At 74.3% G+C, this 56958-nt stretch carries 56 protein-coding genes (2 of these 56 running past the window's edge); 29 read left to right on the top strand and 27 right to left on the bottom strand.

The annotated features are described in order from the left end of the window. Window positions 1-286: the final stretch of a M20 family metallopeptidase gene (locus EV383_RS18350; protein ID WP_130291045.1), read on the top strand. Its footprint begins 794 nt before the window's first position; 286 of the gene's 1080 nt are visible here — the last part of the coding sequence; the start codon falls outside the window, past its left edge; the stop codon is at window positions 284-286. Between the two features lie 61 nt (window positions 287-347). On the opposite strand, the gene EV383_RS18345 is transcribed toward EV383_RS18350, so the two are convergent. The 5 genes from EV383_RS18345 to EV383_RS18325 all read right to left on the bottom strand — a co-directional run bounded on the left by EV383_RS18345 (window position 348) and on the right by EV383_RS18325 (window position 3264). Beyond that, window positions 348-665, bottom strand: a complete 318-nt coding sequence (locus EV383_RS18345; protein ID WP_130291044.1) for a tetratricopeptide repeat protein — start codon at window positions 663-665, stop codon at window positions 348-350. Between the two features lie 98 nt (window positions 666-763). Next, complete coding sequence (locus EV383_RS18340; RefSeq protein ID WP_341273739.1) at window positions 764-1141, bottom strand: GNAT family N-acetyltransferase; 378 nt, start codon at window positions 1139-1141, stop codon at window positions 764-766. Beyond that, a complete protein-coding gene (locus tag EV383_RS18335; RefSeq protein ID WP_130291042.1) occupies window positions 1126-1740 on the bottom strand; it encodes an alpha/beta hydrolase in 615 nt (204 codons plus the stop codon). The genes EV383_RS18340 and EV383_RS18335 overlap by 16 nt, the downstream gene beginning before the upstream one ends. Continuing rightward, the gene (locus EV383_RS18330; protein ID WP_130291041.1) at window positions 1737-2702 is read right to left on the bottom strand and encodes a ring-cleaving dioxygenase; all 966 of its coding nucleotides are present in this window, start codon (window positions 2700-2702) and stop codon (window positions 1737-1739) included. Before EV383_RS18330 ends, EV383_RS18335 begins: the two co-directional genes overlap by 4 nt. Window positions 2703-2760: 58 nt before the next feature. Next, entirely contained in the window at window positions 2761-3264 is a 504-nt protein-coding gene (locus EV383_RS18325; protein ID WP_130291040.1) for a VOC family protein, read from the bottom strand. 147 nt (window positions 3265-3411) lie between these two features. Here EV383_RS18325 and EV383_RS18320 point away from each other — a divergent pair, with 147 nt between their 5' ends. After that, window positions 3412-3828 (top strand): MarR family winged helix-turn-helix transcriptional regulator, encoded by a 417-nt coding sequence (locus EV383_RS18320; RefSeq protein WP_130294687.1) that lies wholly within the window; start codon window positions 3412-3414, stop codon window positions 3826-3828. A gap of 4 nt (window positions 3829-3832) precedes the next feature. Here the strand turns inward: EV383_RS18320 and EV383_RS18315 are convergent, their stop codons facing one another. The 6 genes from EV383_RS18315 to EV383_RS18285 all read right to left on the bottom strand — a co-directional run bounded on the left by EV383_RS18315 (window position 3833) and on the right by EV383_RS18285 (window position 12013). Further along, window positions 3833-4834, bottom strand: coding sequence for a HEAT repeat domain-containing protein (locus EV383_RS18315; protein WP_242623184.1), 1002 nt, complete (start codon window positions 4832-4834; stop codon window positions 3833-3835). A 1-nt stretch (window position 4835) separates the two neighbouring features. After that, window positions 4836-5567 (bottom strand): HEAT repeat domain-containing protein, encoded by a 732-nt coding sequence (locus EV383_RS18310; protein ID WP_242623183.1) that lies wholly within the window; start codon window positions 5565-5567, stop codon window positions 4836-4838. Between the two features lie 84 nt (window positions 5568-5651). Further along, window positions 5652-6299 (bottom strand): hypothetical protein, encoded by a 648-nt coding sequence (locus EV383_RS18305; protein ID WP_130291038.1) that lies wholly within the window; start codon window positions 6297-6299, stop codon window positions 5652-5654. Between the two features lie 247 nt (window positions 6300-6546). Beyond that, window positions 6547-8001 (bottom strand): HNH endonuclease signature motif containing protein, encoded by a 1455-nt coding sequence (locus EV383_RS18300; RefSeq protein ID WP_130291037.1) that lies wholly within the window; start codon window positions 7999-8001, stop codon window positions 6547-6549. A gap of 739 nt (window positions 8002-8740) precedes the next feature. Then, window positions 8741-11581, bottom strand: coding sequence for an FAD-binding and (Fe-S)-binding domain-containing protein (locus tag EV383_RS18290; RefSeq protein ID WP_130291036.1), 2841 nt, complete (start codon window positions 11579-11581; stop codon window positions 8741-8743). 78 nt (window positions 11582-11659) lie between these two features. After that, window positions 11660-12013 carry a VOC family protein gene (locus EV383_RS18285; protein ID WP_130291035.1) on the bottom strand — a complete coding sequence of 118 codons (354 nt, stop codon included), beginning with the start codon at window positions 12011-12013 and terminating at the stop codon, window positions 11660-11662. 100 nt (window positions 12014-12113) lie between these two features. Between EV383_RS18285 and EV383_RS18280 the strand changes: the two genes are divergently transcribed. After that, window positions 12114-12599, top strand: a complete 486-nt coding sequence (locus EV383_RS18280; RefSeq protein ID WP_130291034.1) for a hypothetical protein — start codon at window positions 12114-12116, stop codon at window positions 12597-12599. Window positions 12600-12667: 68 nt separating this feature from the next. Then, a complete protein-coding gene (locus tag EV383_RS18275) occupies window positions 12668-12985 on the top strand; it encodes a cupin domain-containing protein (protein WP_130291033.1) in 318 nt (105 codons plus the stop codon). Here the strand turns inward: EV383_RS18275 and EV383_RS18270 are convergent. From EV383_RS18270 to EV383_RS18255, 4 genes are all read right to left on the bottom strand, one after another. Further along, the gene (locus EV383_RS18270; protein ID WP_130291032.1) at window positions 12978-14447 is read right to left on the bottom strand and encodes a DHA2 family efflux MFS transporter permease subunit; all 1470 of its coding nucleotides are present in this window, start codon (window positions 14445-14447) and stop codon (window positions 12978-12980) included. The genes EV383_RS18275 and EV383_RS18270 overlap by 8 nt on opposite strands. 4 nt (window positions 14448-14451) lie before the next feature. Then, window positions 14452-14649 (bottom strand): ferredoxin, encoded by a 198-nt coding sequence (locus EV383_RS18265; protein WP_130291031.1) that lies wholly within the window; start codon window positions 14647-14649, stop codon window positions 14452-14454. A gap of 60 nt (window positions 14650-14709) precedes the next feature. Continuing rightward, the gene (locus tag EV383_RS18260) at window positions 14710-15618 is read right to left on the bottom strand and encodes an alpha/beta fold hydrolase (RefSeq protein ID WP_130291030.1); all 909 of its coding nucleotides are present in this window, start codon (window positions 15616-15618) and stop codon (window positions 14710-14712) included. Window positions 15619-15871: 253 nt separating this feature from the next. Then, window positions 15872-16519, bottom strand: a complete 648-nt coding sequence (locus EV383_RS18255) for a TetR/AcrR family transcriptional regulator (protein WP_130291029.1) — start codon at window positions 16517-16519, stop codon at window positions 15872-15874. Window positions 16520-16678: 159 nt separating this feature from the next. Here EV383_RS18255 and EV383_RS18250 point away from each other — a divergent pair, with 159 nt between their 5' ends. The 11 genes from EV383_RS18250 (at window position 16679) to couO (ending at window position 26491) form a co-directional block, all read left to right on the top strand. Continuing rightward, complete coding sequence (locus EV383_RS18250) at window positions 16679-17557, top strand: universal stress protein (protein WP_130291028.1); 879 nt, start codon at window positions 16679-16681, stop codon at window positions 17555-17557. A 143-nt stretch (window positions 17558-17700) separates the two neighbouring features. Continuing rightward, a complete protein-coding gene (locus tag EV383_RS18245; protein WP_423213697.1) occupies window positions 17701-18687 on the top strand; it encodes an acyl-CoA desaturase in 987 nt (328 codons plus the stop codon). Window positions 18688-18745: 58 nt separating this feature from the next. Further along, window positions 18746-19603, top strand: coding sequence for a GAF and ANTAR domain-containing protein (locus EV383_RS18240; protein ID WP_242623182.1), 858 nt, complete (start codon window positions 18746-18748; stop codon window positions 19601-19603). Further along, complete coding sequence (locus EV383_RS18235; RefSeq protein WP_130291027.1) at window positions 19600-20328, top strand: GAF and ANTAR domain-containing protein; 729 nt, start codon at window positions 19600-19602, stop codon at window positions 20326-20328. Before EV383_RS18240 ends, EV383_RS18235 begins: the two co-directional genes overlap by 4 nt. Before the next feature lie 227 nt (window positions 20329-20555). Next, a complete protein-coding gene (locus EV383_RS18230) occupies window positions 20556-20888 on the top strand; it encodes a sigma-70 family RNA polymerase sigma factor (RefSeq protein WP_130291026.1) in 333 nt (110 codons plus the stop codon). Between the two features lie 142 nt (window positions 20889-21030). Continuing rightward, entirely contained in the window at window positions 21031-21414 is a 384-nt protein-coding gene (locus EV383_RS18225; RefSeq protein ID WP_130291025.1) for a WhiB family transcriptional regulator, read from the top strand. Window positions 21415-21482: 68 nt separating this feature from the next. Next, window positions 21483-22289 (top strand): GAF and ANTAR domain-containing protein, encoded by an 807-nt coding sequence (locus EV383_RS18220; RefSeq protein WP_242623181.1) that lies wholly within the window; start codon window positions 21483-21485, stop codon window positions 22287-22289. Then, window positions 22286-23179, top strand: coding sequence for an NAD(P)H-binding protein (locus EV383_RS18215; protein WP_130291024.1), 894 nt, complete (start codon window positions 22286-22288; stop codon window positions 23177-23179). Before EV383_RS18220 ends, EV383_RS18215 begins: the two co-directional genes overlap by 4 nt. Before the next feature lie 82 nt (window positions 23180-23261). Continuing rightward, window positions 23262-24215, top strand: coding sequence for a VOC family protein (locus tag EV383_RS18210; RefSeq protein ID WP_130291023.1), 954 nt, complete (start codon window positions 23262-23264; stop codon window positions 24213-24215). Window positions 24216-24255: 40 nt separating this feature from the next. After that, entirely contained in the window at window positions 24256-25623 is a 1368-nt protein-coding gene (locus tag EV383_RS18205; protein ID WP_130291022.1) for an MFS transporter, read from the top strand. A gap of 4 nt (window positions 25624-25627) precedes the next feature. Then, window positions 25628-26491 carry a 4-hydroxyphenyl-beta-ketoacyl-CoA hydrolase gene (couO, locus tag EV383_RS18200; RefSeq protein WP_130291021.1) on the top strand — a complete coding sequence of 288 codons (864 nt, stop codon included), beginning with the start codon at window positions 25628-25630 and terminating at the stop codon, window positions 26489-26491. Here the strand turns inward: couO and EV383_RS18195 are convergent. Both EV383_RS18195 and EV383_RS18190 read right to left on the bottom strand, forming a co-directional pair. Next, on the bottom strand, window positions 26488-26727 hold the full coding sequence (locus tag EV383_RS18195; protein WP_130291020.1) for a PASTA domain-containing protein: 240 nt from the start codon (window positions 26725-26727) through the stop codon (window positions 26488-26490). The genes couO and EV383_RS18195 overlap by 4 nt on opposite strands. Before the next feature lie 196 nt (window positions 26728-26923). Further along, window positions 26924-27721 carry an aldo/keto reductase gene (locus EV383_RS18190; protein WP_242623485.1) on the bottom strand — a complete coding sequence of 266 codons (798 nt, stop codon included), beginning with the start codon at window positions 27719-27721 and terminating at the stop codon, window positions 26924-26926. Between the two features lie 337 nt (window positions 27722-28058). Between EV383_RS18190 and EV383_RS18185 the strand changes: the two genes are divergently transcribed. Further along, window positions 28059-28517, top strand: coding sequence for a hypothetical protein (locus EV383_RS18185; protein ID WP_130291018.1), 459 nt, complete (start codon window positions 28059-28061; stop codon window positions 28515-28517). A 5-nt stretch (window positions 28518-28522) separates the two neighbouring features. Here EV383_RS18185 and EV383_RS18180 read toward each other — a convergent pair whose 3' ends face one another. Genes EV383_RS18180 through EV383_RS18170 form a run of 3 tightly spaced genes read right to left on the bottom strand, consistent with a single transcriptional unit; the run spans window position 28523 to window position 31108 of the window. Then, window positions 28523-29623, bottom strand: a complete 1101-nt coding sequence (locus EV383_RS18180; protein ID WP_130291017.1) for a VIT1/CCC1 transporter family protein — start codon at window positions 29621-29623, stop codon at window positions 28523-28525. 34 nt (window positions 29624-29657) lie between these two features. Beyond that, window positions 29658-30266, bottom strand: a complete 609-nt coding sequence (locus EV383_RS18175; protein WP_130291016.1) for a hypothetical protein — start codon at window positions 30264-30266, stop codon at window positions 29658-29660. Window positions 30267-30316: 50 nt separating this feature from the next. Next, window positions 30317-31108 (bottom strand): SAM-dependent methyltransferase, encoded by a 792-nt coding sequence (locus EV383_RS18170; protein ID WP_242623180.1) that lies wholly within the window; start codon window positions 31106-31108, stop codon window positions 30317-30319. A gap of 67 nt (window positions 31109-31175) precedes the next feature. On the opposite strand from EV383_RS18170, the gene EV383_RS18165 reads away from it, so the two are divergent. Genes EV383_RS18165 through EV383_RS31250 form a run of 3 tightly spaced genes read left to right on the top strand, consistent with a single transcriptional unit; the run spans window position 31176 to window position 34875 of the window. After that, complete coding sequence (locus tag EV383_RS18165; RefSeq protein WP_130291015.1) at window positions 31176-33578, top strand: phosphoketolase family protein; 2403 nt, start codon at window positions 31176-31178, stop codon at window positions 33576-33578. Next, entirely contained in the window at window positions 33575-34666 is a 1092-nt protein-coding gene (locus EV383_RS18160) for an acetate/propionate family kinase (RefSeq protein ID WP_130291014.1), read from the top strand. The genes EV383_RS18165 and EV383_RS18160 overlap by 4 nt, the downstream gene beginning before the upstream one ends. Window positions 34667-34704: 38 nt before the next feature. Further along, window positions 34705-34875 carry a hypothetical protein gene (locus tag EV383_RS31250; protein WP_165438393.1) on the top strand — a complete coding sequence of 57 codons (171 nt, stop codon included), beginning with the start codon at window positions 34705-34707 and terminating at the stop codon, window positions 34873-34875. A gap of 5 nt (window positions 34876-34880) precedes the next feature. Here the strand turns inward: EV383_RS31250 and EV383_RS18155 are convergent, their stop codons facing one another. Continuing rightward, complete coding sequence (locus EV383_RS18155) at window positions 34881-35888, bottom strand: MBL fold metallo-hydrolase (protein ID WP_242623179.1); 1008 nt, start codon at window positions 35886-35888, stop codon at window positions 34881-34883. Between the two features lie 128 nt (window positions 35889-36016). On the opposite strand from EV383_RS18155, the gene EV383_RS18150 reads away from it, so the two are divergent. Beyond that, entirely contained in the window at window positions 36017-36544 is a 528-nt protein-coding gene (locus EV383_RS18150) for a DUF1697 domain-containing protein (RefSeq protein ID WP_130291013.1), read from the top strand. 17 nt (window positions 36545-36561) lie between these two features. Here EV383_RS18150 and EV383_RS18145 read toward each other — a convergent pair whose 3' ends face one another. From EV383_RS18145 to EV383_RS18130, 4 genes are all read right to left on the bottom strand, one after another. Continuing rightward, window positions 36562-37293 carry a response regulator gene (locus EV383_RS18145; RefSeq protein WP_242623178.1) on the bottom strand — a complete coding sequence of 244 codons (732 nt, stop codon included), beginning with the start codon at window positions 37291-37293 and terminating at the stop codon, window positions 36562-36564. Continuing rightward, on the bottom strand, window positions 37290-37595 hold the full coding sequence (locus tag EV383_RS18140) for a hypothetical protein (protein ID WP_130291012.1): 306 nt from the start codon (window positions 37593-37595) through the stop codon (window positions 37290-37292). The genes EV383_RS18145 and EV383_RS18140 overlap by 4 nt, the downstream gene beginning before the upstream one ends. A gap of 54 nt (window positions 37596-37649) precedes the next feature. Beyond that, window positions 37650-40421 (bottom strand): AAA family ATPase, encoded by a 2772-nt coding sequence (locus EV383_RS18135; RefSeq protein ID WP_207223571.1) that lies wholly within the window; start codon window positions 40419-40421, stop codon window positions 37650-37652. Between the two features lie 106 nt (window positions 40422-40527). Continuing rightward, window positions 40528-41169, bottom strand: a complete 642-nt coding sequence (locus EV383_RS18130; RefSeq protein WP_130291011.1) for a TetR/AcrR family transcriptional regulator — start codon at window positions 41167-41169, stop codon at window positions 40528-40530. A 19-nt stretch (window positions 41170-41188) separates the two neighbouring features. Here EV383_RS18130 and EV383_RS18125 point away from each other — a divergent pair, with 19 nt between their 5' ends. From EV383_RS18125 to EV383_RS18100, 6 genes are all read left to right on the top strand, one after another. Next, a complete protein-coding gene (locus EV383_RS18125; protein ID WP_130291010.1) occupies window positions 41189-41983 on the top strand; it encodes a TetR/AcrR family transcriptional regulator in 795 nt (264 codons plus the stop codon). Between the two features lie 95 nt (window positions 41984-42078). Beyond that, a complete protein-coding gene (msrA, locus tag EV383_RS18120; RefSeq protein WP_130291009.1) occupies window positions 42079-42591 on the top strand; it encodes a peptide-methionine (S)-S-oxide reductase MsrA in 513 nt (170 codons plus the stop codon). A gap of 17 nt (window positions 42592-42608) precedes the next feature. Beyond that, on the top strand, window positions 42609-43835 hold the full coding sequence (locus tag EV383_RS18115; protein WP_242623177.1) for a CoA transferase: 1227 nt from the start codon (window positions 42609-42611) through the stop codon (window positions 43833-43835). A gap of 107 nt (window positions 43836-43942) precedes the next feature. After that, window positions 43943-44482 (top strand): bifunctional nuclease family protein, encoded by a 540-nt coding sequence (locus tag EV383_RS18110; RefSeq protein ID WP_165438392.1) that lies wholly within the window; start codon window positions 43943-43945, stop codon window positions 44480-44482. A gap of 180 nt (window positions 44483-44662) precedes the next feature. Beyond that, the gene (locus tag EV383_RS18105) at window positions 44663-45577 is read left to right on the top strand and encodes an AurF N-oxygenase family protein (RefSeq protein WP_130291006.1); all 915 of its coding nucleotides are present in this window, start codon (window positions 44663-44665) and stop codon (window positions 45575-45577) included. 9 nt (window positions 45578-45586) lie between these two features. Beyond that, a complete protein-coding gene (locus EV383_RS18100; RefSeq protein ID WP_130291005.1) occupies window positions 45587-47083 on the top strand; it encodes an FAD-dependent oxidoreductase in 1497 nt (498 codons plus the stop codon). A 91-nt stretch (window positions 47084-47174) separates the two neighbouring features. On the opposite strand, the gene deoC is transcribed toward EV383_RS18100, so the two are convergent. Both deoC and EV383_RS18090 read right to left on the bottom strand, forming a co-directional pair. Then, window positions 47175-47897: a deoxyribose-phosphate aldolase gene (gene deoC, locus EV383_RS18095; protein WP_130291004.1), complete on the bottom strand. Its 723-nt coding sequence runs from the start codon at window positions 47895-47897 to the stop codon at window positions 47175-47177. Between the two features lie 71 nt (window positions 47898-47968). Beyond that, window positions 47969-50695, bottom strand: a complete 2727-nt coding sequence (locus EV383_RS18090) for an ATP-binding protein (protein WP_130291003.1) — start codon at window positions 50693-50695, stop codon at window positions 47969-47971. Window positions 50696-50843: 148 nt separating this feature from the next. Between EV383_RS18090 and EV383_RS31730 the strand changes: the two genes are divergently transcribed. From EV383_RS31730 to EV383_RS18075, 3 genes are all read left to right on the top strand, one after another. Next, the gene (locus tag EV383_RS31730; protein ID WP_242623176.1) at window positions 50844-53531 is read left to right on the top strand and encodes a helix-turn-helix transcriptional regulator; all 2688 of its coding nucleotides are present in this window, start codon (window positions 50844-50846) and stop codon (window positions 53529-53531) included. Window positions 53532-53789: 258 nt separating this feature from the next. Further along, window positions 53790-55814, top strand: a complete 2025-nt coding sequence (locus tag EV383_RS18080) for a hypothetical protein (protein ID WP_130291002.1) — start codon at window positions 53790-53792, stop codon at window positions 55812-55814. 591 nt (window positions 55815-56405) lie between these two features. Continuing rightward, on the top strand, window positions 56406-56958 hold the 5' portion of the coding sequence (locus EV383_RS18075) for a MinD/ParA family ATP-binding protein (RefSeq protein ID WP_242623175.1). The gene runs 458 nt beyond the window's last position; only the first 553 of its 1011 coding nucleotides appear in the window; it begins with the start codon at window positions 56406-56408; its stop codon lies off the right edge, out of view.

The raw sequence follows: 56958 nt of genomic DNA, 5'->3' as shown, positions 1-56958 counted from the left end.
CCTGGCGTGGTGGGAGCGCCAGCCCGAGGCCGACGAGGTGACCGTGACCTCGCGGCTGCCCGCCGTCACGACCAGCGCAGGCGACCCGTGGGTCGCACGGCGCGACCCGGCCTCCGAGCCGGTCCGCTACTTCACCGACGCCTCGGTCCTCGCCCCGGTGCTGCCCGGCGTCCCGATCGCGATCTGGGGCCCGGGGGACCCGGCGCGGATGCATGCCGTCGACGAGAACGTCGCGGTGTCCGAGCTGGAGCACGCGATCGGGTCGTTCCGCGGCCTGGTGCGGTGAGCCCACGCGAACGGGCCCGGCGCGAGGTGCTCGCGCCGGGCCCGCTCGTGGACGGTGCCGGTCAGGCGGCCGGGCTCATCGCCTCGGCGAGGCGCAGGTGGGCCGCCGCGTCGTCGTGCCGGCTCTGCCGCTGCAGGGTGCGCCCCAGCAGCAGACGGGCGTAGACGTCGACCGGGTTCTGCTCGACCAGCGTCCGCAGCTCCTGCTCGGCGCGGCCGAGCTGGGCGGAGTGGTAGTACGCCCGAGCCAGCAGGAGACGCAGGCTGCTCGAGGCCGGCTCGTCGGCGACGAGGTCGGCCAGAGCACGGGAGGCCTCGATGTGGTCGCCGGCGGCGAACAGGAACGTCGCCCGGTCGTAACGATCGGTCAGGGTGTTCATGTCTGGTCCTCCCCTTCCGCGGAGCCGTTGCTGGTTGATGTGTCAACCATGCTGGTGGAACCGCGGGAGGGGCCCTGTTGTTCCCGCAGCCTCGGCCGTCAGCCCTGGGCGTCGCGGACGGCGGCGCGCGCCGCCGTCGTGACCGGGTCGAGCAGGTCGTCGACCTCGTGGTGGGTGGTCACGTACTTCGCGACGTAGGGGCACATCGCCACGATCCGCAGCCCGGCCTCGCGGGTGTCGGCCAGGGCGTACGCGACGACCTTCCCGGCCAGGCCACGGCCACCGAACCGCTCGTCGACGACGGTGTGGAAGAAGATCCGCCGGCCGTCCGAGTCGACGTAGGCCGCGAACCCGACCTCCTCGCCGTCGACGTCGACGGCGTAGAGGCTCCGGTCCGGCGCGTGGCGCAGGGCGATCGTGTCCTGGTCGGACATGGGGTTCTCCTCGGGGCGGGACGGGGTCAGCCGGTGACCCATTCTGCGACGCGGGGGAGCAGGCGTGCGTCGATGCCGTGCCCGCCGTCGTGGGGAAGATCGGTGACGTCGGCGCCCGCGGTGCGCAGCTGGTCGGTCAGGCGTGTGGTGTGGTCGGCGGTGGCCATCGGGTCGCGGCGGCCGTTGGACAGCAGGACCCGCTTACCGGTCAGGTCCGCGGCCGGCGGGCCGTCGCGGTAGGGCACCATCGCGGCCAGCAGCACCGCGGCGGTCAGTGCTCCCGGGTGGCCGAACAGCAGCGCCGAGGCGATGTTGGCGCCGTTGGAGAACCCGACCGCGGTCCAGGCGCCCGGCGTCACCCCGTACTCCTTCTCCGCGGCGGCGAGGAACGCGGCGAGCTCGTCGACGCGGAACCGGATGTCGTCCTCGTCGAAGACGCCCTCGCGCAGCCGCCGGAAGAACCGCGGCATCCCGTTCTCCGACACCGCCCCGCGCACCGAGAGCACCGGTGCGTCCGGGGCGATGTGCTCGCGCAGCGCCAGCAGGTCGTGCTCGTCGCCGCCGGTGCCGTGCAGGAGCAGCAGGGGAGTGGCGCCGGTGCCGGGCACCCAGACGTGCGGGCGTTCCAATCCGGCGCTCACCGGTCGTTCCCGTGGACGTCGTCGGGCACCTGCAGCGTCGGCAGGCCGCGGGCGATCTGCTCGCGGCTGGGCTCGAGCCACGGCGGGAGCTTCAGCTCGCGGCCGAGGGTGAGCAGCGGCTCGTCGACGGTGAACCCGGGCTGGTCGGTCGCGATCTCGAACAGCACGCCACCGGGCTCGTGGAAGTAGATCGAGGTGAAGTACTGCCGGTCCTTGACCTCAGTTACGTCGATCCCGGCCTCGACCAGCTCCTGGCGCCAGCGCAGCTGCGTCGCCGAGTCCGGCGCCCGGAACGCGACGTGGTGCACGGTGCCACCGGCCTGCAGGCCCCGCCCGCGGGTCTCGGCGGCGACGTCCACGAGCGTGGCCGGCCCGTCGCCGGGCATCACGAACCGCGACCGGTCGCCGGCCTCGGAGGACAGGCTCATCCCCAGCATCTCCGAGAGCATCCGCTGGGTGGGCTCGAGCTGGGCCTCGGACAGGGTCACCGAGTGCAGGCCGCGGACGGCGTGCTCGGAGGGGATGCCCGCGGCGCCGTCCCATCCGGAGCGGGTGTCCCCGGGCGAGGCGACGAGGTCGATCACGAGGCCGTGCGGGTCGCGCAGGGTCAGGACCTCGGCGCCGTCCCGGTCGACGGGGGCGTCGTGGTCGACCTTCAGGTCGGTGAGCCGGTTCTGCCAGAAGCCGATCGACTCCGGCGGGACGCCGAACGCGGTGGCGGTGGTCAGGCCGGCGCCGTTGTGCCCGGCGTGCACGCCCTTCCAGGGGAAGAACGTCAGGATCGACGCCGGTGTGCCGGACGCGTCGCCGTAGTAGAGGTGGTAGACGTCCGGTGCGTCGAAGTTGACCGTCTGCTTGATCAGCCGCAGGCCCAGGGCGCGGGCGTAGAAGTCCACGTTCTCCTGGGGGTCGGCCGCGATCGCCGTCACGTGGTGCAGTCCGGCGGGTGCGATGTCGCTCATGTGCGCTGGTTCCTCTCTGGTGGTGCCGCGGGGGCTCACGCCCCGGAACGGTGTGGTGTCAGAGGACGTGGTGGCCGTACATCTCGCCGAGTGGGTCCGCGATCAGCTCGATGCGTGCGCCGTCGGGGTCGGTGAAGTAGATCGACACGCCGCTGTGTACGACGTACTCGACGCCCGCTGCGTCGAGCTTGCCCTGCAGGTGCTCCCACCGCTCGGGGTCGACGGAGATCGCCATGTGGTGCAGGCCGCCCAGCACCTCGGCGTAGGGGCCCAGGTCGAGCCCGGGGAAGTCGAAGAAGGCGAGCAGGTTGCCGTTGCCGATGTCGAAGAAGAAGTGCGACGAGCCCGCGTAGTCCCGGTTCTCGATCAGCTCGGTGAGCGGGAACTCCAGGACGCCCTGGTAGAAGTCGATCGTGCGTCGCACGTCCTGCGAGAGCAGTGCGGTGTGGTGCAGCCCCCGCGCGCTCGACGCCGGCCGCTCGGCGGGCGGGGCGAGGTACTCCTCGCGCAGCCGTGCCCGGACCGCGTCCTGCTCGGCGGCGCGTGTGGCGGTGTCGGTCATCGGAATCACTCCCCAACTGGTTGACGTGTCATGCAGATACTGGAGGAACGTGGTTGATGCGTCAACTATTCCGTTAGACTCGGTCGCGTGACGGAGACCCGGTGGCTCGACGACGACGAGCGACGCGCCTGGCGCGGCTACCTGTCGATGCAGGCGAAGGTGACCGCGCGGCTGCACCGCCAGCTGCAGGCGGACTCCGGTCTGTCGCTGGCCGACTTCGACGTCCTGGTCCAGCTCACCGATCGGGCCCGGGATCCCGGGGAACAGCCACGGGCCCGCGTGCTGGAGCTCGCCGAGTCGTTGCAGTGGGAGAAGAGCCGGCTCTCGCACCACCTGTCGCGCATGCAGCGCCGCGGCCTGGTGGCCCGCGAGGACTGCCCGGACGACGGGCGGGGCGCGTTCATCGTGCTGACCGACGACGGCCGGCGCGCCATCGAGCGCGCGGCACCGCGTCACGTCGAGACGGTGCGTGAGGTCGTGCTCGACCGGCTCACCGCGGAGGAGGTGCGCGTCCTCGGCGACATCGCCGAACGCGTGCTCGACGGCCTGGACGGTCCGGCGTAGCGGTTCAGCCCTGCTCGTCGGAGAGCTGGAGCAGGTACGTCGCTATCCGCGCGACGTCGGCGTCCGCCCCGCGGCTCAGCGTGTCGAGGATCGGTCGCGTCGCCGCGGCGGGCAGCTCGCCCAGGGCCTGCGCGAGCCGGATCCGCGCCGCCGATCCGGCGCGCCGCTTGCGGATCTCCTCGGCGATCTCCCCGGCCAGGGACCCGGCCGTGTCGTGGCGGCGGGCCAGCGAGCCCAGCGTCTCCGCGGCGTCGACGTCGAGGTGACCCCCGACCACCATCTCCGTCAGCACCGGTACCGCGCCGAGCTCGCCCCGCGTACCCAGCGCGAGGGCGGCGGTGTGGCGGACCGCCTGGTCCGTGTGGTCGAGGGCTCCGGTGAGCACGGCGCCCGCCCGGTCACCGGCCAGCTCCGCGATCGTGGCCACGGCGCGCCGTCGGACCGGTCCCTCGGGCGAGTCCAGCGCCGGGACCAGGACCGCCAGCGCCTCGTCGGCCGCGTCCGACCGCTCCACCGCCCAGCGCAGCGCGCCGGCGACGTTCGGGTCGGTCTCGGCGAGCAGGGCCTCGGCGAGCGTGGCGGCACGGTGGGAGGGCCCGCTCCCGGCCGTCGAGAGCGCGCTCGTCTGCCGCCGCGACGGGTCACCGGACTGCAGCTCGCGCATCAGCGACACGACGTGCAGCGCGTCGGCCCAGCGCTCGGGGCCGCTCGACCGCACCCGCTGCAGGCGGTGCAGCAGCTCCTCCTCGCGGGCGATGCGTTCCCGTGTGGCCGTGACCAGCCGGTCCACGACGTCGGACGGGGCGAACGCCGGGTCGTCGAGGGCGCGCTGCACCTCGACCAGCGACAGGCCTAGGGACCGCAGGCTCTCGACGTGGAACAGGCGCTGCAGGTCGGCCTCGGAGTACTCGCGGTACCCGGCCGCCGTGCGTCCCGTGGGCGGCACGAGCCCGACGGAGTCGTAGTGGCGCAGCATCCGGGCACTGATGCCCGAACGCCGCGCCACCTCACCGATCCGCACGGGCGCCGCCGTCCGGAGGCTGGTCCACCGGCGGGGCGTCCGGCCCGGGGGCGTCCGGCTCGGGGGCGTCCATGAGCGCCACGATGCGCCGGGCCTCGAAGACCGAGGCGTCGAACGCCTCGTCCGGGTCGCCCAGCAGGCGTCGCGTGGCGACCGCGTGGATGCGCGCCTCGACGCCACCCCGTGTGGCCGCCTCCGCCAGGACCGCCTCCGCTGCGTCGCCCAGGCCGGCCATCGCCCGGCTGAGGCTCAGCCGGACGTCCCGCCCGCCACGGCCGAGCTGGGTCGCCAGCGTCGCCGCCAGCCCCGCCTCGGCCCCGTCCGGAACCAGGACGACGGCGGTCCGCCACGCGGCACGGGCCACGTCGTCGTCGGGGTCCTGCAGCACCGCGGTCGTGACGGCCCGCCACCCGCGTGGGTCGCCGACCTTGGACAACGTGTGCAACGCCTGGCTGCGCGCCTGCGTCGATCCCGCCCGGACCTCGTCGAGCAGGAGGGGGACGGTGACGTCAGCGGGATGGCGGGTCAGGGCCCAGGTCAGCATGTCGCGCACGTAGAAGTCGGGCTCGACACCGCACCGGGCCACCAGGATGTCGACGAACCCGGGCTCCGGCATCGTTCCGGCCGCGAGGACGGCCTGCAGCCTCTCGGACGATCCGGGCGCGTCGAGGGCCCGGCCCAGCCGCGCGGCCGATCGTGGTGTCGTCGATGTCGTCATGGGAACCACCTCCTTCCCCAGTCAGCACCTTCACACGGTGTCAAGGTCAAGAGCGTAGGAGAGGTCGACGTCCCCGAGAATCGATCAGGGTCGACGGACGCCTGCGGGCAGTCCCGTGACGAGTCGCTCGAGCAGGGCGGGACCGCCGGACCCGGAGCGTCGACGGGCCGGTGCCGGTACACCGTCCGGTGGGAACGACCACACCACCCGACCCGGATCGGCCGATTCGACGGCGGAGTGCCACTCCCGCAAGGACTCGCGCAGCGACACATGAAGGTCGAACGAGCGCCGGCGGCGTGTGCGGTCCGCCGCCCTGCGTCGGTGCAGGGTCTCCACCGACGGGATCGACACCATCACCAGGTCGGCCATCCCCAGCCGTCCCGCAGCGAACGCGGCCCGCGCGTGGCGGAGCTGCTCGTCGAACCTCGACCAGGGCGCCGCGCCGACGCGGGCGAGGCACCAGGAGTAGTGCAGCTTCACGGGGTCGCCGTCGCACAGCACGATCGGGTTGCCCCTCTCCAGCGTCCGCGCCCGCCCCCACCGTCCGACGTCGACGTCCACCCAGTAGGCGGCCCGCCGGGACTCGTCGACGTCGTCGGGCGGCTCGTGTCCCGTGGGCTGGTACTCGGCCACGACAGGCCAAGGCTGGCGGGAGCACCACGTCGTCTTGCCCGCCGCGCTCGGTCCCTCGACGGCGATGATCACGTCGCCATTCTCGCCGTCACCGCTCATCTCGGCGACGGTCCGAGGCAGGAGCCGGAGTCCGGCCGATGTGGGCCCTCCTGGTTCGCGCTTTGGCGAGTGCTCCACAAGTCGCTCGTGATGCAGGACGGTGCAACGGTTGACACTCGGCGGGTGCGCGGTGCGGAAGCAGACGGCGAGCTGTGGTGTCATGTCGAGGTCGACATGAGTGCCGACCCCACCTCAACCGCGCTCGCCCATAGTCGCGGTTTCGTAGGACGGCATGACTGCACCCCGGTCATGGAGCGGGCATGCCGAAGAGGTCGTCGAGGTTCGCGATGCGGATGCGCGGTGGGCGACCGGACTCCGTGGCGATGGCGGGCGAGGGGGCACCTTCCCGGGGCGCCGGTGAGTGCTCGGAGTCGGCTTCCGGTTCGGACTGCGCGGAGCGCCGTGGCGCGGGGATGTCGATCATCGGCGCGGGGCGGCGACGTGGTGTCCGGGTCGGGTCGATCCAGGCGGGCGGCAGGAACTCCGGCAGTCCGTCCTGGATGCGGACGTCCCATCCGGGGTGGTGGATCAACCGGTGGTGTTGTCGGCAGAGCATGACCAGGTTGTCGATCTTGGTTTCGCCGTGTTCTTCCCACGGGATGACGTGGTGGACCTCGCACCACGACGGCGGCCGATCACAGCCCGGGTGGGCGCAGCCGCGGTCGCGGGCGACGACCGCGCGGCGGAGACCGTCGGGGATGGTGCGGGTGGCGCGTCCGACGTCGAGGGGCTGGCCCTTGCCGTCGAAGACGATGGGGATGACCGCGGAGTCGCAGGCCATCATCCGCAGGGTTTCTGTGGAGGTGCGTCCGCCGAAGTCGAGCATCCCGGTCTTCGCGCGCTTCTCCAGGTCCTCCAGCGAGATGATCACCGAGATCTGGGGGCGACGCCCACCGGTCTCGGGCACCAGCCCCGTGGGTCCGTGGGACAGGGCGAACGCGCACACCTCGGCCAGGGCCTCGGCCTGGCGCTGCGCCGGTTCGCGGGTCTCGTCGGAGGAGGTGGGCTTGGACTTGGCGTCGATGACGGTGGCGATGGTGTCGAACATGGCGGCGTCGTCGAAGCGTCCGGTGATCTTCCCGCCCGGCCGGTTGCGATGACGGACGATTCGCAGCTCGTTGACCTCCGGCTCCGGCCGGTCGTCATCGGGCTCCGGGCCGTCCTGGTCCAGCTTGTCGACCAGCGCGGTGCCCCACACCTGCAGCTCGTTCGGGGTGTACTCGGCGGCCTTGGCGCCGATCTGCGCCTCCGCGGCCGCCCACACCTCGGGAGAGAGCCGCTCCGCGGCGCGGGTCCCGAGCACCTTCGCCACGACCTCGACATGGCGCAGGCTGGTCCGGCCGGTGTCGAACACCTCCGCGGTGGCAGGCAGGCGCGGCGGCAACGCAGTGCCGTCGAGGGCGGTCTTGCCGACCACGTTCTCGGCGGCCATCGCGTGCCGGCGGGCCTCGAAGCGTTCCCAGCCGAGGAGGTCGGCGAGGGCGGCGGAGCTGGTCTTGTAGCCGCGGGAGGTGAACACGTCGCGCCGCTCGGCACTCGCGAGGACCTCGACGGAGAGGTGGTCGAGGCGCCGGCGGGCGGCCTCGCAGGCGATGAGCACGTTGATCTGCTCGGTGTCACTCGCGCCCAGGGTGGCGGCGCGGAGTTCTTCGACGGCCTCGATGAGGCGGTCGTGCGCTGCGGCGACCCGTCCGGTGGACATGCCTCCATCATACTCGAACGCATGTTCGTATCAAGGCCTGTCGACGCAGCTCAGAGGCCGTTCGGCGCACGCCGAGCGCGGTTCGAAAGCGAGGGGGACGCTGCTTTCCCAGCGACCCAGCGACCCAGCGACCCAGCGACCCAGCGACCCAGCGACCCAGCGACCCAGCGACCCAGCGACCCAGCGACCCAGCGACCCAGCGACCCAGCGACCCAGCGACCCAGCGACCCAGCGACCCAGCGACCCGGCGACCCGGCGACCCGGCGACCCGGCGACCCGGCGACCCGGCGACCCGGCGGCCCGGCGGCCCGGCGAGCTACGAACGCGGCGCGGCTACGAACCCGGCGCGGCTACGAACCCAGCGCGCGTTGAGCCCCGTGCGAGAACGATGACGACTCGGTGCCGCGTCGCGGCGTGCTCTGCTTCCCCAGTCGTTCCACGACCCGACGCAGATCGTCGAGGAGGAGATCGGCGAGGTCGGGGGAGAAGCCGTTGCGCACCACGATGCGCAGCGCCGCGATGTCCTCGCGGTGGGCGGGGAACGTGTAGGCGGGTGCACCACCTGGTAGGCGACGTCGGCGTCGAGCTCGCTCTCGGGCAGCGTGAAGCGCGGCACCCGGACCGGCTCCCGGGCGAACACCGGATTGACGCCGAGGTCAGGGCGGGCGCCGCCGGTCTCGGACGGCTGGTGGGCGGTCGGCATGGGCTCGGGCGGGCCCGGTCCCGGGCGGGGCGCGGTTCAGGCGGGCCGTGTCGCCCGTTCGACGAGCTCGAGCACGTTCTCGTACGGACGCCCGGTCGCGCGTGTCATTCCCAGCTCGCAGGTGCGGTTGCAGGAGACGTGGGCGTCGAACGGGCCCCGCCGGTCGAGCTCGGCGGCCTGACGGGCGGTCGCGGACTCCGTCAGCTCCGGGTGCAGCAGCCCGCGGTCGCCGGCGAAGCCGCAGCACCCCCACTCGTCGGGGACGGTCACCGACGACGCGACGGCCGCCGTGACGTCCCGCAGCGCGCCGGCCACGCCGAGACGCGTCGCCGAGCACGTCGGGTGCAGCGCGACCGGCCCGACCGGATCGCTCACGGTCAGACGGGGCAGCACGTGCTCGGCGACGAACGCCACCGCGTCGACGACCCGCAGCGACCGGTACCGCTCCGGCCCCTTCTCGATCATCAGCCGGAGGCCTTCGGTGCAGGAGGAGGCGTCTCCGACGACCGGCAGCGAACCGGACCGGGTCGCCTCCCACAGCGCGGGCAGGACGCGGGACGACATCTCGTCGTAGCCGCGGGACATCCCCTTGGACTTCCACGGCGTCCCGCAGCACAGCGACGGCATGGCCGACGGTGTCGTGACCGGCACGCCCGCCCGCTCGCACAGCGTCCGGAACGCCGCCGTCGCGCCGGGGCCCTCGGTGGCCGCGCCGAACATGGTGCCGGTGCAGGAGGAGAACAGGACGGCGACCGGCGCCGTCGGGGCCGCCGGCACGTCCCGGCGACGCCCGCCGGCGGGAAGCTCGGGGGACCAGAGAGGGAGAGTGTCGTCAGCTCTGCGCGCCACGGCGTTCGCCCGCGTCACGACCGGGTCCGGCAGGAACGTGGCGGTGCTCAGCGCCGCGGCCGCGGCCCGGGTCGTGGCGTCCCAGTGCTTCGCGGCGACGGTCCAGCCCTTCGACGCCAGCGTCCCCGCCTGCTCGGCGCGCAGCCGCGTGACCAGGTCACCGGTGTTGATCAGCACCGGACACGCGGTCTGGCACATGCCGTCCGCGGCGCAGGTGTCGATGCCGTCGTAGGCGTACTCGCGCTCCAGCTGCTCGACCAGCGCGGTGTCGCCGTCCCGGCGGGCCCGTTCGGTCTCGCGGCGCAGCACGATCCGCTGCCGCGGGGTGGTCGTCAGGTCCCGGCTGGGGCAGACGGGCTCGCAGAACCCGCACTCCACGCAGCGGTCGACCTCGTCCTCGACGGGCGGGGAGGACTTGAGGTGCTGCAGGTGTCCCTCGGGCTCGTCGGTGAGCACGACGCCCGGGTTGAGCAGCCCCCGCGGGTCGCAGAGCCGCTTGATCTCGCGCATCACGTCGTAGAGCTCGTCGCCGTACTGGCGGCGCACGAACGGTGCCATCATCCGGCCGGTGCCGTGCTCGGCCTTGAGCGAGCCGCCGTGGCCCAGGACCAGCTCGACCATCTCGTCGGTGAACCGGGCGAACCGGTCCAGCGGCGCGCCGTCGCCGAGGCGCTCGGTGAGCATGAAGTGGATGTTGCCGTCCTTGGCGTGGCCGAAGATCACGCAGTCGCGGTAGTCGTGACGGTCGAACATCGACGTCAGCTCCACGCAGGTGGGCAGCAGCTCGGGGACCGGGACGACGACGTCCTCGAGCAGCGCCGTCGTGCCCTGCGGGCGGGCACCGGCGACCATCGCGTAGAGGCCCTTGCGGATGTGCCAGTACCCGGCGCGGGTGGCCGGCTCCGACGTCAGCGACCCGGCCCCCACCAGCGGCAGCGTGTCGAGGACCCCGCGCGCCGATCCGGCCAGGTCGTCGGCCTCGGCGGCGGAGTCGGCCTGGTACTCCAGCAGCAGCGCGGCGTGGTTGTCGACGGCCAGCGTGCGCAGCAGCTCGTCGGCCTGCGGGTCCGCCTGGCCCACGCGCAGCGACGTGGCGTCGAGGAGCTCGATCGTCGCGGGACCGGTCCCGACGAGGGCGGGGAGGGCGCCGGTGGCGGCGGCGAGATCGTCGAACACGAGCAGCCCGGTCCGGGCGTGTGCGAGCACCGGGACGGTCCGCATGACGACCGAGGCGATGAACCCCAGCGTGCCCTCGCTGCCCACGGTCAGGTGGGCCAGGATGTCCGACGGCCGGGTGTGGTCGAGCAGCGAGTTCAGCCCGTAGCCCATGGTGTTCTTCATCGAGAACTGCGCCTCGACGTGCTTGCGCAGCGCGGGCTCGCCGCGGACGTGGTCGCGCAGGCGCGCCAGCCCGGCGTGCAGGGCGGGCTCCAGGGCGCGCAGCCGCTCGTCGGCGTCGGGTGCGGCGGTGTCGACGACGGTGCCGGACGGCAGCACGAGCACCACCGAGTCGAGGGTGGCGTAGCTGTTCGCGACGGTGCCGCAGGCCATCCCGCTGGAGTTGTTGGCGACGACCCCTCCGACGGTGCAGGCGCCCTCGCTGGCCGGGTCCGGCCCGAGCTTGCGCCCGAATCGCTGCAGGCGGGCGTTGACCTGGCGGATCGTCGCACCGGGCCCGATCCGGACGCGGGCGCCGTCGTCGAGGACCTCGATGTCGCGGAAGTGCCGACGCGTGTCGACGAGGATCCCGTCGGTGCCGCCCTGCCCGGACAGGCTGGTCCCGCCGGAGCGGAACGTCAGCGGGACCCCGGAGCCGGCGGACGCGGCGAACAGGCGTCCGACCTCGTCGGCGTCGGCGGCGGTGACCACCGCGCGCGGGGTGAGCGCGAAGTGCGAGGCGTCGTGGGCGTAGGCGAGCCGGTCGGTCGCCCGGGCGTGCAGCGACGACGGGTCGCGCACGGCCCCGCGCAGCCAGGCCAGCAGGTCGGGGGAGCCGGGCAGCGGCTGCTCTCGCACAACGGAGGTCATGACGATCCCATCCCGGAGGTGGAGAACACGGAGGACACCGCTATCTCTACCGCACCGGACGGTGTCCGGGACACCGGCTCAGTCCCGATGCGCGACGACGTTCACGATGTTCCCGTCCGGTGCCCGGACCAGGAACCGCCGCACGCCCCACTCCTCGACGGTCAGCGGGTGCACGATCTCGTAGCCGAGGGACTGCGCCTCGGCGTAGGCGGCGTCGACGTCGGGGGTGTGCACGGAGATCGCCGCGTCCTCGGCCGAGGTCGCATCGCGGGTGACGAGCTGGACGTTCGCCCCGGTCTCGGGGGAGGTGTAGCGGGCCACCCACCCCAGGTCGAACTCCTCGGTGCCCAGGCCGAGGAAGCCGGTGTAGAAGCTCCGGGCGGCCCCGATGTCGGCCACCCGGAGGTTGGGCATGATGCGGATCGCGTGCACCCTGTTCTCCCGTCCTGCTCGTCGAGGTCGGTGCCAGCATCGCGGGTCGGGACGGGCGGATCTTGTACTTTCGGGAGGTCGTCGACCCCGGGAGGCGGGCGTGAGCGCAGGACTGTACGAGATCACCGTCAACGCCCTGCTCGACCGCGGCGCCGTGCTCAGCCGTACCGAATGGACGACCGCGGCGACGCGCGTCGGTCACGAGCGGGTGCCCGCGCTGCTCGTCGAGCTGACCGACGCCGACCTGGTCGGGGACGACGTGCTCCCGCGCGCCGTGGCCGACGCCTGGTCCGGGCCGGCGCGGCCGACGCAGCGCCTCGATCCGGAGCAGTGGGTGGAGCTGTTCGCCGCCGCGGGCTACGCCGAGGACGGCGAGCCCGCCACACGGCCGCCGGTGCCGCTGCGGCTGCACCGCGGCCCCGACGACGAGCGGACGGGCATGTGGTGGACCGAGGACGGCGAGCGCGCGGCGGCGGAGACGACGCTCGCGCCACCGGAGGCGATGCTGGCCCGCATCACCGCGCCGGACGGCCGCACCGGGTACGTGGTGGACCCGTCGCGGCTGGACGCGGTCACGGCGGTGTGAGCCCTGCCGGGGCCGGCCCGACGTCGTAGTGTCGATCACCGGAACCCGACCACGACAGGGAGACCGACATGGCCATGGACCACGTGACCCTCGACGCCGTCACCTGGCGCGAGACCGCACCCGGAGTCGAGCGGGGCGAGCTTCCGCCGGGTGCACCCGGGGCGGGTGCGGCCGTGCTCCGCTTCGCCGCCGGCGCCACCACCGCGGACCACCGCCACCCCGCCGGCGAGGAGCTGTTCGTCTTCTCGGGCCGGCTCCGCATCGGCGACAAGACGCTCGGCCCCGGCGACTACCTCTACACCCCGCCCGGCGGCGCGAACGACGTCGAGGCCTTCGAGGACTCGATCGTCTTCCAGCACCAGGCCGAGCCGCCCGAGTTCAGCTGACTCCGGAGCCGACCTCGGAGCCGGCCCCTGCCCACACGGCCGGCCGGCGCCGCACGAACAGCGACGCCGCCAGCGCGACCAGCCCGATGCACCCGGCGACGACGAACGCGGTCTGCAGCCCGTCGGCGTCCGGACTGCCGGTCGGCGCCGCCGAGCCCAGCGCCGCGACGGTCACGAACACCGCCGTGCCGAACGCGCCGGAGACCTGCTGCAGCGTCGAGAGGATGGCGCTGCCGTGCGAGGTCAGGTGGTCGGGCAGGACGCCGAGCGACTCGGTCATCAGCGGCGTCATCATCAGCCCGAGCCCGGCCATGAGCAGGACGTGGATGCCGATCACCGCGTTCAGTGACGACGCCGGGCCCAGGGTGGCGAACAGCCACAGCGACGCCGCCATGGCGACCGCACCCGGGATCACCAGCGGCCGGGCGCCGAACCGGTCGAACAACGCGCCGACGGGGCGTCCCAGCAGCCCGAGGACCAGACCGCCGGGCAGCACCGCCAGCCCGCTGACGAACGTGCTGGTGCCGAGCACGGTCTGCAGGTAGAGCGGCAGCAGGATCGCCGAGGCGCCGATCAGGCACATGAACAGCGGGACGCTCAGGACGATCGCGACGGCGAAGGGCCGGTGGGTGAACGGGCGCAGGTCGAGCAGGGCGCGGTCGTCGCGCTGCAGGCGCAGCTGGCGGGCCACGAAGACGACCAGCGCGACCACCCCGGCCACGATGGGGAGCCACGGCGGGACGGCGTGCCCGCCACCGGAGGACTCGCCGAGCGTGGAGAGCCCGTAGAGCACCCCGCCGAAGCCGATCGCCGAGAGCAGCACCGACATCACGTCCAGCGGGACCGCGCGGGTGGTGCTGTCCAGACGCAGCCACACGGCGCCGATCACCAGGGCGGCGACGGCCAGCGGCAGCACGATCCAGAACATCCAGCGCCAGCCCAGGCCGGCCAGCACGGCGCCGCCGATCGTCGGCCCGACGGCCGGGGCGACCGCGATGACGATCGTGATCGTGCCCATGGTGGCCCCACGACGGGCGATCGGGACGAGCCGCATCACCGAGGTCATCAGCAGCGGCAGCATCACCGCGGTGCCGCAGGCCTGGACGATCCGCCCCACCAGCAGCACCCCGAACCCGGGCGCGATCGCGCTGAGCAGCGTGCCGAGGCTGAACAGGCTCAGCGACACGATGAAGATCTGCCGGGGCGTGAACCGGTCGAGCAGGAAGCCGGTGGTCGGGATGACCACGGCCATGGTCAGCAGGAAGCCGCTGGTCAGCCACTGCACCGTCGACGTCGACACGCCGAGGTCGACGGTCAGGTCGCGCAGTGCGACGCTCAGGATCGTCTCGTTGAGGATCATGACGAAGGCCGAGACGACCAGGACGCCGATCAGCAGGCTCGCCCTGCGGGGGGCGGGGCCCCGGTCGACGGACGGGGCACCGGAGTCGGTGGAGACGTGCACCGGCTCAGTCCTCGTGCACGGTGACGGCACCGGACGGGCAGACCGCCGCGGCGTCGCGGGCGCCGGCCCACCGCTCCTCGGCCGGGACCTCGTCGAGGAGGACGACGATGCCGTCCTCCTCGCGCTGGTCGAACACGTCGGGCGCGGAGAGCACGCACTGACCTGCTCCGATGCACTTCTCCTGGTCGATCTCGATCTTCACGGGGGCCTCTTCACCAGCCGGGGACGTCAGTCGGTAACCGATACGAAGCTACCACTTCTTTCACTCAGCTGATTGAGAGAGCTTGCCCACGCGACCGTCGGCCGCGTCCCCGTCGAGGACCTCGCGCAGCCTGCGGGCGAAGGCCTCCGGCTGCCCCGCGTAGCCGAACTCGCCGCCCATGAAGCCGCCGTGGTGGCTCGGGAACACCGTCGCCCGCTGCCCGAGGAGCTCGGCCGTCGCGACCGCGGTGCGCGCGGTGAACGTCGTGCCGGTCTCCTCGCCGACGGCGATCACGACACGGGTCGGTGCGGCGGCGAGGGCGTCGACGTCGGGACGGTAACGGACGACGGCGAGCGCCCGGTCGGAGAGCAGCGGGTCGTCGCGGCTGCCGTCGTCGCCGGCCGGCATCCCGAACGCCGCCGGGTCAGGGGCGGGCCGGGCGAAGTAGGCGTCGGTGAACTCGCCCTCCCACGACGTCATCGCGAGGAAGGCGGCCATGCCGGTACCCCAGCCGTGGGCCCGGTAGGCGGCTCCGAACCCGGCGTGGGCCCGTGCGGCGGCCTCGGCGTCGGGCAGGACCGGGATCATCGGAGGCTCGTGTGCCACGAGCGTGACGACCGCGTCCGGGGCCGCCGCGACCAGGGCCAGCGCGGTGACGGCGCCCCCGCTGCTGGCGAACATCTCGACCGGCCCGGCGCCGACGGCCTCGATGACGGCGAGCACGTCACCGGCCTGGACCTCGGGGATCTGCTCGGTCCGGCCGTCCTTGCGGACGCTGCGGCCGAGACCGCGCGGGTCGTAGGTGATCACGGTGCGGTCGGGGAACTGCGCGACGAGCGCGGTGAAGCCGGTCGCGTCCATCGGCTGGCCGATCAGGAACAGCGGCGGGCGCCCGTCCGCTGTCGGGACGGGTCCGTGGACGTCGTAGGCGAGGTCGACCTCGGCGGTCTGCAGCACGTGTGTCGTCATGCCTGTATCGACGGGTCCCGCGGGGAGAACTCATCTGTCCCCGGCGAGGAGAGTCAGGACCGCCGGTCTCGGGGATCCGGAGACCGTCGGGTATCGGATACCCCTGAGTATCGAGCACCGGGCGGGTGCGCCACGCTGAGCGCGGGAGCCGGCCGTCGGGGGACGGGCGCGGGCGACCACGAGGGGGAGTGGCGGGTGCGGACGTCGGGGGTCGCACCCGCCATGCCCGCGGGACCGGCGAGGCCGGGCGGGCTCAGCGCAGGACGGTGGGCACCAGGACCGAGGCGAACAGGTCGTCGGGCACCGACCCGTCGTCGATGCCGTACTCCATGGCCAGCCCGTTGTGCAGGCCGATCAGCACGACGATGAGGTGCTCGGCCGGCATCGGGAGCGTGATCCCGAGGAGCGCGGCTCCCTGACGGAGGGTCTCGGCGCCCATGGCCCGCGCCTCGGCGCGACTGACCTTGAGCGCCTCGGCCAGCTGCGGGTCGCGGTGGGCGAGGATGTAGAGCTCCGCCACCAGCCGGTGACGGACCTGGTCGCCCTTCAACGCCCGGGTCATGGCGGCCGAGAGCATCGTGAGCGCGTCCACCGGTCCGTCGGCGTGCGAGACAGCCTCCAGGCCGAGCCCCACCCGGTTCAGGGTGTTCTCCTGGACCAGCGCGAGGACCAGCTCGGTCTTGGACGCGAAGTTGGAGTAGATGGCTCCCTTCGACAGCTGTCCGGCCTCGGCCACGGCGTCGAGCGAGCCGCCCTGGATGCCCAGCTCGCCGAACACCTCGAGCGCCGCGTCGAGGACCTTCTGACGGGTCTGCGCGCGGGTCGGGCGTCGACGCGCCGGTCGTGCGGACGACGGGTCCTCCGAGCTCTGGCCCATGTCGGCGGCGGTTCCTTCCTCCACAGTGGCCGGTGTACGTCACCGGTATCGGGCCCATTGTTCTCCCCGCCCGGTCGCCGGCGCGGCGGGGTGGGGCGAGGTCGTCGCCTGGTCGGCGGCGGTGCACCCGGTCAGACTGGCGGCGCCGGCCGTCGGGCCGGCCCGACGAGAGTGGGACGCGCCATGAGCACGAGGACACAGGACGGACCGCCGATCGTGGTCGGCGTCGACGAGTCGGCCTCCGCCGCCGACGCCGTCGGATGGGCGGCCGGGCTCGCCGCGGCCTGGGGCGCGCCGCTGCATCTGGTGCACGCGGGTGCCCCGGCCGACGGCGCCGACCCGGCCTGGCTGCGGGGCCTCGCCGGGTCCGTGGCCGGGGCGGGGGCCACGGTGGACGTCCCGCGGACGTCGGCGGGCGAGGAGCAGGGGGAGGGGGCCGACGGTGTGGCGGGCCTGCTCGTCCGGCGGTCCTCGGGTGCCCGGCTCGTCGTCGTGGGCAGCTACGGCGAGGGCGCCCGCTCGGGGATGCTCGCCGGCTCGGTCGCGCTGGCCCTGATCGAACGGGCGGAGTGCCCGGTCGCCGTCGTGCGCGGCGGGACGCCGGACGTCCGCCCGCCGGACGAGGGCCCGGTGGTCGCCGGGGTCGACGGCACCGCGTCGGCCGGGACCGCGCTCGACTTCGCCTCCCGGCTCGCGACCGCCTTCGGGACGCGGGTGCTGGCCGTGCACACCTGGTCCGACGTCGTGTCCGACACCGCGGGCGCCGCACACCGGCTCACCGGTGACGGGACGACGCTCGGCGGGTTCGCCGGCGAGATCCTGCGTGACGCCGTCGCCGCGGCCCGGGAGCGGCACCCGGGCCTGGAGATCGAGGGCGAGCTGGTGGAGGGGAGCCCGCTGCGGGCCGTGCTCGACCGCGCCGACGGGGCCCGCGCGGTGGTCGTGGGGCATCGCGAGCACCTGCCACCGGCGTCGATGTCGGTCACCTCGACCGGCCGCGGCCTGGTCGGGTTCGCCTCCTGCCCGGTCGTCGTGGTCCGTGAGACGCCCGTCCCGGACTGACCCGCGTGGTTCGGCTCACCCGCCGGAAAGAGGGTGCGGGGCCGCTCCGGCGGGTACACAGGGTGAGTTCCCAGACCTCGGACTTCGGACACCCGCAGCGCAGCGCGGCGCATCCCAGTACGAGCTCCAAGGAGAACCCCTCGATCGTGACGATCACCGAACCCGTCCCCCCGGGCGCACCGGCGGCACCACCGGCGAAGGCCCCCGCCCCGTCGAAGCCCGTCCTCGACGGGCGCCGGCCTCCGGTCGAGGCCGCACTCGTCTACGCCTTCACACTGATCCCGATGATCGCCCTGGTCGCAGCCGTGCCGCTGGCCTGGGGATGGGGTCTGAGCTGGCTCGACGTCGGTCTCGCGGCCGGCTTCTACCTGGTGTCCGCGCTGGGCGTCACCGTCGGCTTCCACCGGTACTTCACCCACCGCGCCTTCAAGGCGAACCGAGCCCTGCGCGTCGGGCTCGCGGTCGCCGGGAGCCTCGCGCTGCAGGGCGACGTCATCACCTGGGTGGCCGACCACCGCCGCCACCACGCCTTCGCCGACAAGGACGGCGACCCGCACTCGCCGTGGCTGCACGGCGACGGACCGGCCGGGCTCACCAGGGGCATGTTCCACGCCCACCTGGGCTGGCTGTTCGAGCGGGACCGCACGAACGCCGCCCGCTTCACCCCGGATCTGCTCTCCGACCGCGACGTCGCCCGGGTCGCCCGGCTGTTCCCGCTGCTGACGGTCGCGAGCCTCACCGCGCCGGCACTCATCGGCGGCCTGGTCACGATGTCCTGGTGGGGTGCGGTGACCGCACTGTTCTGGGCCGGACTCGTCCGGGTCGCGGTACTGCACCACGTCACCTGGTCGATCAACTCGATCTGCCACATGCTCGGCGACCGTCCGTTCGAGGCCCGCAGCAAGGCCACCAACTTCTGGCCGCTCGCGGTCCTGTCGATGGGCGAGTCGTGGCACAACCTGCACCACGCCGACCCCACGTGCGCCCGCCACGGCGCCGTGCCCGGCCAGATCGACCCGTCGGCCCGCGTCATCGCGGCGTTCGAGAAGCTCGGCTGGGCCACCGAGGTCCGCTGGCCCACGACCGCACGGATGAACCGTCTGCGGGAAGTGGCCGCACAGTCCGGCTGATCCGGGCGTACCGTCTGGCCGGACACCGTCGATCCCGTCCGCGGGCAGGGAGCTGCACGTGAGCGGCGACGGCACCGACCACGACCGCGACGAGGACCGGCGACGCCGGCTCCTCGACCTGATGACCGCCGGGGCGGGCGAGCCGTCCGACGGCCGGGCCCGGCTGGGCCGGGTGTGCGCGCTGGCGGTCTCCGAGGTGGGGGTCAGCGGCGCCGGGATCACGGTGATGGCCGGGCTGGCCGGTGGCCTGGCCGGGAGCCGGGACCAGCTGTGGGCCACCGGCCCGGTGGCCCGCCGGCTGGAGGCGCTGCAGCTCACGGCCGGCGAGGGCCCCTGCCTGGACGCCTACGCGTCGGGGGCGCCGGTGCTCGTCGGCGACCTGGGCCAGGACACGTCGAGGTGGCTCGGCTTCACGCCGGAGGCGTTGCAGGCCGGGGCCGCGGCGGTGTTCTCGCTCCCGTTGCAGGTCGGCGCGGTCCGGCTGGGCACGCTGGACCTACACCGGGACACGACCGGGCCGCTGACCCGCGGGCAGTTCGCCGACGCGCTGGTGCTGGCCGGGCTGGCCACCGAGGTCCTCCTCGAGCTCACGGTCTCCGGGCCGGACGTCGGCTCCGACGCTGCGGCCGTTCCCGTCGGTGTGGGACCGTCGACACCGGAGGAGAACGGCACCGCGGGTGCCACAGCTGACATGGGGTGGCTGCCCGGGGTGCACGCAGAGGTCCACCAGGCCTCCGGGATGGTCTCGGGCGCCGAGGGGATCGGCGTGGACAGGGCACTGCTGCGGATCCGGGCCCACGCGTTCGCCCACAGCGAGCCGATCGAGCAGGTGGCGCGCCGGATCGTCGACCGCGAACTGATCCTGGACCCGGACGACGGCGGGCCCACCCGGCCCGGCGTGGAGGAGGACCGATGAGCAACGGCCGTGAACCCCAGGTCATCGACGCCTTCCTGGCGCTGACCGACACCCTGGTCTCGGACTTCGACGCCCTGGACCTGTTGACCACCCTGGCCGAGAGCAGCGTCGACCTGCTCGACGTCTCCGCGGCCGGGATCATCCTCACCGACCTCAACACCGGCGGGCTCTCGGTGGCCGCCGCGTCCTCGGAACGGTCCCGGCTCCTCGAGGTGTTCGCGGTGGCCGTCGACGACGGGCCGTGCGTCGACTGCGTCCGCAGCGGTGAGCCCGTGAGCTCACACGACCTGACCTACGACGCCACCCGCTGGCCACGCTTCGCCGCCGGCGCTGCGTCGGCGGGCTTCCGCGCCGTGCACGCGCTGCCGATGAAGCTGCGCGGTGACGTCATCGGTGCGCTGACCCTGCTGCACACCGACCCGCACACGCTCGCCGGACCGGACGACCGTCTGGGCCAGGCGCTGGCCGACGCCGCCACGATCGGCCTGCTGCACGAGCGTGCGGTGCGCCGGGCCGAGACGCTCGCCGAGCAGCTGCAGGGCGCGCTGAACAGCCGGGTGATCATCGAGCAGGCGAAGGGCAGGGTCGCCCAGCACGACGACATCTCGCCCGACGAGGCGTTCACGGTCCTGCGCCGTCACTCCCGGGAGCACAACCTGCGGCTGACGGAGCTGTGCCGCAACGTCGTCGACGGCGCGACGGACCCGGCCACCTTGTCCCGGTGAAGATCGGGTCGCTGTACCGGTCGGGATCGAGTTGCCGCGGTGACACGGTCACCTTACGGTCGGTGATCCGAGGCCTCGACGGCTCGGCGTGGTGCCCCGGTCCCCGGCACACGGTCGTGTCGTGACTGCGGGACGGGGTTGCCGTGTTCGAGCCGGGCCGGGCGCCGTCCGTCGCGCGGAACCCTCCCGTCGTGGGCCCGCGGCGGGCGACGACGGACGATCTGCTGGTGGCCGCCGGAGGCGGTGACGTGGGCGCCTTCGGTGCGTTCTACGACGCGACCGCCCCCATGGTCCTCGGCGTGGTGGAGCGGGTGCTGGACCCTCCGCGGACCGAGCGGGTCGTCGAGGAGATCTACCTCGTGCTGTGGCGTGACGCGCCCGCCTTCGACCCCGGCGTCCGGTCGGCCGATGCGGCGCTGCTGGCGACCGTCCGCCGTGTCCTCGTCCGCCCGGTCCGTGCGATGGTCACCGCGACCCGCGTGCGCCGGCCGGGGGACGGTCTCCGGTCCGGTTCCGGCGTGCGGCGGCGACGGGCCGTGGGCGGCGACCAGGGGTCGTGACGACCGCGGTCCGCCCCGTGCCGGTCTCCCGCCGGAATGCGCGTCGGACGTGATTGCGCAGGAGCCCGCGCGGGTACCGCCCTCGTGTCGCTCCAGATCCTCGGCGACGACTCCCCGTCGTCCTGAGGAAACGAGTACCGCCATGGCCGATATCCGCCGCCTCCCCGTGCCGGTCACCGACATCTGGAACTGGCAGATGCGTGCCGCGTGCCGGAATCTGGACAGCGCGGTCTTCTTCCACCCCGAGAAGGAACGCGGACCGACCCGCGTGCGCCGGGAACGACTCGCCAAGCAGGTCTGCGCCGGATGCCCCGTGCGCGAGCAGTGCCGCGAGCACGCGCTGGCCGTGCGGGAGCCGTACGGGGTGTGGGGCGGTCTGAGCGAGACCGAACGGACCGCCATCCACCGATCCTCCATCCGGTCCGTCGACGGTCCCGGCGACGAGATCCCCGCCGGTCCCGGCGACGAGATCCCCGACGAGCCCGCCGGCGCGGTGGCCGCGGTCCGCGGTCCCCTGGTCCGCTGACCTCTCCCGCCGCGGCCGCACGGTCGACGCCGGCCCCCGCCGACGCACCACCCCAGGAGGAACACGACGTGAGTGACACAGCACCCCCGGGCGGAGCGGTCACCGGGACGGCGACCGACGTGATGGGCCGGGAGGGGCTGCTCATCAGCGCGTTCGTCGGGCTGGCCGACACGCTGGTCGACGACTACGACGTCATCGACCTGCTCGACCGGCTGGCCGCCGCCAGCGTCGAGCTGCTCGCCGCCGACGCCGCCGGGATCCTGCTCCTCGACGCCTGCGACAAGCTCCGCGTCGCGGCCTCGACCGACGAGCGCAGCGACTGGATGGAGCTGCTCCAGATCGAGGCCGACGAGGGGCCGTGCGTGGACTGCGTCCGCTCCGGTGCGGCGGTCAGCGTGACCGACCTGGCCGGCAGCGCGCCCCGGTGGCCGGGCTTCGTCGCCGCGCTCGCGAAGCGGGGGACCTACGGCTCGGTGCACGCCCTGCCCCTGCGGCTGCGCGGTGAGGCGATCGGGGCGCTGAACCTGTTCCACACCCGGCCCGGCCCGCTGCCTGCGGCCGACCTCGCGCTCGGCCAGTCCCTGGCCGACGTCGCCACGATCGGGATCCTCGCCGAGCGGGCGGTGCGCCGTGGCGAGGTGGTCAGCGAGCAGCTGCAGTCCGCCCTGAACAGCCGGGTGATCATCGAGCAGGCCAAGGGGGTGCTCGCCCAGAGCGGGTCGCTGACCATGGACACCGCGTTCGACCGGCTCCGCCGTCACGCCCGCGACAACAACCGGCGGCTGAGCGACGTCGCCCGCGGGATCGTCGAGGGCACCGTCGACACCGGCGAGGTGCTGGCCCGGCCCGGCCGGTCCCCGAAGCGGAAAGCGTGAAGGTCCTCGTCGCCGGGGCGTCCGGGTTCGTCGGACGACGCCTGTGCCCGGCGCTGGAGGCGCAGGGCCACGAGGTCCTCGCCATGACCCGCCGTCCGGAGGCCCACACCGGTCCCGGCCGGGCCGTCTACGGCGACGTGCAGGACTCCGACTCCCTCGTCACCGCGCTCGCCGGCTGCCGGGCCGCCTACTACCTGGTGCACTCGCTCGACGACGCCGACTTCGCCCGCCGCGACGACCGCGCGGCCCGCGCGTTCGCCGACGCCGCCGCGGAGGCCGGGGTGGGCCGGATCGTCTACCTGGGTGGCCTCGGCGACGACCGCGACGACCTGTCCGAGCACCTGCGCAGCCGCCGCGAGGTCGAGCAGGTCCTCGCCTCGACCGGCGTCCCGGTCACCACGCTGCGGGCCGGGATCATCGTCGGCTACGGCGGCATCTCCTGGGAGATGACCCGCCAGCTCGTCGAGCACCTGCCCGCCACGATCTGCCCGCGCTGGGTTCGGACGCGGACCCAGCCGATCGCGGTCGCCGACGTCGTCCGGTACCTGCTCGGGGTGCTCGACCTCCCCGAGGCGGCCGGGCGGACGCTGGACATCGGTGGCCCGGAGGTCCTGGCCTACCTGGACATGATGCGCCGCGTCGCCGTGATCGAGGGCCGCACCATGTTCGTGGTGCCGGTCCCGCTGCTCACCCCGAGCCTGTCGTCGCGGTGGCTCTCGCTCGTCACCGACGTCGACGTGCCGACCGGCCGGTCGCTGATCGACTCGATGAGCAACGAGGTCGTCGTCCGCGACGACGCGATCCGGCGTCTCGTGCCGTTCGAGCCGATGAGCTACGACGACGCGGTCCTGGCCGCGCTCGGCGAACGCGCGCGCGCGGCCCGTTCCTGAGGCCGCCGGCCCGTCAATCCGGTTTCCCGGTGACCGGAAACGACGTTCCGGACGGTGGTCCACGACACAGAGACTGGCTCCCATGAGCTACATCCGCGGCAGCCACCACCTGACCCTGTCCGTCGCGCACGCCCAGGAGGACGTGGACTTCCACACGAAGACCCTCGGGATGCGGTTCATCAAGCGGACCGTGCTGTTCGACGGGTCGGTGCCGATCTACCACCTCTACTACTCCAACGCCGACGGGGACCCGTCGTCGGTGCTGACCACGTTCCCGTGGGCGCAGGCCGGGCTGCACGGGACGCGGGGCACCAACCAGGCCCGTGAGGTGCAGCTGTCGGTGCCGTCGGGGTCGCTGGAGTTCTGGCGCGGGCGGCTCGCCGAGCGCGGCGTGGACGTCGACGACGCCGACGTGTTCGGGGCGCGACGCCTCGCGTTCCGGCACCCCTGCGGCATCGAGTACGTGATGGTCGGCAACGACGGCGACGGCCGTACCGGACACCCGGGCGACGGGGTCCCGCCGGAGCACGCGATCCACGGCATCCACGGTGTCGGCATCCACGTCGCGACCCCCGACCGGATGGTGGAGTTCGCCGACGAGACGTTCCACGGGCAGGGGAGGACGACCGAGGAGGGCGACCGGATCGCCTTCCGGGTCGGCGAGGCCGAGCACGGCAACCACGTCGAGCTCGTCGTCAATCGCCGCGACGAGCAGGGGACCTGGCGCTACGGGGCGGGCACGTTCCACCACGTGGCCTGGGACCTCGACACCCTGGAGAACCAGGACGCGCTGAAGTTCGAGGTCGAGGGCGCCGGCTACACCGACATCTCCGAGCTCAAGGACCGCAAGTACTTCAAGTCGGTCTACGTCCGCACGCCCGCCGGTGCGCTGTTCGAGCTCGCCGTCACCCACGACGACGGCGGCTGGACCTGCGACGAGTCCCCGCAGGAGCTCGGCACCCGGTTCCAGCTCCCGGAGCAGTTCGAGGACCGCCGCGAGGAGATCTTCTCGAAGCTGGAGCCGATCGAGGGCTGAGCACGATCCACCCCGATCACCACGACCGACGGAGGCCGCAGTGACCACCTCGCCGTCCGCACCACGACCGACCGGGCCGCCGGAACCGTCCGCAGGGGAGGGGGCCGGCGAGGCGGACCCCCGGCGCCTGCGCCGGGTCGCGCTGGCGAGTCTCGTCGGCACGTCGATCGAGTGGTACGACTTCTACATCTACGGCCTCGCGGCGATCATCGTGTTCGGGCCGCAGTTCTTCCCCGGGGCCTCGACGCTGGCCGCCACCCTGGCCGCGTTCGGCACGTTCGCGGTCGGGTTCGTCGCCCGCCCGATCGGCGGCGTCATCTTCGGGCATCTCGGCGACAAGCTCGGCCGGAAGAACACCCTGGTCGCGACGCTGCTGACGATGGGCATCTCGACCGCGCTGATCGGCCTGCTGCCGACCTACGCAACGATCGGGGTCGCCGCGCCGATCCTGCTGGTGCTGCTGCGGGTGCTGCAGGGCTTCGCCGTCGGCGGGGAGTGGGGCGGCGCGGTGCTGATCTCGGTCGAGCACGCCCCGGAGAAGCGGCGCGGGTTCTTCGGCGCGTTCCCGCAGCTGGGCGTCCCGATCGGTCTGATCGCGGCCAACGGCGCGTTCCTGCTGCTGGCCGCGGTGGTCAGCCCGGAGGCGCTCACGTCGTGGGCCTGGCGGGTGCCGTTCCTGTTCAGCGCGCTGCTCGTCGGCGTCGGGCTCTACGTGCGGCTCAAGGTCGAGGAGAGCCCGGAGTTCGAGCGCTCCGAGCGGGCCGGGTCGATGAGGCTGCCGATCGTGTCGGTGCTGCGCGAGCACTCCGGCCAGGTCCTCTGCGGGATCCTGATCTTCGGCGGGATCACCGCCGTCGGCTACATCGCCGCGGTGTTCTCGATCTCCTACGGCACGTCGCAGCTCGACCTGCCTCGTGCCCCGTTGCTCGCGATCGTGCTGGTGGTGGCGCTGATCGAGCTGCCGCTGACGCTGTGGTTCTCCCAGCGCGCCGACACCTGGGGCCTGAGCCGGACCGTCGCCTGGGGCGCGGTCGCGACGGCGGTGGCGATCGCGGCGTTCCTGCCGCTGATGGCCAGCGGCTCGCTGCTGCTGATCGCCCTCGCCGTCGCCGCGGCGCGGATCGCCTCGGACGTCATGTGGGGCCCGTCGGCCGCGCTGGCCGCGCAGAGCTACCCGCCCGAGGTGCGCTACAGCGGGGCCTCGGTCGGCTACCAGCTGGGCTCGATCTTCGGCGGCGCGCTCGCCCCGATCGTCGTGACGCTGCTGCTCGCCTCGTCGGTGGGGATGGCCGGCGCGTCGGTGTACCTGGTCGTGATGGTGGCGCTGTCCGGGGTGGGGGCGCTGGGTGCAGCCAAGCTGAGCCGGCGCTCGCATGCGGCGGGCGTGACGGGGGCCGGGGGAGACTGAGCGCATGGACTTCGACGCCCTCGACGCCGTCGACATGCACGTGCACGTCGAGCAGGACGATCACGGCTGCTTCTCCCTGGACCAGGAGCTGCTCGACGCCTCTGCGGCCTACTTCCGGTCCGGCCAGGAGCGCACGCCGACGATCGAGTACATCGCCGCGTACTACCGCGAGCGCAACACCGCGGCCGTCGTGTTCACCGTCGACGCGATGGCGGGTACCGGGCACCCTGCCCTGTCCAGTGAGGAGATCGCCGACGCCGCCGCGGCACACGCCGACGTCCTGATCCCGTTCGGGTCGGTGGACCCGCACGCCGGCAAGGCCGCCGTCGCCCGCGTGCGGCGGCTCGTCGCCGACCACGGGGTGCGCGGCTTCAAGTTCCACCCGAGCCTGCAGGCGTTCGAGCCGAACGACACCGCGTTCTACCCGCTCTACGACGCGATCGCCGAGGCCGGGGTGCCGGCGCTGTTCCACACCGGCCAGACCGGGATCGGTGCCGGGCTGCCCGGCGGGCGCGGGATCAAGCTGCGCTACTCCGACCCGATGCTGCTCGACGACGTCGCCGCCGACCACCCGGACCTGACGATCGTCCTGGCCCACCCGTCGGTGCCCTGGCAGGACGAGGCGATCTCGATCGCCACGCACAAGTCCAACGTCTACATCGACCTGTCCGGCTGGTCGCCCAAGTACTTTCCGCCGCAGCTCGTCCGGGCGGCGAACTCGATGCTGCGGCACAAGGTGCTCTTCGGGTCGGATTTCCCCGTGATCACCCCGGACCGCTGGCGCGCCGACTTCGACGCCCTCGACATCAAGCCGGAGGTCCGCCCGCTGATCCTGAAGGAGAACGCCCGCCGGGTCCTGGGAGCTTAGGAGCTGACCCAGATCCGGACGATCGCGCCGGGCTCGACCTCGGCCCCGGGGTCGGGGTCCTGACGCTCGATGCGACTGCGGCCGGCCGCGGTGTGGGCCGCGTTCTCCGCGACCGCGAGCACGCCGGCGTCCAGCGCACGGTCGTGCGCGTCGGCGGCCGGCACGCCGACCAGCTCCGGGACGCGCACGGTGCGGGTGGGTTCGATGGTGGAGTCGGGGACGGTGGTCTCTGGCATCGAGTCTCCCTCTGACCGGCCCGATCTCGTTCGGGCCCGAGCGTGGTGCGGTCCGACGCCGGGAGGCGCCGGGCACTGTCTGTCTCAACGCCGGTGAGGGCGGTGACCATCCGATGGGACGGGCGTCGAATGTCACCGGCCCGGGCACGTTTCGGACGGGCACACGTCGACGCGGTCGCGGGCCCCGCCCGTGACGTCAGCGGGGCGCGGAGGCCGGGTCGTCGGGAACGGGGCCGATCCGGCCGGCGCCGCCGGCGACGTCCAGGGTGGAGACCGCGAACATGTCCTGCGGGCTCAGCGCGAAGTCACAGACTGCCCGGTTCTCGGCGATCCGCTCCGGTGAGTTCGACTTCGGGATGACGACCGTGCCCTGCTGCAGGTGCCAGCGCAGCACCACCTGGGCGGGCGAGCGGCCCAGGCGCCGTGCGATCCCGGTGATCACCGGCTCGTCGAGCAGCTTGCCGCGTCCCAGCGGGCTCCAGGCCTCGGTGACGATGCCGTGCTCGGCGTGCATCGCGCGCAGGTCGTGCTGCTCGAGCCAGGGGTGCAGCTCGATCTGGTTGACCGCCGGGACGGTGCCGCCCAGGCCGATCACCCGCTCCAGGTGCGAGCGCCGGAAGTTCGAGACGCCGATCGCGCGCGTCCGGCCGTCGGCGAGCAGGGTCTCCATGGCGCCCCAGGTCCGGACGCAGTCGTCGTGCTCGCGGGTCGGCCAGTGCACGAGGTAGAGGTCGACGTGGTCGAGGCCGAGCCGGTCCAGGCTCTCCCCGGCCGCGCGCATCGCCCGGTCGAAGCCCTGGTCGTCGTTCCAGATCTTGGTGGTGACGAACAGCTCGTCGCGCGGGACGCCGGACGCCGCGATCGCCGCGCCGACACCGTCCTCGTTCCCGTAGACCTCCGCGGTGTCGATGCTGCGGTAGCCCGCCCGCAGCGCCTCGCCGACGGCGGCCTCGGCGTCGTGCACCTCGGACACGCCGAAGCCGAGCCGCGGCATGGTGACGCCGTTGTTGAGCAGGACGACGTCGCCGGTCGCGGCGGGGGTCGTGGCGGGGGTCACGGCGGGGGTCGTGGTGGCGGTCGACATGCGAGTCCTCCCGGGAACGGCACGGTGGGCTCACGGAGCACGGCCCACGACGGCGGTGGGCGGGCCTCCTCGCGCGAGGCGGTCACCCTCCTCAACGGATGATCGTCGCCCGGGCTTCCCCACCGGCGCACTCTGTGGCCGGGCCCACCGCCCGCGGGCCCGGTGGACGGCGGCCGGGCATACGGTGGTGCCGCGCCTCCCGGCGACGCCCGGGTCACCCGGCGTCGACGGACACGGAAGGCGAGACGTGCGCGCAACGGTGGTGCCCCACATCGAGGGCTCCCGCTACTACCTCGTGCACGGCGGCACCCGCCCGGCGTTCCGTTTCCCGCCGCGGTGGTCCGGCGACCGGCTGCTCTACCCGGTCCCCGACGACGCCGGCGGCCTCGTGGTCCGCACGGCGACGTTCGACGGGCCGGTCGAGGTCTCGGTCGAGACGTTCCATCCGGGCGCCGAGGTGCCCGTCGCACGCGGCGTCTGGGACCTGGACGAGCAGGTCACGCTGACGGCGACGGGGCGCGACGTGCACGTCGTCACCACGTTCGGCGAGATCGAGGACCTGCCGGTGTTCGCGGTGGCGCCGGGGGAGCGCTTCGGGGTCCGGATCTACGCCCGCGGGATCGACGAGGCCCGTGAGGTGCACCAGATCGAGATCGACGAGGAACCGGTCGAGGAGCATCTGCTCCACATCTTCCGCGCCCGGTAGCGAGGTCACCCGAGGGCGGCGCCGAACAGCGTCCCGAGTCCGTAGGTGACCGCGGCCGCCCCGGCGCCGATCGCGAGCTGGCGCAGGGCCCGCCGCAGCGGTGGCCCGCCGGAGAGCACGCCGACGGTGGCTCCGGTCAGCATCAGGGCCAGCCCGACGAGGACGGCCGAGACGACCACCGCGGTGACGCCCTGCAACCCGACCACGAACGGGATGATCGGCACCGCCGCGCCGGTGGCGAAGAACAGGAAACTCGACACGGCGGCGCCGACGCTGGTGCCGATCACGTCGGACCCGTCCCCGTCCGGCGTCGTCGCCTCGACGTCGGCCGCCGGGTCGTTGCTGCGCAGCACCTCCTCGGCCTGACGGCGGGCCTCCTCGGCGGGGATGCCCCGGGCCCGGTAGACGAGGGCGAGCTCGTTGGCGTCGACGTCGAGCTGGGGCAGGATCGTCCGGGCGTCGCTGGTGTCCGGCGCCGACGCGGCGAGCAGCTCGCGCTGCGAGCGCACCGACACGAACTCCCCGGCGCCCATCGACAGGGCGCCGGAGAGCAGGCCGGCGATCCCGGTGAGCAGGATCGTCGTGCGCGACGCGCCGCCGCCGATCACCCCGAGTACCAGCGAGAGGTTGCTGATCAGGCCGTCGTTCGCGCCGAAGACCGCGGCCCGGAACGTGCCCGACACCCGGGCCCGGCCGCGTACGGCCAGCCCGCGCACGACCTCCTCGTGGATCCGTTCGTCCGCGGCCATGGCCGGTGTCGCGTCGGCGTCGCCGCGGTACGGCGAGCGCGTCTCGGCCCGCTGGGCGAGGGCGAGGACGAACACCGAGCCGAACCGCCGTCCGAGGAAGGCCAGCAGCCGCATCCGCAGCGAGCCCCGTCCGATCGCGGCGGCGTCGCTCCCGAGCAGGTGGGCCCAGTGATCGCTGTGGCGCTCCTCGGCATCGGCGAGGCCGAGGAGGATCTCCCGCTCGTCGCCGGTGCGGCGACCGGCCAGGTCGCGGTAGACCTTGGACTCCTCGCGCTCGTCGGCGAGCATCCGGCGCCAGCGCTTCCGGTCGGCCGGCGACGGGTCGGACGGCGACGAGGCGGGCGGGGTGGGGTCCATGGCGGGGATTCTCCGCCCGCGGCACGGCCGGGGATCACAACCCCGGCACGTCGACGAGCGTGGTGATCCGGACGAGTGACGGTGCGGCCGGCGTCGAGCCGAAGCCGAACCGTACCGGCGGCCGGACCGGGGCGAGTCCGCCCTGGTCCCGGCCGTCCCACCGCACGACGGCGGCCTCGATCCGGTGCATGTCGCGCGCGCAGTAGTACTCGGTGCGCCCGCCTCCGGCGCTGCCGACGGTGCGGACTCCGGGCAGCACCCGCCGGGCGACGGCGTCGATCGCCGAGACCCAGCGCGGGTCGGTCGCCAGGCGCGCGGGCACCGCCCGCAGTGCCAGGCCGAGTGCCGAACGCGGACCGACCCGGAACGCGCACTCCAGCGGCCCGGCCACGACCTGGCACCGGTCACCCCGGACGGTGTGCGCGACCGGCCCGAGCCGCACCTCGTCGAAGGAGTAGGTGGCCGTCACGAAGTCGGCGACCCGCCGGTCCGGGGCCAGCAGGACGCGGTGCCCGTCGGAGGTCTCGACCATGACGTCGGTGAACGCGCCGAGCGGGGAGTCCGGCCAGTGGCCGACGACCACGCGCAGGCCGGCGGGCGTGCCCAGGCCGGCGATCGAGCCGTCGAAGCGGTCGGTGGGCATGGGCGGGGACTACCCGGTCCGCCCGGAGTGCACGCGGATCGCCGGCCGGCTCAGCCGATCCGGGCCACGGCCCCGACCATCCCGGTGGCCGGGCGCGTGTCCTGTGCGTCGGGCCAGTCCTCGAGGTCGACCAGACCCGGCGGCAGGAGGGCGTCCGCGCCGCCGAGGGCGTCGACGATCTCGGCGCGGGTGCGCAGGTGGGCCTCGCTGGCCGTCCCGCGGTAGGCCTCGACGCCGGCCCGCACCCGGGCCGCGAGCTCCGGGTCGTCGACGTCGTCGCTGCCGTGGCTCAGCGCCAGGACGCTGCCCGGGACCAGCGCGTCCCGGTACCCGGCCAGCAGCGCCGTCAGGTCGCCGGGCACGAAGTGCAGCACCGCGACGGCGAGCACCGCGACCGGGCGGGTCAGGTCGAGATGCTGCGCGACGGTGGGGGCGCCCAGCACGGCGGCGGGGTCGCGCAGGTCGCCGTGGGTGACGGTGACCAGGTCGGACCCGGCGACGAGGCTGCGCCCGGCCGCGACGGCGACCGGCTCGATGTCGACGTAGGCGACCCGGGCGTCCGGGGCACCGGCGTGCGCGATCTCGTGCACGTTGCCGACGGTCGGGACCCCGGAACCGAGGTCGAGGAACTGGCCGATCCCCTCGTCGAGGCACCGGCGCACCACCCGGCCCAGGAACCGGCGGTTGGCCCGCGCGACCTCCCCGAGGTCCGCCCGCCGGGCGAGCGCATGCTCGGCCGCCTCCCGGTCGACGGCGAAGTTGTGCGCTCCGCCGAGCAGGTAGTCGTACATCCGGGCCGCGTTGGCCCGTTCGAGGTCGGGGACGAGGTCGTCGTAGGCCACGGCCGGTCAGGTTAGGGCTGCGGCCCCGGTGACGCTTGACGGGGCCGGGGCGGGGTAGGCGTCTCCGATGAGCCTGTCGACCAGTAGTGATCGCACGCACGCCGAGCGGCTCGCCGAGCTGACCGCCCTGGACGCGTGGTGGCGCGCTGCGAACTACCTCTCCGTCGGGCAGATCTACCTGATGTCCAACCCGTTGCTGCGTGAGCCGTTGTCCCGCGAGCACATCAAGCCGCGCCTGCTCGGGCACTGGGGCACCACACCCGGCCTGACGTTCCTGTGGGCCCACATGAGCCGGGTGATCGCCCGCGACGACCGGGAGTCGTTGTTCGTCACCGGCCCCGGCCACGGCGGGCCGGCCGTCGTCGCCGCGGCCTGGCTGGAGGGCACCTACACCGAGCGCTACAGCCACGTCTCCCGCGACGGCGAGGGCATGGCCGAGCTGTTCCGCCAGTTCTCCTTCCCCGGCGGCATCCCGAGCCACGCCGCGCCGACCGTGCCCGGCTCGATCAACGAGGGTGGCGAGCTCGGGTACTCGCTGGCGCACGCCTACGGGGCCGCGTTCGACAACCCGGATGTGCTGGTCACGTGCGTGATCGGCGACGGCGAGGCGGAGACCGGGGCACTGGCCGGCTCGTGGCAGTCGAACAAGTTCCTGCACCCGGTGCACGACGGCACCGTGCTGCCGGTGCTGCACCTCAACGGCTACAAGATCGCCAACTCGACGGTGCTGGACCGGATACCCCGCAGCGAGCTGCTGGCCCAGATGGAGGGCCACGGGCATCGGCCCTACGTGCTGGAGGGCGGGTTCGACGGCGAGGACACGATGGCCGTGCACGAGCGCATGGCCGAGGTCGTCGACGAGATCACGGCCGAGATCGACCGGATCCGCTCCCGCGCCGCCGAGCAGTACGCGGCGGGCGCCGAGGTCGAGCGGCCGCGCTGGCCGATGCTGGTGCTGATCACGCCGAAGGGCTGGACCGGGCCGACCGTCGTCGACGGGCAGCAGGTCGAGGGGACGTGGCGGGCGCACCAGGTCCCGCTGACCGGCGTGCGCGACGACGAGGGGCACCGGCGCCAGCTGGAGGAGTGGCTGCGCTCCTACCGCCCCGACGAGCTCTTCGACGACGACGGCCGCCCCCGGGCCGAGGTGCTCGCGGTGTCCCCGGTCGGGTCGCACCGGCTCAGCGCCACGCCGCACGCCAACGGCGGCGAGCTGCTGCGCGACCTGCGCGCACCCGGGATCCGGGAGTTCGCCGTCGAGGTCCCGGCGCCGGGCATCGCGAACGCGAGCGCGACCGGGACGCTGGGCGTCTGGCTGGGCGAGGTGGCGCGCGCGAACCCGGACGGTTTCCGGGTGATGGGGCCGGACGAGACGGCGTCGAACCGGCTGCAGGCGCTGTTCGAGGTGACCGACCGGCAGTTCCTCGGCGAGCGCCGCGACGGCGACGAGCACGTGGGCCCGCGCGGGCGCGTCCTGGAGGTGCTCAACGAGCAGCTGTGCCAGGGCTGGCTGGAGGGCTACCTGCTGACCGGACGGCACGGGCTGTTCAACTGCTACGAGGCGTTCGTACACATCGTCGACTCGATGTTCAACCAGCATGCCAAGTGGCTCGAGGCCAGCCGCTCGATCCCGTGGCGGCGCCCGATCGCGTCGCTGAACTACCTGCTGACCAGCCACGTGTGGCGCCAGGACCACAACGGCTTCTCCCACCAGGACCCCGGGTTCCTCGACCACGTGCTGAACAAGAAGCCGGAGATCGTCCGGGCCTACCTCCCGCCGGACGCGAACACCCTGCTCGCGACGATGGAGCACTGCCTGCGCAGCCGCGACCTGGTCAACGTCGTGATCACCGGCAAGAACGAGCAGCCGCAGTGGCTCGACCCGGAGGCCGCGGTGGCGCACTGCGCACGCGGCGTCGGGATCTGGGAGTGGGCGAGCAACGACGCCGGCTCCGAGCCCGACGTCGTGCTCGGGTGCGCCGGGGACGTCCCGACGATCGAGGCGCTGGCCGCGGTGGACCTGCTGCGCACGCACCTGCCGGACCTGAAGGTGCGGCTGGTCAACGTCGTGGACCTGATGCGGCTGCAGGACGAGCGCGAGCACCCGCACGGGCTCTCGCACCGCGACTTCGACGGCCTGTTCACCCGGGACCGGCCGGTGATCTTCGCCTACCACGGTTACCCCTGGCTGATCCACCGTCTGACCTACCGGCGGGCCAACCACACCAACATCCACGTGCGCGGCTACAAGGAGGAGGGCACCACCACGACCCCCTTCGACATGGTGATGATGAACGAGCTGGACCGGTTCAGCCTGGTCATGGACGTCATCGACCGGGTGCCGGGCCTCTCCGTCGCCGAGGCGGGGCTGCGCCAGTACATGGGCGACGAGCGGCTGCGCTGCCGCGACCACACCCGCCGCCACGGCGAGGACGCCCCGGACGTCGTCGAGTGGGTGTGGCCGGTATGAGCCGGATCCTGGTGGTCAACGCCGGCTCGTCGTCGGTGAAGCTCTCGCTGCTCGACGGCACCGGCACCGAGCGCACCGACTCGGTCGACCCGGACGACGCCGCCGGCGGCATCGCGCGGTTCCTGACGGGCACGGCCGACCCGGACGGCGTGGGGCACCGCGTCGTGCACGGGGGGACGGAGTTCACCGGCCCGGTCCGGGTCGACGACGACGTCCTGGACCGGATCGAGCGCCTGCGCACGCTGGCCCCGCTGCACCAGGGCCCCGCCGTCGCGGCGCTGCGCCACACCCGCGAGGCGCTTCCGGGTGTCGGGCAGGTCGCGTGCTTCGACACCGCGTTCCACGCCACGATGCCGGCGGCGGCGAGCACCTACGCGGTCCCGGCCCGCTGGCGCGACGAGTTCGGCGTCCGGCGCTACGGGTTCCACGGCCTGGCCCACGAGTGGGCGGCCCGGCGCACCGCGCAGATCCTCGGCCGGCCGGTCGGGGACCTGCGGATCGTCAACGCCCACCTCGGGTCCGGGGCGTCGCTGTGCGCGATCCACGGCGGGGTCTCGGTCGACACGACGATGGGGTTCACGCCCACGGCCGGGCTCGTGATGGGCACCCGCAGCGGCGACCTCGACCCGGCGGTCCCGCTCTGGCTCGTCGAGCGGGGGCTCGACCGCGCCGAGGTCGCCGAGGACCTGGACCGGCACAGCGGTCTGCTGGGGCTGACCGGGCGGTCGGACACCCGGGTGGTCGAGGAGGCCGCCGGGCGCGGCGACCCGGAGGCCGTCCTCGCGCTCCAGGTGTGGGCGCATCGGGCCCGCGCGCAGGTCGCGGCGATGGTCGCGGCGATGGGCGGGATCGACGCGCTGACGTTCAGCGGCGGGGTGGGCGAGCACCGGCCCGGGATGCGCGCACGGATCACCGACGGGCTCGGGTTCCTGCGCATCGCGCTCGACCACGGTCGCAACGAGCGGGCCGACGGCGGGGGAGACGCCGTGATCTCCCCGGACGGCTCCGCCGTGACGAGCCTGGTCGTCGGTGCGAGGGAGGACCTCGTCGTCGCCGAGCAGGTGCGGTCCGTCCTGGACCGGCCCTGACATCCCGACCTGCAGACCCCCACGAGAGGACGGAACCGATGACGAACGACCCCGAGAAGGAGTCCGGCCCCGCCGACGAGGCCGACGCCGAGCGGCTCGAGCACGACCTGGCCGTCGCCAACGACGTGCACGCCGTCCCGGCCGAGCCCCCGGGCCGGGAACCCGGAGCCACCGCGGGCGACGAGACCGGCGGCCCGGAGCAGGACTGACGGGTTCAGGCCGGGCGCAGCGCCGGGTCCAGGCTCGTCCGGTCCGGCACCGGGCGGGCCGGCAGCGAGACGGTCTCGCCGCGGGCGACGTACCGGACCTGGTCCGACGTCCCGCGGCGGCGCATCTCGTCGGTGAAGTGGGTGAGCGGCGAGCGGAACACGCCGTAGTCGTCGAAGTGCACCGGGACCACCGACCCGGGCCGGATGACGTCGACCAGGTCGGCGCCCTGCACGGCGTCCATCGTCACCAGGACGCCGGCGACCCGCGTGCCTCCCAGGTGGGCGATCATCACGTCGACGTCGGGGAAGCGCGCACGGACCTCGCGCAGCGCCGGGACGTTCAGGGTGTCGCCGGTGATATAGATCCGCAGCGAGCGGTGCCCGCGCCGTTCGAGGTCGACGATGCTGCCCATCACCGACGGGAGCGCGCGGTGCAGCAGTGCGGGCCCGTGCTGCCCGGGTACCGCGGTGACCCGGACGCGTTCGGCGTCGTCGCCGAGGACGTGGGACTCCCAGGTCCGCAGGCCGGTGGCCGCCCCGAACCCCCACCTCCCGAGCTGCTGCGCGGCCGCGGGGGTGGTCAGCACCGGCAGGGCGTGGTCGAGCTCGCGGCGGGCCACGCCGTCGAAGTGGTCGCCGTGCAGGTGCGAGAGCAGGACGGCGTCGAGGCGCGGGAGGTCGGCGATGGTGGTCGACGGCTCGGTCAGCCTCCGCGAGGACAGCCCGTAGCCCAGGTCGGCCCTCTGGCCGCGGCGCAGGAAGTTGGGGTCGGTGAGCAGGGTGTGCCGGCCGAGCCGCAGCACGGTGGTGGCCGTGCCGACGAAGGTGAGGGACGCGTCCATCTCGGCGCTGTACCCGGTCGCCGCTCCCGCACACCGGCCCGGCCCGGTCCGGACCGATACCGACACGGTCCCGTCGCCGGGTGGGTCGTAGGCGTGCTCGACCGCGTTGCCGGCCGCCTCGTTCACGGTCATCACGGCGTCGTCCACGTCGTCCCTGTCGTCGGCGTTCACCCCGGCCACGTCACCGGGATCTCGGGGGCGGCGGGCCGAACGCGAACAGCGGGTGTCGGTCCGGCGTCGGGTGGAGCGTCGCGGTGGCGGGGGTGGAGCGATGCGGCGGCCGCGTCATACTGCGACCCATGGGCGTCCGGGTGGTCCTCCTGCGTGCGGTGAACGTCGGCGGTGCGCCGTTGCCGATGGCCTCGCTGCGGGAGATCGCGGGCGGGCTCGGCGCGGTCGACCCCCGGACCTACATCGCCAGCGGGAACCTGGTCGCCGACGTCCCCGGCGACCCGGACGAGTTCGACCGCTCCCTGGAGCGTGCGGTGGAGGCCGAGCACGGGTTCTTCCGGGAGGCGATCTCCCGCACGCCCCGGGAGCTGGCCGACGCCCTGGCGGCGCACCCCTTCGAGGTGGTCGAACCGAAGTGGTCCTACGTGTCGTTCCTGCTGCGGGCGCCCACCGCGGCCGCGATCGCGAAGGCGCGGACGTTCGCCGTCGGGGACGACCTCTGGGACGTCGACGGCCGCGAGATGCATATCCGCTACAGCACCGGGGCCGGTCGTCCGCAGATGAAGGACGCCTCGATCGGCCGGGCGCTGGGCGTGCCCGGCACCGCGCGCAACCTCAACACCGTGCGGAAGCTGATCGCGTTGTCGGGCGGCTGAGGCGCCGCGGGCGACACTCAGTGCCGGCTGGCGGAGTGCTGAGTGACGGAGTGCCGGGCGGTCCCGCGGAACAGCGCGACGGCCTCGAGCTGGGAGCCGACCTCGAGCTTGCCGAGGACGGCCCGGACCTGCGTCCGCACGGTCGGCACCGAGACGACGAAGTGGCTGGCGATCGCCTGCGCGCGCTTGCCCTCCGCGAGCTGGGCCAGCACCTCGTGCTCGCGCGGGGTCAGCCGCGCCAGCTTCACCGTCAGCTCGTGCTGGTCGCGCTCGTGCTTGCGGTGCAGACCGATCAGCCGCTCGCGCTGGTCCCCCGACAGCACCGACCGGCCGGCCCGGGCCTCCCGGACCGCGAGCAGCAGCTGCGGGAACGGCGCGTTCTTCGAGATCCAGACGTACCCGCCCGCGGCCAGCGCGGACCCGATCCGGGCGGCGTTCGAGCTGCTGGAGAGCACCAGCACCCGCCACCCGGCCCGCCGCAGCGCCGGGATCAGCTCGACGCCGTCGATCCGCCTCCCGTCCTCGTCGCGCCCGAGGTCGAGGTCCAGCACGACCAGGCCGGGCCGGTAGCGGGCCGCGGTCTCGAGCACGGCCCGGGCCGACCCGGTGGGGTGGTAGTGGGCGTCCTCGTCCTCGGCACGCAGGCCGTGCTCGAGCGAGGACCCCACCAGCTGGTGGTCGTCGACGATCAGGACGGTCCGGGACTCCAGCGCCCGGTGCGCCGGCCGGGGCATGTCCGACGGTGTCATCGGGTGTGGCCCTCCGTCCCCGGCGCGGTCGCCTCGACGGCCTCGCTGACCCGCCCGGCGGGGTAGCCGGACCGGCGGCACACGTCGGCGACCGCCTCGCCCGAGCGCGCGGCGAACACGCCGAACACGACCTCGTCGCTGGGCAACAGGAACGTGGTCAGCAACGCGACACCGTCGTCCGCGCTGCGGGCGGCGGCGTTCGCGGTGACGGCGGCGACGCGCCGTTCCAGGGCCTCCGGTGTCGCGTCGGGGTGGTACCACTCGACGAGGTAGCGCTGCCGCACGGACAACGGGATGGACATGGCGCCGACGCTAGGGCCGCGACCCCGCGCCCGAATCGGGTGTTTCCCTACGTCTCACAGATCCAGCACCCGACGGCCGAGCTCCGCGCGGGAGTGGATGCCGAGCTTGCGGTAGACCCGCGAGAGGTTCGCCTCGACCGTCTTGGGGCTGATGAACAGCGCCGCCGACACCTCGCGGTTGGTCATCCCCGAGGCGGCGAGCTCGGCGACGCGCTGCTCGGAGGGGGTGAGCACCGAGGTCCGGGCCGGGCCGGGGCCGACACGGTCGAGCTCGGCGCGGGCCCGGGCGGCCCAGAGCGGTGCGGGCAGGGCGTCGAACACCTCCAGCGCCGCGCGCAACGTCTCCGCCGCGGCACCCTTGCGCCGGGCCCGGCGTTGCAGCCGGCCCAGCACCAGCAGCGTGCGGGCGCGCTCGAACGGCATCGGCAGGTCGCGGTGGATCCCGATCGCCCGCTCCGCGGCGGCGGTCGCCCCCTCGACGTCGCCCTCCGCGGCGAGCAGCAGGGCCCGGCACCGCGCGGCGGTGGCCAGCGTCCAGTCGCGGCGCAGGGCGTGGCCGCGCTCGTCGAAGTCGTCGAGCAGCGTCCGGGCCTCATCGAGACGACCGGTCCCGACCAGCGCCTCCACCGCGTCCGGGACGAACGACGAGGTGACGATCTCGCCCATGCCGTCCTTCCCGGCCCGGGCCCGTCCGATCAGTGGTTCCAGTGTGGTGAGCGCGGCCTCGTCCTCGCCGAGGGACAGCTCCAGGAACCCCAGGGTCGAGATCGGCCACTCCTCGAGGGTGTGCCAGTCGCAGCGCCGGTACGTGGCCAGCGCCTCCAGCGCGCAACGGCGGGCCTCGTCGGCGCGGCCGTCGAGGGCGGCGACCATCGCCCGCAGGGACAGCGCGACGGCGAGCGGCACGTCGGTGCCCAGCTGGCGTGCGCGTTCCATGGAGTCCTCGGCGATCAGGGTGGCGCCGGCGAGGTCGCCGCGCCAGATCTCGGTCAGCACGCTGTGGAACCCCATGAAGACGAGATCGTTCTCCTCCCCGCGGTCGACGCAGCGCTGCCGCAGCGCCGTCATCACCTCGTGGGCCTCCCCCAGGCGGCCGGTCCAGGCGAGCATCAGCCCTTGCAGCACGCTGGGCCGGAACATCACCGGTGCCACGGACCCGCGGTCCTCCAGCGCGGTCGCGCGGTGCAGGCCGGTCTCGTCGGCCCCGTGCCCGGCCATGAAACGCAGCACGACCCGCATCCCGAGGGCCCGGCTCAGCAGCGGGACGTCCCCGATGTCCTCGCTGACCGTCACCGCACGCTCCACGAGCTGCACCGCCTCCCCCACGCGCCCGAGGTTGACCAGGGCGTACGGCAGCTCGACCAGGACCTGCCCGCGCAGGCCGGTGTCGTCGCCGGCCTCGTCGAGGGCCTGTTCGAGCAGGCCGGCGGCGTCGAGGTAGCTGTCGTCGTGCAGCCGGACCATCGCGAGCAGGCTCAGCACCTGCGCCCGCAGCGGGCCCGCCTCCAGCGACGCGACGGTCTCCTCGAGCGTCCGGCGGGCGGCCTCGGTGTCGCCGGCGTCGAGGTGGTGGCGGGCCAGGCGCATCCGCCGCGGCGGGGTGTCGCCGCCCAGGCCGATCGCGAGGGTCAGCAGCTCGGCGGCGGCCGCCGGTGCTCCCCGCGCCCGGGCCCGCGCCGCGGCGTCGTCGAGGGCGTCGAGGGTCTCGTCGTCGCCGCGGATCGTGGCCAGCGCCAGGTGCCGGGCGCGGAGCTCGGGCTGGTCGACGATCGTCGCGAGCGTGCGGTGCAGGTGCCGTCGCCGCGACGGGGTCGCCCCCGCGTAGACACCGGTGGCCAGCAGCGGGTGGGTGAACCGGGGCCGGTTGCCCGCGATCGTGATCACCCCGGCGTTCTCGGCCTCCTCCAGCCAGCCGGTCACCGCGGCGGCGTGCCCTCCGGTGGCGCGCTGGAGGAGCTCGACCGTCGGGTCGGCCAGCGCCGCCATCGCCAGCAGCATCCCGGCGGTCTCCGGGCCCACCCCGCCGACCCGGGCGCGGACCAGCTCGGCGAGCGTGGCCGGCAGCGGCGGCGCCACGTCGGTCGAGGCGGGATCGATCGTGCGGGCGAGCTCGAGCGCGTAGAACGGGTTCCCGCCGGACACCTCGTGGATCCGGGCCATCGCCGGGCGGGGGAGCGAGCGGCCGGTCCGCTCGGCCACGACACCGTGCAGCGCGCCGAGGCTCATCGGCTCGACCCGGATGCCGCGGCGGGCCCCGGGCTCGGAGAGCTGCAGCCAGGCCGCGGCGTCGAGGCCGTCCGGGGTCGGACGCGCCGTGGCCAGGACGCCCGCGGGACCGGCGAGCCGCCGGGCGGCGAACGCGATCACCTGCCGGCTGGACGGGTCGATCCACTGCAGGTCGTCCAGCGCCAGGAGGACCGGGCTGCGCTCGGCGAGCAGCGTCGTCACCGACAGCAGAGCGGCACCGAGCACCCGGTGGTCGGTCGTCGCACCCCGGCCCCCGTCCCCGTCGTCCGTGTGCAGGAGGACCCGGTCGACGGCCCGGCGCTGGGGGTGGGGGAGCGCGTGCAGGTCCGCGGGGTCGACGTCGGCGAGCAGGTCGGCCACCGTCGCGTACGCCATCCGCGACTCCGCCTCGGCGGGGCGCGCGGCCAGGGCCCGGAACCCGCGCCGGTGGGCGCGCTCGAGTGCGGCCCGCCACAGCGTCGTCTTGCCGATGCCCGGCTCGCCGTCGATCACCAGCGCGGCGGGCGCCCGTGCGGCCGCGTCCAGGAACGCCGTGACCACCCGGGTCTCGGCGGGACGGTCCACCCTGTCGGTGCCCACGCACGGCATCGTGGCAGTGACCGGGCGGGGAGTCACGATGCGTGAGGATGCCGCAATCGCACCGTCACCTGATCGCCCCTGAGCAGTCCGGGGCCGGTGCCCGACGTCAGCAGGTGGCGGGCAGCCGTGCCGCGAGGCCCTCGACCAGCAGGTCGACCTTGTCGTCGATCCAGGCGGCCGGCGGGTCGTCGACGGCGTCGGCCATCGCGCGCCGGACGCGGTCGTCGATCGGGTGCCGCGGGTCCTGGGCCTGGTCCCGGCGGATCGGGGCCCCGGCCCCGGTGCCGGGGCTGTCGATCCAGGGGTGGATCGCCAGCTCGAACGCGCCGGTGGTGCCGAGGACGGTGTCCTTCGCGCTGAACCCGGCCGCCAGCAGGACGTCGGTGGTCCCGGCCCAGATCCGGACGAGACGGTCCGGGCGCTGGGGCAGCCGGACCAGCACCTGGCCCAGGCCGGGATGGCGGCGCAGCACGTCGAACATCGTCGCCGACGTCCGCGCCAGGTGCTCACGCCAGTCCGGGCCGGGCTCGGGGAACGCCGTCTCGTCCAGCACCTGGTCGACGAGCGCGCAGAGCAGGGCCTCGAAGCTGCTGAAGTGCCGGTAGAACGTGGAGTACTTGACGCCGACGTCCGCGGTCACGGTGCCCACGGTGAGGTCCACGAATCCGATCCGGCGGGCCGCGGCGAGCAAGGTCGCGCGGTCGGTCAGCGGCGGCCGTCCCGTCCGGCGTCGGTTCGCATCAGTCACGGCGACGGATGCTACCGACGTGATCGTAAAGGCTTACATGCGGATGCAGATGCAGATGCACCGTCCTCCCGGGCCGCGGTCGGGGTCGGTCGTCGCGGCCGGGACCGTCCCGGAGCGCCCCCGGCCGGGCGCACGCGCCGTCGACGGGGACCGCGCCGCGATCGTCACCCGCGCGATCGCCCTCGCCGACGACGGCGGCCTCCCCGCGGTGTCGCTGCGCGCGCTCGCCGCGGAGGTCGGGACGCCGACGATGTCGCTGCACCGCCGCGTCGGAGGCAAGGACGAGCTGGTCCGGCTCATGATCGGCGCCGCGTTCGACGGCGCGCCCCCGCCGCACACCGCCCCGTCCGGCTGGCGCTCCGGGCTGGAGACGACCGCGCGGCGGCAGTGGGAGATCTACCGAGCCCACCCGTGGCTCGCCCAGGTCGTGTCGATGACCCGGCCCCAGGCGATCCCGGGCCTGCTCCGCCACGCCGAGTACGCCGCCCGCGCGCTGGAGGACACCGCGCTGCACCCGCACGCCCGCCTGGAGCTGCACCTGATCCTGTTCGGCTATGTGCGCGGCGCGGCGGTGAACCTCGCCCCGGAGGCGGCCGCGCAGGCCGACACCGGCCTCGACGCCGACACCTGGGCCGCGCAGGCCGACCCGATCGGCGCGGCGCTGGCGACCGGTGACTTCCCCGCCCTGGCCCGCCTGACCGACGGCCCGGAGGACTATCCGTTCGACCTCGACCGGCTCTTCGAGTCCGGCCTGCGGCGGACCCTGGACGGCTTCGGCGTCCTGGTCCGCGCCGCACGGCGCCGGGCCCGATGATCGGGAAGGAACATCGTTCCGCGCCGGGGCGTTCCTCCCATGGAGCGTTCGGGTACCACTACGCCGGACGCGAGGGACGACAGGGAAGGAACACGATGGCGACCGAGACCACGATCCTGGCCGGAGGCTGTTTCTGGGGCGCGCAGGAACTGCTGCGCAAGCGTCCCGGGGTGATCTCGACCCGGGTCGGCTACTCCGGTGGCGACACCAAGAACGCGACGTACCGCAACCACGGCGACCACGCCGAGGCCGTCGAGGTCGTCTTCGACCCCGCGGTGATCTCGTTCCGGGAGATCCTGGAGTTCTTCTTCCAGATCCACGACCCGTCGACGAAGGACCGTCAGGGCAACGACATCGGCCGCAGCTACCGCTCCGCGATCTACTACCTCTCCGACGAGCAGAAGCAGGTCGCGCTGGACACGATCGCCGACGTCGACGCCTCGGGCATCTGGCCCGGCCGCGTGACCACCGACGTCGCCCCGGCCGGGGACTTCTGGCAGGCCGAGGAGGACCACCAGGACTACCTGCAGAAGTACCCGTATGGCTACACGTGCCACTTCGTGCGGCCCGGGTGGGTGCTCCCGAAGCGCGCCGAGTCGGCCCGCTGAGCCCGATGGACGACGCGGTGGACAGACCGCTGCACGGCCTGCAGGTCGTCGAGTGCGCCAGCTTCGTGGCCGGCCCCACGGGCGGCATGACGCTGGCGCAGCTCGGGGCCTCGGTGGTCCGCATCGACCCGATCGGCGGGGGAGCGGACCACCGCCGCTGGCCGGTCGTCGGCAACGGCGCCGGTCCGGCGGACGCGGAGTCCTACTACTGGACCTCGCTGAACAAGGGCAAGCGCTCGGTCGCGGTGGACATGCGTTCCGACGAGGGGCGCGAGCTCGTGACCGGGCTGATCACCGCCCCGGGCCCGGACCGCGGGGTCCTGGTGGACAACGTGGTCGGGCGCCGGTGGATGTCCAACGACGTGCTCGTGGGGCAGCGGTCCGACCTGGTGCACGTCCGCGTGCAGGGCTACCCGGACGGGCGCCCGGCCGTGGACTACACGGTCAACGCCGAGGTCGGGATCCCCGGCATCACCGGCACCGAGGAGGGCGGCGCGCCGGTCAACCACGTGCTGCCGGCGTGGGACCTGGTGACCGGCCTGAGCGTCTCGACCGCCGTGCTGGCCGCGCTCTACGAGCGCTCCCGCACCGGCCGGGGCGCCTACGTCGAGCTGGCGCTGGCCGACGTGGCGCTGGCCGGCGTCGCGAACCTCGGCTGGCTGTCCGAGGCGGCCGAGCGCGGCGGGGAACGCCCGCGGCACGGCAACCACGTCTACGGCAGCTTCGGGGTGGACTTCGCCTGCTCCGACGGTCCGCGGGTGATGGTCGTGGCGCTGACGCCGGCCCAGTGGGCGGCCTTGCGCACGGTCACCGGCACCGAGGAGGTCTTCGCCGCGCTGGAGCAGGCCCTCGACGCCGACCTGACGGCCGAGTCCGACCGCTACCGGCTGCGCGACACGATCGCGGCGATCCTCAAGCCCTGGTTCGCGGCACGCGACTACGCGACGGTGTCCGACGAGCTCGACTCCGCCCGCGTGCTGTGGAGCCGCTACCAGGGGATGAGTGACGTGGTGGCCTCGCACCGGGCGGGGAGCCACCCGGTGCTGTCGGACATGGCGCTGCCCGGCGACGCGGGGTCGTCGATCACCGCACGGTCCCCGATGCGCTGGAACGGCGAGCACGGCGGCACGGGTGAGGCACCGGAGCTGGGCCGCGACACCGACGAGGTCCTCGCCGACGTCCTCGGTCTGGGGTCGGGGGAGATCGCGGCGCTCCACGACCGCGGGATCGTCGCCGGGCCGTAGGGCCGCACCGGCTCGCGATCTCCGGGTGTGGACCGTCGTTCGTGGGATACTCCGGTCCTGACGCCGTCGTGACCGGGACCCGGCCCGGCGGTCCAGGGGAGGTTGTCGTGATCGAGACGCGCGTGCACGCGATCGGGGTCGACCAGCAACGGTCGCAGCCCCTGGTCCTGCTGGAGGAGACGGCCCCGCCGGGGCGTCTGCTCCCGATCTGGATGGCCAAGGACGACGCCACCGAGGTCGAACGGGCCCGGCAGGGGATGAGCTCGCCCCGGCCGGGGACCCACGCCCTGATCGGGCTTCTGATCGAGCAGTTCGAACGCCGGCTCACCGGGGTCCGGATCACCGAGCTGCGCGAGACCGTCTTCCACGCCGAGCTGGTGCTCGACGACGGCACCACGGTCGACTCCCGGGCCAGCGACGCGCTGACGCTGGCCCTGCACCTGGACGCGCGGATCGAGGTCGCGGACGAGGTGTTCGAGCGGGCCGGGGTCGCGAAGGCCCGGATCGTCGGCGCCGACGACACCTCGGTCGAGAACGCCGAGGCCGGTGGCGCACCCGCCGAGCCCGGCGTCGACGTGAAGGAGATCGAGGAGTTCCGCCGCTTCCTGGACGAGGCCTCGCCGTCGGACTTCGACCCCGACACCTAGGACGACCTGCACTACCCCCGACCACGGGCCCGGGCGCCGAGAAGGCCGCCCGGGCCCGTCGTCGTGTTCGGACGGTGTGCCCTCACGGAGATCGACACCAGGGGCTGCGTTGGCCTGTTACCTCTGGTAACGTTACCGTCGGTAACAGGGAGTCGTCGTCGACACTGTCAGGGAGCGATCATGACTGGCGCCATCGCAGAGGACCGGGACGCAGCCACTGCCGAGCGGGACGACATGGCCAACCGCCTCCTGCGCTCGTCCGAGGAGCTGTCCTACGACCCGGTCGAGGCCGTCGACTGGGAGACGCCGCTGGACACGTCGTTCCACGGCGCCAGCCCGGAGTGGAGCACCCTCTACGGGACGTCCTACTGGGACGAGATGACCGAGGAGCAGCGGCGCGCGCTGACCCGCCAGGAGGCGGCGTCGGTGGCCAGCACCGGCATCTGGTTCGAGATGATCCTGCAGCAGATGGTCATCCGGGACTTCTACGCCAAGGACGCGACCGACCCGGCGTTCCAGTGGGCGCTGACCGAGATCGCCGACGAGTGCCGGCACTCGATCATGTTCGCCCGCGGTGCGGCGAAGCTGGGCGCCCCGGCCTACCGCCCGAAGCGCCACGTCATCGAGCTCGGGCGGGTGTTCAAGGCCGCCGCGTTCGGTGAGGCCGCCTACGCCGCGATCCTGGTCGCGGAGGAGGTCCTCGACGTCATGCAGCGGGACTGGATGCGCGACGAGCGCGTCGTCCCGTTCGTGCGCACGATCAACAACATCCACGTGGTCGAGGAGTCGCGGCACATGAAGTTCGCCCGCGAGGAGACCCGCGAGCGGCTCAAGGGGGCCGGCCCGCTCCGCCGCCGGATCAACGCGCTGGTCGTGGCCGGGGCCGCGTACTTCATCGTCACCAGCATGTGGAACTCGAAGATCTACGCCAACGCCGGGCTCGACGAGCAGCGCGCCCTGCGCGAGGCGAAGGACAACGAGCACCACAAGGCGATGCTGCGCTCGAGCTGCGCCGGGCTGATGGAGTTCCTGGACTCCTGCGGGCTGCTCACCCGCGAGGCGACCGCGTTCTACAAGCGCGCCCACCTGATCTGAGCCCGGGCCATGGCGTTCGCGATCACCCAGACCTGCTGCACCGATGCGTCCTGCGTGGCGGCCTGCCCGGTGAACTGCATCCACCCGACACCGGGCGAGGCGGACTTCGACACCGCCGAGATGCTCTACATCGACCCGCGCTCGTGCATCGACTGCGGGGCCTGCGCGGACGCCTGCCCGGTCGACGCGATCTTCCCGCTGGAGTCGCTGTCCGGGCCGCTCGCCGCCTACGGCGAGGTCAACGCCGAGTACTACGTCGGCCGCCCGGCCGCGGCGCAGCGCCCGGACCCGGCGCCGATCTTCCACAGCTGGGACCCGCCGCGCTTCGACCGGGTGATCCCGCCGGACTTCCCGGCGCTCGACGTCGCGGTCGTCGGCAGCGGGCCGGCCGGGATGTACGCGGTGCAGGACCTGCTGCTGCACACCTCGTCGCGGGTCACGCTGATCGACCGCCTGCCGGTGGCCGGGGGACTGGTGAACTTCGGCGTCGCGCCGGACCACCCGTCGACCAAGCGGATCGGCGAGACGTTCGACCGGTACCGCTCGCACCACCGGCTGCGGATGCGCCTCGGGGTGGAGGTGGGCCGAGACGTCACGGCCGTGCAGCTGGGCCGCGAGCACGACGCGGTGATCTACGCCGTGGGTGCGCCCGCCTCGCGTGACCTGGGCGTGCCGGGGGAGGACCTGCCCGGCAGTGTCGGGGCGATCACGGCGGTGGGCTGGTACAACGGGCACCCCGACGTCGACGACGACGCGCTCGACCTCTCCGGCGAGCGGGTCGTGGTGGTGGGCAACGGCAACGTCGCCCTCGACGTCGCCCGGATCCTCACCGCCGACCCCGACGACCTCGCCGGGACCTCGATCTCCCCGGCCGCCCTGGCCCGGCTGCGGGCCGGCACCGTCCGTGAGGTCGTCCTGCTCGGGCGCCGCGGGCCGGACGTCGCGGCCTACACCCGGCCGGAGATGATGGCGCTGACCCGGCGCGACGACGTCGACCTCGTCGTCGACGACCACGACCCGTCCGTCGGCGCGATGATCGACGCGGGCGCCGACAAGGGCGGGCTGCTCGCGTCGGTGAAGCGGGAGGCCGTCGACTACGCCGCCCCGCCACCTCCCGGACGGCGGATCGTGCTGCGGTTCTCGTCGGTCACCGAGGAGATCCTCGGCGACACCGTGGTGGAGGGGGTCCGGCTCTCCGGCGGCACCACGATCCCGGCGGGTCTGGTGGTGCGCGCCATCGGCCACCGCGGGCGCGCGGTGCCCGGCCTGCCGTTCGACGAGGCGACCGGCACCGTCCCGCACGAGGACGGCCGGGTCACCGGCACCGCGAACTCCTACGTCGTCGGCTGGATCAAGCGCGGCCCGTCCCGGGGGATCGGCGCGAACCGGGCCGACGCGCAGGAGACCGTCGGCACGCTGCTGGCCGACGTGGTGTCGGGCCGTCTGTCGCCCGCCCGCCGAGGCCGGATCCGCGGCGCCGTCCACCGGTTGCGTACGGCGCGCTGAGCACCGCGACGCGCGCCGAGCCCTGCGACGCGGGCGCGCCCGCGGTCGCGTCACGTCGGCGGGCGCGCGGAAGCGGGGTGGAGCCCGCCCGTCAGTAGGAGGAGCGGTCCTCGCGGGCCGGAGCCGTCGCACCGGACTCGCGGGTGGTGGCGTCGTCGAGGATGGTCGCGGTGCCGCTGGTGCCGAAGCGGGTGACGCCGGCGGCGTGGAAGGCCAGCACGGTGTCCAGGTCGCGGACCCCGCCGGACGCCTTGACCTGCACCGACGGGCCGACCGTGCGGCGCATCAGCTCGACGTGCGCGGCCGTCGCGCCGCCACCGGCGAACCCCGTGGAGGTCTTGACGAACGCCGCGCCGGCCCGTTCGGCGGCCCGGCACCCGGCGACGATGTCGTCGTCGGAGAGGAAGGCCGTCTCCAGGATGACCTTGACGACCCGCCCCTGCCCGGCCTCGACGACGGCCCGGATGTCGGCCTCGACGTCGTCGAGAAGTCCGCTGCGCAGCCGTCCGATGTTGAGCACCATGTCGAGCTCGGCGGCGCCGTCATCGAGCGCCTGCCGGGCCTCGGCGGCCTTGGCCGCGGTGCTGGTCGTGCCGTGCGGGAAGCCGATCACGGTGCCGACGGCGACATCGGTCCCGGCCAGCCGGGTCACGGCGTGCGCGACGTCGGAGGGGCGCACGCAGACGCTGAAGATCCGGTACCGGGCCGCGATGTCGAGCTGGGCGTCCACCTCGGCTCGGGTCAGCTCCGGCTTGAGGATCGCGTGGTCGATCATCCCGGCGATGGCGGCGGCGGTGAGGGTGGACGCGGTCACGGGCGGGCCTCCTTCTCGTACGGCGGTGCCGGGAATGCACGCTACGCGCCGGCCGGGGACGCCGCGGCGGGTCAGCCGACCTCGTACTCTCCGGAGGCGATCGCCGCGGCCAGCTCGATTCGCGACCGGTGACCGGTGCGGCTGAACAGCCTGCTCAGCCGTCCCTCCACGCTCTTGTCGCTCGTCCGCAGCACGAACGCGAGCTGCTTGTTGCTCAGCCCGTCGGCGACGAGCAGGGCCAGCAGGCGCTCGTTCTCGGCCACCGTCACCCGCCGGCCGGGGATCGGGACGTCGTAGCGCAGCATCAGCGTCCGGGTCCAGACCCGGCACAGGAGGGCGTCGAGGTCGCCGAAGACGTCGTAGGCCTCCCGCAGCAGCTCCGGTTCGCCGAGTCCGTGGCGGGCGAGCTTGGAGATCGTGACGCCGAGCTCGAACGGTTGCCCGCGCTCGCGGCACACGTCCACGGCGTCCCGGGCCGCGGCGCCGTCGGAGTCCACCGCGGCGCGGACCAGCAGCGCGTACATCCGGCTGCGCGAGGTGCGCATCGCCGCGTCGACCCGGTCGACGCCCTCCAGCGCCCGCACCGCCGCGCCGTGGTCACCCCGGTCCAGGGCCAGGTCCGCGAGCTGGGCCCAGGTCAGCTCCGCGCCGACGACGAGCTCGCGCCGCATCGCCGCGTCCAGGGTCGTCGTGAGCCGCTCGGTGGCCGCGTCGCCGTTCCCGAGCACCTTGTCGATCTCGGCCGCGGGGTTCTCCAGCAGGTGCGCCAGGGCGGGGCGGTCCGCGCGCGCCGTGGCCAGCAGCTCACGGGCGCGGCTCAGCTCCCCGCGGGCGATCATCAGGTAGGCGGTGCCCTGCTGCATCGCCGACCGGCCGGCGTCGTAGCCGCGGGCGGTGCCACCGGCGATGCAGCGCCGGCCGAGGTCCAGCGCGGTGTCGAACCGGCCCTGCGTCGCCGCCAGCTGGGCCCGGTTGGTCATGTCGAGCCCCTCGGGTGCGAGACCCTCCTTCTCCAGCACGTGCTCCACCCCGCGCAGGTCACCGACGCAGAACAGGGTCGTGACCAGGGCGTTGACGTGGGTGTGCCGGTGCCGCTCGTCGGTCCCGTGCGACCGGTCGCCGGTCCCCGCCTCGGCGAGGCGCCGGTGCAGTGGCTCCGGGCGCCCCGCCCACAGGTCGGCGAGCATCTCGAACAGCTCGCCGAGTGCGGTCGACATCGCCGTGGTGGCCCAGACGTCGCGGGTCCCGGCGAGCAGCCGCCGGGCGTCGGCCCAGCGGTCCATCAGGCTCAGCGCGATGGCGCGGGAGACGGTGCGGGCGGCGTCGTCGCCGTGGAAGAACCGCCGTCCGGCCGCGACCTCCTCCAGCGCCCCGGCGTCGCCGACGTTGTGCATCGCGCTGATCAGCATCACCTGGATCTCCTGGACCGACTCGGCCGGGAGCTGCTCCGGGTGGTAGCGCAGGACCGCCTGGGTGCCGTGCATGCTGCGTTCGTAGTCGCCGTGCAGGAAGCAGGTGACGGCGTGCATGAGCAGGGCCTGGGCCCGCTGCGCCCGGTCCGGCGCCAGCTCGGCGGCCGCGTTCCACCACCGTTCGGCGAGGTCGGGCCTCGTGCCCATCGCCTCCGGAGCGCGTGCGAGGAGCTCCGCCCGCGCCCGGACCGGGTCGACCAGGCGGCCGGCGTCGGCGACCCGGTCGGTGAGGTAGTCGGGGTCGTCGCAGACGACGCCGTCGTCCCACACGGCCCGGACCGCGGTCTCGGAGAGCCGGCGCCGCTCGTAGGGCCCGAGGCAGTCCAGCAGGACCGACGCGACCAGCGGCACGGTGAACCGCCAGGTCGCGCCGCCGTGCCCGCGGTGCAGGACACCGGCTCCACGCAGCCGGTCGAGCAGCGCGCCGGCCTCGGCCGCCGTGCAGCGGAGCGAGGAGGCGACCAGGCCCGGAGCGGCGGCGCCGAGCGGATGCAGGACGGCCACCGCCTTCGCGGCGGACCAGACGTCCTCACCCAGGTCGTGCACGGTCCGCAGCAGGTGGTTGCGGGGCTCCCGCGCGCGACCCGACGCCGGCACCAGGTAGGCGTGCCGGTCGACCACCCGGATCGAGCCGTCGGCCCGCAAGTCCTCGACGGCGTCCCGTACCGCGGCCGGGACGCCCCGGCTCAGCGCCCGGACCCGGGCGACGAGCTCCGGGGCCGCGACGGCGCCGGTCGCGGTCCGCAGCGCACGGGCCACCGCGTCGCCGTCGAGCGGTCGGAGGCGCACGTCGTGCACCAGGCCGTCCGAGCGCAGGCGGGCCCACGCGCACACCCCCTCCGCGCGTGCCGACGCCGGGACCGGCGTGCGGACGGCGCAGACGACGCGCACCGTCGACCCGGCGAACCGGCGCACCATCGCCTCGAGCACGGCCGAGGTGTCCCGGTCCATCCACTGCGCGTCGTCCACCAGCAGTACCGCGTTCCCGGAGAGCAGCAGCGGCGCGGCGGCCGCGGCGCCGGCCGTACGGGCGATACGGGGGTCGTCCGCGGCGCCGTCGGCGGACCCGATCGGCGACCACGGCGGGCTGAGCCGGTCGCGTGCCGGGGCCACCCGGCCGGGTGCGGGGACCGACCGCGAAGCGAGGTGGGCGGGCACGGCCGACCCGTCCCGGGTGAACCGCAGCGCAACGATGCGCGAACCGGAGATGTCGATCTCGGTACCGAGCTCGGCCAGCAGTGTCGTCCGCCCCGACCCGGCCGGACCGGTGATCCCGACCAGGGGCGGCCCACCCGGCGATTTCATCAGCTCGACCAGCTCTTTCATGCCCCCATGCTGTCCGATCGAGATCGTCTCGGGCGATCCGGGCGGTCCGTGGGGGAACCTCCCCGATCCGGGCCCCGGGGGTGCTCCGGAGTTTGTTCCGGTGTGAGATCAACTAGGAAGGACGGGCACGAGACGAGAGGACGGTGGCATGGCGCGGCAGCGCGGAGGGGTCGTCGGACGACGGGACGAGCTCACCGATCTGGTCCCGCCCGACGGTCGCGGCGGACTGGTGGTCCTGCGCGGGGCGCACGGCAGCGGGCGGTCCGCCGTGCTCGCTGCGCTGGGCCGCGAGCTGCGGGCCGACGGGGTCGTCGTGCTCGACGTCGGTTTCGGCGACGAGCGGGTCGAGTGGGACCTGTTCGGGGCCTGCGCCGTGCTGGCCGCGGTCCGGGAACGGTTCGAGGACCTCGACGCCGACCCCGCCCTGGGCGCGTCGATCAGTGCCGTGGCCGGCCTGTGCACCCCGGAGAGCTACGGCTCGCCGGCGCGCCGCTCGGCGCTGCTCGCCGAGATGGGCCGGATGTTCACCCGGATCGGCGTGCACTCGCGGGTGGCGCTGCTCGCCGACGACGTCGACGCCGTCGGGCAGCCCCTGTTCGCGCTCGCCCCGGCGCACCTGTCCGGGCACTACGTGGTCGCGGGATGCACCGGCGACGCCGGCCGGCCCGGAGGGTCGGCGGAGCTGTGCGACGTGGCCGACCGCGTCGTCGAGCTCGGCCCGCTGCCCGACGCCGACGTCGACCTGCTGCTGCGCCGCGTCGGGAACGTGCCCGTCGACCCCGCCGTGCCCGCCGCGCTGCGGGCGGCGCTGGGCCCGCTCTACGGGAACCCGGCGACGCTGCTGGCGACGGTGGCCGAGCTGCGTGCCCGTGACCGGCTCGTCGTCGCCCACGACCACCTCTGCCTGCGCGATCTCGATCCGGGCTGCTGCGCCGCGCCGATCGCCCTGCCCGCCGGGCACCCGTTGCTGACCGAGGTGGGCGACGGTCCCGCGCGCGACCTGGTGGTTCTCGCCGCCGGCTACACCGACCTCGGCGTGGACGACGTCCCCGCCCTCGCCGCCGCGACCGGGCGCCCGGTCGACGAGTGCGGGCGCGAGGTGGACCGGCTGGTCCGCGCGGGGGTGCTCGACGGCGACGCGGCCGGGCGCCTGTCGCTGCGCTGCCCGGCCCTCGGTACGACCCTGCTGGAGCAGGCCGGGTGCGGCACCGTCACGGAGCTGCACCGGGCGATGGCCGCGCACCTGCACGCCGCCGCGCAGGCCGGTGCGCCGTGCGACCCGTCGGTACTCGCCGACCACGTCGTCGCCGCGGGCGCGGCGCTGCCGCCCACACCGGACCTGGCCACCCTGCTCCACGACGAGGCCGTACGCGTCGCCGTCCTGCACCCCGACCACGCCGCCCGCCGCTACCTCGCGGCCTGGAGGCACGCCGGACCCGGGCGGGGCCGGATGCGGGTGCAGTCCGAGCTGGTCCGCCTGCTCGTGCGCAACGGCCGCTGCGAGCTGCTGACCGGTTTCGTCGCCGAGATCGTGGCGGAGGGCCCGCCCGAGGCCGACCCCCGGGTGCGGTCCGAGCTGGCCGTGGCGGCCGCGCTGGCCGCCCTGCACTGCGGCCGCCCGGTGTCGGCCGCGGTCCGCGACGCCCTGGCCGAACCGGGGTACGAGCACTGCCCGCTGCGGTTCTGCGACCGCTGGTTCGCGGGGGAGCCGGTGGAGCTCGACGACCTCGTCGCCGCTTTCGCCCACCTCACCGACGGCTGGCCGCGTCCCCAGCTCGCGGCCACGCTGCAGGACCGCTCGCAGCGCCGCCGTCGCGCCCGGTTCGGGATCGAGGTGGCGTTCGCGACCCGCGCCCTGGTCCCGGTGTTCGAGTGGCTCTACGGCGCGGACTACGGCGCCCCGGCGCACGGTGCGCTCGCCGCCTACCACCGCGTCGTGCAGACCTACGCCACCGGCGCATGGACCGACGCGTTGTGCGCGGCCCGCGAGCTGGCCACCGCGACCCACGGCGACCCGCTGAGCCGGCAGATCGCCCAGCTGCTCGCAGCCGAGATGTGCAACTGGCGCGGCGAGGACCGGCGCGCGGCCGCCTGGCTCGACGCGGTCCCGGCCGACGGCCCGTTCACCGCGATCCGAGGCTGGGTCGCGTGCGGCATCCGGTACCGGGAGGGCGACGCGGCCGGGGCGCTCGCGGCCGGCTGGGAGGCCTACCGCCGCATCGGGTCCGGATCCGGTGACGCCGGCGGGTGGCGGCTCCTGGTCCGGATGGCGACGGTCGCGGCCGAGGCCGGTGACGCGGCCTGGACCGCCCGGCTGGCCGAGGAGACCTCCGTGCGCGAACGCCGCAACCGCGCCACCGTGGCCCGGGAGTCGATCTCGCTGCTCGTCGGCCTGACCACGGGCGACGAGACCGCGGTCCGCGAGGGCCTCGCGCTGGTCCGCGGACGTGAGCACCGCCCCGAGCTGGCCTGGGCCTGCCTCGCGACCGGGCTGGTGGCGGCCGACCCGCAGCGCTGGCTGCACGAGGCCTACGAGATCGCCCGGGAGATCGGCGCGCCCCGCCTCCGGGCCCGGGCGAAGCAGTTGATGGCCGGGCGCGGCGTCGCCGCCCCGGTCGCCCGCTCCCGACCCGACCGCTTCTCCGACATCGAGGTACGCATCGTGGAGCTGATCCGCGACGGCGCGACGAACCGGCGGATCGCGATCGCGATCGGGGTCAGCGAGAAGACCGTGGAGAACCACCTGACCAAGCTCTTCCTCAAGGCCGGCTGCCGGACCCGGCACGGGCTGGCGGCGGCGAGCCTGGACGGGCGGCTGGAGGCGATCGGCGCGTGAGCCGCGACGTCGCCCTCCGCGCAGGACCCCGAGGTCGGGCCTGACCCGATCGGGTTAGCGGGGGATCTTCCTCGACTTGGTCGTTCGCCCGCCCGGCCCGCCCACGCGAGGCCCGCCGGCTGTGAGCGTGGGTATCGGAGCGGAGTCCCCGAGGCGTCGTCGTCCCGGCCCACGCGGGGTCGGCCGGACCGACAGCTCCTCGGATCCGCAGCGCCCGTCCCCACGGGTGTACGACGACCTCACGAAAGGTGTTCCACGATGCCGGCAGACGGACACGACGACCCGACCCGACCCGGCCGGCGATCCGGTCCGGCGCGGCAGCGGCAGACGTTCGCCGCCGCGGGCTTCACGGCGGTGGCCGCGGTCGGCATCTTCGGCGCGGCCCTCGCCGGCGGGCCGTCGTCGCCGCAGCCGGCGGACGGCGCGGACGACTGGGCGGCCTGGGCCGCGGGCAAGCAGTCCAGCCTTCCCGCGCCGGAGGAGCGCACCGGCCCCTCCGCGCCGAGGTCCGGGACCGCCACCCCGGCCCCGGCCGGCAGCGTCCCGGCGGCCGGGTCCGGTCTGCCGTCGCTCGACGGCGTGGGTGTCGATGAGCCGACGATCGCCGCCCCGGGCTCCCTCCCGGTGTCCGGCGGCGCCCCGGTCGTCTCGACGCCGCTCACCGGGGCCCTCGCCGCCGCGCCGCTCCCGGCCGTCCCGCTTCCCGCCGTACCGCTCGCGCTCCCCGCCGCCCCGGTCGCGGCACCGGCTCCGCTCCGGCTCCCGGCCGCCCCCGCCCCGGTGGCGTCGGTGGTGGCGCCCGTCGCCGCCGCGGCCGAACCCGTGGTCGCGTCGCTGCCGGTGACCTCGACCCTGGCGCAGGGCTCCCGGTCCGAGGACGGGTCGCTGCTCGGGCTCGGAGGCTCGTCGAAGGAGTCCGCGAGCCGGCAGGCCGCGACGGGGGAGGATCCCTCGGCGACCACGGCGAACCCGCTCGACGCGCTGCTGGGCCAGGAGTCGTCCGACGCGACGTCGGAGCTGCTCGGGTCACTCGTCCCGTCGACGGAGGGGACGCCGGACGTGACCGACGGTTCGACCACCCCGGACGCGACCCCGGACAGGACCGGGTCCGGTGCGACCACGCCCGTCACCGGCGAGCCCGGCGCGACCGCTCCCGGCGCGACGACGCCCGGCGCGACCGCGCCCGGCACGACGGCGCCCGGCAGGACCGCTCCGGCGGAGACGATCCCGGCGGTGGTGACCCCGGGCTCAACCCCGGCCGAGGGCTCGACCCCGGTGCCGGCCGCGACCCCCGTCCGGGACGCTGCCCCGGTGCAGGCGTCCGCCCCCGTCCGGGGCGCCGCCGCGGCGACCCCCGGGTCGGCGGAGCAGGCGATCCGCGCCGAGGCGGAGAAGCAGGCCATCGCCCTGGCCGACCGCTGGCTCGCCCAGCTCTCCGGCGCGCCCACCGCGCAGGCGGCGGCCCCGCAGGCCGCTCTGCAGTCGGCCGACCAGTCCCTGCGTGCGGCCGTCAAAGAGTCCGCGATGGCCGCGCCGCGGGCGGAGCAGCAGCCGCCGTCGGCCGGGAACGACACCGCCGGCCAGGCCGTCCGGAAGCCCACCGCGCAGAAGTTCCTCCCGACCCGCGAGTCCGTGCAGAACGAGGCGGCCGCGCAGCCGGCGGCCCAGCAGCAGGCCGCGCAGGAGCTGGTGGCCCAGCAGCAGGCGGCGCAGGAGCTGGTGGCCCAGCAGCAGGCGGCCGAGCAGCAGGCGGCGCGGCAGGATGCGGACCGGCAGGCCCGCCAGGCGGCCGTCGAGAAGGCGAAGCAGGCCGCCGCCCGTCAGGAGCAGGCCCGTCAGGCCCAGCAGGAGGAGCGCCGGGAGGCCGCCGAGTCGGCCCGGGAGCGGGCCGCCGCGCAGGAGCGTGCCGAGCAGCAGGTGCGCCAGGAGCGCGCCCAGGAGCGCGCCCAGGAACGTGCCCGGGAGCGCGCCCAGAAGCAGGCCCGGCAAGAGGCGGCGCGGCAGGCCGAGGAGCAGGCCGCGAAGCAGCAGGAGGAGTCCTGCTCGGTCGACTCCTCGTCGCTCGGCGTCGAGGCCCAGCAGGGCGATGACGGGAAGGTCCGCGCGCTGCGGGTCTCCGGATTCGACGACCACTGCGCCGGCCGGACCGCGACGGCGACCGTGCACACCGAGTCCGGCACGCAGACGATCAGCAAGCGGATCGGTGGCGGCTCGGTGACGTTCACCCTCGACGAGCCGGTGGACGGGTCGTCCGTGCAGTCGACCGAGCTCTCGGTGAGCTGACGGGGACGGCGGGTCACTCCGATGGCGAACGGCACCACGAACGACGCCGGCCGGGTCTCCCCGGGCGACGACGATCTCGCCTGGGTGCCGGTCGACTGGCCGGTCAGCTGGACCCCGGCGGCCCCGGCGGGGGGCCCGGCCCCGAACGGCCGGACGGCGTCCCCACCGGATAGCCCGGCCGATCCGGGACCGCAGGGAGGGCCACGGGGAACGCGGTCCGGGGCGGTGACCGGCCGCGGCCCGGAGCCCTCCCGGCCGCTCACCCCGTCTGCGCCCGCCCCGCCGGAGGAAGCGGCGACGGTCGGGACACCCGAGCCGACGACCCGGATGCCGGTGGTCGCGAGGTCGCCGGTTTCGTCCGATCACGGACCGGCGCCGGGACCCACCGGTCCAGCCGGCGCACCGCGGCCGGCCGGGACGACGTCGTCGCCGGAGCCGGCCGGTCCGACCCCACCGCCGGTGTCGTCCGGACCGGCCGAGCCGACCGGCGTCGTCGGGCGGGCGCCCGCCCGCCCTCCGGCTCCGCGAACGGCCTTCGGACATCCACCCGCACCGGTACGCCCGCCCGCACCCCGCTCCGGACCACCGCTGGTGTCACCCTCGGACCCGGACGTCACCCCGACCCCACCCCGGGACCGGCGGGCCGCACCCCCTCAGCGGGGAGTCGTCCCGCTCCCGGTCGACGCCAGTGCGCCGGCACCCCCGCTGGGCCCGGACTCCCTCGTGCGCTACTCCGGCGAGGCGCCGATGGGCGGGTGGCGGCGCGGCGTCTACACCGTCACCCGCGGCCGGATGAACCCCGGACCGTCGCCCGCGCAGGTCGCCCGGCAGCAGATGATCCAGGCGATCCGCCGCCCGCTGCCCGGTGTCCGTCGTGTCGCGGTCGCGTCGATCAAGGGCGGTGTCGGCAAGACGACCGTGTCCGCGTGCCTGGGCCTGGCGCTCGCCGAGAACCGCGGCGACCGGGTCGTCGCCCTCGACGCCAACCCCGACGCCGGCACGCTCGCCGACCGCCTCACCGGCGACACCAGCGTCACCGTGCGCGACCTGCTGGCCGGCATCGAGCAGGCGACCACCATCCACGACCTCGACCGCTTCACCAGTCTCGCCGGACGTCTGCGGGTCCTCGCCTCGGAGCAGGACC

This window comes from Pseudonocardia sediminis (genome assembly GCF_004217185.1).
Lineage (GTDB): Bacteria > Actinomycetota > Actinomycetes > Mycobacteriales > Pseudonocardiaceae > Pseudonocardia > Pseudonocardia sediminis.
The sequence above is the reverse complement of the archived record's forward strand: the minus strand, read 5'-3'. Positions and strand labels throughout refer to the sequence as shown.

Bases quoted from the DNA above. Each gene is read 5' to 3' on its own strand.
- couO (WP_130291021.1), top strand. From the start codon at position 25,628: ATGGACTTCGACGCCCTCGACGCCGTCGACATGCACGTGCACGTCGAG.
- EV383_RS18325 (WP_130291040.1), bottom strand. From the start codon at position 3,264: ATGACCGACACCGCCACACGCGCCGCCGAGCAGGACGCGGTCCGGGCA.
- EV383_RS18275 (WP_130291033.1), top strand. From the start codon at position 12,668: ATGGCCATGGACCACGTGACCCTCGACGCCGTCACCTGGCGCGAGACC.
- EV383_RS18225 (WP_130291025.1), top strand. From the start codon at position 21,031: ATGGCCGATATCCGCCGCCTCCCCGTGCCGGTCACCGACATCTGGAAC.
- EV383_RS18140 (WP_130291012.1), bottom strand. From the start codon at position 37,595: ATGTCCATCCCGTTGTCCGTGCGGCAGCGCTACCTCGTCGAGTGGTAC.
- EV383_RS31250 (WP_165438393.1), top strand. From the start codon at position 34,705: ATGACGAACGACCCCGAGAAGGAGTCCGGCCCCGCCGACGAGGCCGAC.
- EV383_RS18345 (WP_130291044.1), bottom strand. From the start codon at position 665: ATGAACACCCTGACCGATCGTTACGACCGGGCGACGTTCCTGTTCGCC.
- EV383_RS18190 (WP_242623485.1), bottom strand. From the start codon at position 27,721: ATGCCGCGGCTCGGCTTCGGCGTGTCCGAGGTGCACGACGCCGAGGCC.
- EV383_RS18175 (WP_130291016.1), bottom strand. From the start codon at position 30,266: ATGCCCACCGACCGCTTCGACGGCTCGATCGCCGGCCTGGGCACGCCC.
- EV383_RS18100 (WP_130291005.1), top strand. From the start codon at position 45,587: ATGGCGTTCGCGATCACCCAGACCTGCTGCACCGATGCGTCCTGCGTG.
- EV383_RS31730 (WP_242623176.1), top strand. From the start codon at position 50,844: ATGGCGCGGCAGCGCGGAGGGGTCGTCGGACGACGGGACGAGCTCACC.
- EV383_RS18150 (WP_130291013.1), top strand. From the start codon at position 36,017: ATGGGCGTCCGGGTGGTCCTCCTGCGTGCGGTGAACGTCGGCGGTGCG.
- EV383_RS18105 (WP_130291006.1), top strand. From the start codon at position 44,663: ATGACTGGCGCCATCGCAGAGGACCGGGACGCAGCCACTGCCGAGCGG.
- EV383_RS18145 (WP_242623178.1), bottom strand. From the start codon at position 37,293: ATGACACCGTCGGACATGCCCCGGCCGGCGCACCGGGCGCTGGAGTCC.
- EV383_RS18235 (WP_130291027.1), top strand. From the start codon at position 19,600: ATGAGCAACGGCCGTGAACCCCAGGTCATCGACGCCTTCCTGGCGCTG.
- EV383_RS18300 (WP_130291037.1), bottom strand. From the start codon at position 8,001: ATGTCCACCGGACGGGTCGCCGCAGCGCACGACCGCCTCATCGAGGCC.
- EV383_RS18080 (WP_130291002.1), top strand. From the start codon at position 53,790: ATGCCGGCAGACGGACACGACGACCCGACCCGACCCGGCCGGCGATCC.
- EV383_RS18250 (WP_130291028.1), top strand. From the start codon at position 16,679: ATGAGCACGAGGACACAGGACGGACCGCCGATCGTGGTCGGCGTCGAC.
- EV383_RS18195 (WP_130291020.1), bottom strand. From the start codon at position 26,727: ATGCCAGAGACCACCGTCCCCGACTCCACCATCGAACCCACCCGCACC.
- EV383_RS18320 (WP_130294687.1), top strand. From the start codon at position 3,412: ATGCAGGCGAAGGTGACCGCGCGGCTGCACCGCCAGCTGCAGGCGGAC.
- EV383_RS18180 (WP_130291017.1), bottom strand. From the start codon at position 29,623: ATGGACCCCACCCCGCCCGCCTCGTCGCCGTCCGACCCGTCGCCGGCC.
- EV383_RS18290 (WP_130291036.1), bottom strand. From the start codon at position 11,581: ATGACCTCCGTTGTGCGAGAGCAGCCGCTGCCCGGCTCCCCCGACCTG.
- EV383_RS18090 (WP_130291003.1), bottom strand. From the start codon at position 50,695: ATGAAAGAGCTGGTCGAGCTGATGAAATCGCCGGGTGGGCCGCCCCTG.
- EV383_RS18260 (WP_130291030.1), bottom strand. From the start codon at position 15,618: ATGACGACACACGTGCTGCAGACCGCCGAGGTCGACCTCGCCTACGAC.
- EV383_RS18210 (WP_130291023.1), top strand. From the start codon at position 23,262: ATGAGCTACATCCGCGGCAGCCACCACCTGACCCTGTCCGTCGCGCAC.
- EV383_RS18310 (WP_242623183.1), bottom strand. From the start codon at position 5,567: ATGACGACATCGACGACACCACGATCGGCCGCGCGGCTGGGCCGGGCC.
- EV383_RS18330 (WP_130291041.1), bottom strand. From the start codon at position 2,702: ATGAGCGACATCGCACCCGCCGGACTGCACCACGTGACGGCGATCGCG.
- msrA (WP_130291009.1), top strand. From the start codon at position 42,079: ATGGCGACCGAGACCACGATCCTGGCCGGAGGCTGTTTCTGGGGCGCG.
- EV383_RS18160 (WP_130291014.1), top strand. From the start codon at position 33,575: ATGAGCCGGATCCTGGTGGTCAACGCCGGCTCGTCGTCGGTGAAGCTC.
- EV383_RS18305 (WP_130291038.1), bottom strand. From the start codon at position 6,299: ATGAGCGGTGACGGCGAGAATGGCGACGTGATCATCGCCGTCGAGGGA.
- EV383_RS18165 (WP_130291015.1), top strand. From the start codon at position 31,176: ATGAGCCTGTCGACCAGTAGTGATCGCACGCACGCCGAGCGGCTCGCC.
- EV383_RS18340 (WP_341273739.1), bottom strand. From the start codon at position 1,141: ATGGGTCACCGGCTGACCCCGTCCCGCCCCGAGGAGAACCCCATGTCC.